56 protein-coding genes, 1 pseudogene and 1 other annotated feature (1 of these 58 cut by a window edge) are annotated in these 57,671 nt (G+C 36.5%); of the genes and pseudogenes, 18 read left to right on the top strand and 39 right to left on the bottom strand.

The window, feature by feature from the left end:
* The first annotated feature begins 42 nt into the window (after positions 1-42).
* Positions 43-1,383 carry an amino acid permease gene (locus tag BM012_RS15675; RefSeq protein WP_061805631.1) on the top strand — a complete coding sequence of 447 codons (1,341 nt, stop codon included), beginning with the start codon at positions 43-45 and terminating at the stop codon, positions 1,381-1,383.
* A 96-nt stretch (positions 1,384-1,479) separates the two neighbouring features.
* On the opposite strand, the gene BM012_RS15680 is transcribed toward BM012_RS15675, so the two are convergent.
* The 4 genes from BM012_RS15680 to abc-f form a co-directional block, all read right to left on the bottom strand.
* A complete protein-coding gene (locus BM012_RS15680) occupies positions 1,480-1,965 on the bottom strand; it encodes a small multi-drug export protein (RefSeq protein ID WP_061805630.1) in 486 nt (161 codons plus the stop codon).
* 128 nt (positions 1,966-2,093) lie between these two features.
* A complete protein-coding gene (locus BM012_RS15685; protein WP_061805629.1) occupies positions 2,094-2,978 on the bottom strand; it encodes a Vgb family protein in 885 nt (294 codons plus the stop codon).
* Between the two features lie 77 nt (positions 2,979-3,055).
* Positions 3,056-4,198, bottom strand: coding sequence for an N-methyl-L-tryptophan oxidase (solA, locus tag BM012_RS15690; protein ID WP_061805628.1), 1,143 nt, complete (start codon positions 4,196-4,198; stop codon positions 3,056-3,058).
* Positions 4,199-4,329: 131 nt separating this feature from the next.
* Positions 4,330-5,958: a ribosomal protection-like ABC-F family protein gene (gene abc-f / locus BM012_RS15695; RefSeq protein WP_061805627.1), complete on the bottom strand. Its 1,629-nt coding sequence runs from the start codon at positions 5,956-5,958 to the stop codon at positions 4,330-4,332.
* 499 nt (positions 5,959-6,457) lie between these two features.
* Between abc-f and BM012_RS15700 the strand changes: the two genes are divergently transcribed.
* The gene (locus tag BM012_RS15700; RefSeq protein ID WP_061805626.1) at positions 6,458-6,997 is read left to right on the top strand and encodes a TetR/AcrR family transcriptional regulator; all 540 of its coding nucleotides are present in this window, start codon (positions 6,458-6,460) and stop codon (positions 6,995-6,997) included.
* A gap of 11 nt (positions 6,998-7,008) precedes the next feature.
* On the top strand, positions 7,009-7,359 hold the full coding sequence (locus BM012_RS15705) for a DMT family transporter (RefSeq protein ID WP_061805625.1): 351 nt from the start codon (positions 7,009-7,011) through the stop codon (positions 7,357-7,359).
* 24 nt (positions 7,360-7,383) lie between these two features.
* Here the strand turns inward: BM012_RS15705 and BM012_RS15710 are convergent, their stop codons facing one another.
* On the bottom strand, positions 7,384-8,274 hold the full coding sequence (locus tag BM012_RS15710; protein ID WP_061805624.1) for an AraC family transcriptional regulator: 891 nt from the start codon (positions 8,272-8,274) through the stop codon (positions 7,384-7,386).
* A gap of 106 nt (positions 8,275-8,380) precedes the next feature.
* On the opposite strand from BM012_RS15710, the gene BM012_RS15715 reads away from it, so the two are divergent.
* Positions 8,381-9,331 (top strand): DMT family transporter, encoded by a 951-nt coding sequence (locus BM012_RS15715; protein ID WP_061805623.1) that lies wholly within the window; start codon positions 8,381-8,383, stop codon positions 9,329-9,331.
* A 29-nt stretch (positions 9,332-9,360) separates the two neighbouring features.
* Here the strand turns inward: BM012_RS15715 and BM012_RS15720 are convergent, their stop codons facing one another.
* The gene (locus tag BM012_RS15720; protein ID WP_061805622.1) at positions 9,361-9,921 is read right to left on the bottom strand and encodes a helix-turn-helix domain-containing protein; all 561 of its coding nucleotides are present in this window, start codon (positions 9,919-9,921) and stop codon (positions 9,361-9,363) included.
* Between the two features lie 109 nt (positions 9,922-10,030).
* Between BM012_RS15720 and BM012_RS15725 the strand changes: the two genes are divergently transcribed.
* Positions 10,031-11,506 (top strand): L-lactate permease, encoded by a 1,476-nt coding sequence (locus tag BM012_RS15725; protein ID WP_061805621.1) that lies wholly within the window; start codon positions 10,031-10,033, stop codon positions 11,504-11,506.
* 132 nt (positions 11,507-11,638) lie between these two features.
* Here the strand turns inward: BM012_RS15725 and csaA are convergent, their stop codons facing one another.
* The 3 genes from csaA to BM012_RS15740 all read right to left on the bottom strand — a co-directional run bounded on the left by csaA (position 11,639) and on the right by BM012_RS15740 (position 12,935).
* Positions 11,639-11,968, bottom strand: a complete 330-nt coding sequence (csaA, locus tag BM012_RS15730) for a chaperone CsaA (protein WP_061805620.1) — start codon at positions 11,966-11,968, stop codon at positions 11,639-11,641.
* 104 nt (positions 11,969-12,072) lie between these two features.
* The gene (locus BM012_RS15735) at positions 12,073-12,315 is read right to left on the bottom strand and encodes a SunI/YnzG family protein (RefSeq protein WP_061805718.1); all 243 of its coding nucleotides are present in this window, start codon (positions 12,313-12,315) and stop codon (positions 12,073-12,075) included.
* A gap of 203 nt (positions 12,316-12,518) precedes the next feature.
* Positions 12,519-12,935 carry a YfmQ family protein gene (locus BM012_RS15740; protein WP_061805619.1) on the bottom strand — a complete coding sequence of 139 codons (417 nt, stop codon included), beginning with the start codon at positions 12,933-12,935 and terminating at the stop codon, positions 12,519-12,521.
* A gap of 222 nt (positions 12,936-13,157) precedes the next feature.
* On the opposite strand from BM012_RS15740, the gene BM012_RS15745 reads away from it, so the two are divergent.
* Positions 13,158-14,345, top strand: a complete 1,188-nt coding sequence (locus BM012_RS15745) for an RtcB family protein (RefSeq protein WP_061805618.1) — start codon at positions 13,158-13,160, stop codon at positions 14,343-14,345.
* Between the two features lie 51 nt (positions 14,346-14,396).
* Here BM012_RS15745 and BM012_RS15750 read toward each other — a convergent pair whose 3' ends face one another.
* The 8 genes from BM012_RS15750 to BM012_RS15785 all read right to left on the bottom strand — a co-directional run bounded on the left by BM012_RS15750 (position 14,397) and on the right by BM012_RS15785 (position 24,346).
* Positions 14,397-15,143, bottom strand: a complete 747-nt coding sequence (locus BM012_RS15750; RefSeq protein WP_061805617.1) for an SDR family NAD(P)-dependent oxidoreductase — start codon at positions 15,141-15,143, stop codon at positions 14,397-14,399.
* Positions 15,144-15,158: 15 nt separating this feature from the next.
* A complete protein-coding gene (locus BM012_RS15755; RefSeq protein WP_061805616.1) occupies positions 15,159-16,340 on the bottom strand; it encodes a sialidase family protein in 1,182 nt (393 codons plus the stop codon).
* A gap of 24 nt (positions 16,341-16,364) precedes the next feature.
* Positions 16,365-17,783: a sodium:solute symporter family protein gene (locus tag BM012_RS15760; protein WP_061805615.1), complete on the bottom strand. Its 1,419-nt coding sequence runs from the start codon at positions 17,781-17,783 to the stop codon at positions 16,365-16,367.
* A gap of 145 nt (positions 17,784-17,928) precedes the next feature.
* Positions 17,929-18,933 carry a 4-hydroxythreonine-4-phosphate dehydrogenase PdxA gene (pdxA, locus tag BM012_RS15765; protein ID WP_061805614.1) on the bottom strand — a complete coding sequence of 335 codons (1,005 nt, stop codon included), beginning with the start codon at positions 18,931-18,933 and terminating at the stop codon, positions 17,929-17,931.
* Between the two features lie 50 nt (positions 18,934-18,983).
* Positions 18,984-20,270, bottom strand: coding sequence for a four-carbon acid sugar kinase family protein (locus tag BM012_RS15770; protein WP_061805613.1), 1,287 nt, complete (start codon positions 20,268-20,270; stop codon positions 18,984-18,986).
* Positions 20,271-20,290: 20 nt separating this feature from the next.
* Positions 20,291-21,457 (bottom strand): iron-containing alcohol dehydrogenase, encoded by a 1,167-nt coding sequence (locus BM012_RS15775; RefSeq protein WP_061805612.1) that lies wholly within the window; start codon positions 21,455-21,457, stop codon positions 20,291-20,293.
* Between the two features lie 23 nt (positions 21,458-21,480).
* A complete protein-coding gene (gene dapA, locus BM012_RS15780) occupies positions 21,481-22,374 on the bottom strand; it encodes a 4-hydroxy-tetrahydrodipicolinate synthase (RefSeq protein ID WP_061805611.1) in 894 nt (297 codons plus the stop codon).
* Between the two features lie 202 nt (positions 22,375-22,576).
* The gene (locus BM012_RS15785; RefSeq protein ID WP_061805610.1) at positions 22,577-24,346 is read right to left on the bottom strand and encodes a sigma-54-dependent Fis family transcriptional regulator; all 1,770 of its coding nucleotides are present in this window, start codon (positions 24,344-24,346) and stop codon (positions 22,577-22,579) included.
* A 256-nt stretch (positions 24,347-24,602) separates the two neighbouring features.
* Between BM012_RS15785 and BM012_RS15790 the strand changes: the two genes are divergently transcribed.
* On the top strand, positions 24,603-25,046 hold the full coding sequence (locus tag BM012_RS15790) for a MarR family winged helix-turn-helix transcriptional regulator (RefSeq protein WP_061805609.1): 444 nt from the start codon (positions 24,603-24,605) through the stop codon (positions 25,044-25,046).
* A gap of 54 nt (positions 25,047-25,100) precedes the next feature.
* Here the strand turns inward: BM012_RS15790 and BM012_RS15795 are convergent, their stop codons facing one another.
* The gene (locus BM012_RS15795) at positions 25,101-25,514 is read right to left on the bottom strand and encodes a GNAT family N-acetyltransferase (protein WP_061805608.1); all 414 of its coding nucleotides are present in this window, start codon (positions 25,512-25,514) and stop codon (positions 25,101-25,103) included.
* Positions 25,515-26,091: 577 nt separating this feature from the next.
* Between BM012_RS15795 and BM012_RS15800 the strand changes: the two genes are divergently transcribed.
* Together BM012_RS15800 and BM012_RS15805 are read left to right on the top strand one after the other, a co-directional pair.
* A complete protein-coding gene (locus BM012_RS15800) occupies positions 26,092-26,520 on the top strand; it encodes a DMT family transporter (RefSeq protein ID WP_061805607.1) in 429 nt (142 codons plus the stop codon).
* Between the two features lie 41 nt (positions 26,521-26,561).
* Positions 26,562-27,014 (top strand): DMT family transporter, encoded by a 453-nt coding sequence (locus BM012_RS15805; RefSeq protein ID WP_061805606.1) that lies wholly within the window; start codon positions 26,562-26,564, stop codon positions 27,012-27,014.
* A gap of 85 nt (positions 27,015-27,099) precedes the next feature.
* Here the strand turns inward: BM012_RS15805 and BM012_RS15810 are convergent, their stop codons facing one another.
* On the bottom strand, positions 27,100-27,561 hold the full coding sequence (locus BM012_RS15810) for a hypothetical protein (RefSeq protein WP_061805605.1): 462 nt from the start codon (positions 27,559-27,561) through the stop codon (positions 27,100-27,102).
* A 504-nt stretch (positions 27,562-28,065) separates the two neighbouring features.
* On the opposite strand from BM012_RS15810, the gene BM012_RS15815 reads away from it, so the two are divergent.
* The gene (locus BM012_RS15815; RefSeq protein ID WP_235606192.1) at positions 28,066-28,824 is read left to right on the top strand and encodes an STAS domain-containing protein; all 759 of its coding nucleotides are present in this window, start codon (positions 28,066-28,068) and stop codon (positions 28,822-28,824) included.
* A 355-nt stretch (positions 28,825-29,179) separates the two neighbouring features.
* Here the strand turns inward: BM012_RS15815 and BM012_RS15820 are convergent, their stop codons facing one another.
* Positions 29,180-30,442 carry an MFS transporter gene (locus BM012_RS15820; protein ID WP_235606191.1) on the bottom strand — a complete coding sequence of 421 codons (1,263 nt, stop codon included), beginning with the start codon at positions 30,440-30,442 and terminating at the stop codon, positions 29,180-29,182.
* Positions 30,443-30,584: 142 nt separating this feature from the next.
* Here BM012_RS15820 and BM012_RS15825 point away from each other — a divergent pair, with 142 nt between their 5' ends.
* From BM012_RS15825 to BM012_RS15835, 3 genes are all read left to right on the top strand, one after another.
* Positions 30,585-31,562 (top strand): LacI family DNA-binding transcriptional regulator, encoded by a 978-nt coding sequence (locus tag BM012_RS15825; protein WP_061805604.1) that lies wholly within the window; start codon positions 30,585-30,587, stop codon positions 31,560-31,562.
* Positions 31,563-31,692: 130 nt separating this feature from the next.
* Positions 31,693-33,168 (top strand): glycoside hydrolase family 32 protein, encoded by a 1,476-nt coding sequence (locus tag BM012_RS15830; RefSeq protein WP_061805716.1) that lies wholly within the window; start codon positions 31,693-31,695, stop codon positions 33,166-33,168.
* Positions 33,169-33,202: 34 nt separating this feature from the next.
* A complete protein-coding gene (locus BM012_RS15835) occupies positions 33,203-35,092 on the top strand; it encodes a sucrose-specific PTS transporter subunit IIBC (protein ID WP_061805603.1) in 1,890 nt (629 codons plus the stop codon).
* Positions 35,093-35,496: 404 nt separating this feature from the next.
* Here BM012_RS15835 and BM012_RS15840 read toward each other — a convergent pair whose 3' ends face one another.
* The 5 genes from BM012_RS15840 to BM012_RS15860 form a co-directional block, all read right to left on the bottom strand.
* A complete protein-coding gene (locus tag BM012_RS15840) occupies positions 35,497-36,726 on the bottom strand; it encodes a sensor histidine kinase (RefSeq protein WP_061805602.1) in 1,230 nt (409 codons plus the stop codon).
* 13 nt (positions 36,727-36,739) lie between these two features.
* Entirely contained in the window at positions 36,740-37,408 is a 669-nt protein-coding gene (locus BM012_RS15845; RefSeq protein WP_019393634.1) for a response regulator transcription factor, read from the bottom strand.
* 73 nt (positions 37,409-37,481) lie between these two features.
* Positions 37,482-38,621, bottom strand: coding sequence for an ABC transporter permease (locus BM012_RS15850; RefSeq protein ID WP_082802636.1), 1,140 nt, complete (start codon positions 38,619-38,621; stop codon positions 37,482-37,484).
* The gene (locus BM012_RS15855; RefSeq protein WP_061805601.1) at positions 38,602-39,324 is read right to left on the bottom strand and encodes an ABC transporter ATP-binding protein; all 723 of its coding nucleotides are present in this window, start codon (positions 39,322-39,324) and stop codon (positions 38,602-38,604) included. The genes BM012_RS15850 and BM012_RS15855 overlap by 20 nt, the downstream gene beginning before the upstream one ends.
* Positions 39,325-39,326: 2 nt before the next feature.
* Positions 39,327-40,700: an efflux RND transporter periplasmic adaptor subunit gene (locus tag BM012_RS15860; RefSeq protein ID WP_061805600.1), complete on the bottom strand. Its 1,374-nt coding sequence runs from the start codon at positions 40,698-40,700 to the stop codon at positions 39,327-39,329.
* 359 nt (positions 40,701-41,059) lie between these two features.
* Between BM012_RS15860 and BM012_RS15865 the strand changes: the two genes are divergently transcribed.
* Together BM012_RS15865 and BM012_RS15870 are read left to right on the top strand one after the other, a co-directional pair.
* Positions 41,060-42,115: a M14 family zinc carboxypeptidase gene (locus tag BM012_RS15865; protein ID WP_061805599.1), complete on the top strand. Its 1,056-nt coding sequence runs from the start codon at positions 41,060-41,062 to the stop codon at positions 42,113-42,115.
* A gap of 188 nt (positions 42,116-42,303) precedes the next feature.
* Positions 42,304-42,518, top strand: a binding site (T-box leader).
* Positions 42,519-42,567: 49 nt separating this feature from the next.
* A complete protein-coding gene (locus tag BM012_RS15870; RefSeq protein ID WP_061805598.1) occupies positions 42,568-43,917 on the top strand; it encodes an amino acid permease in 1,350 nt (449 codons plus the stop codon).
* Positions 43,918-43,957: 40 nt separating this feature from the next.
* Here BM012_RS15870 and BM012_RS15875 read toward each other — a convergent pair whose 3' ends face one another.
* Both BM012_RS15875 and BM012_RS15880 read right to left on the bottom strand, forming a co-directional pair.
* Positions 43,958-45,031 (bottom strand): tartrate dehydrogenase, encoded by a 1,074-nt coding sequence (locus BM012_RS15875; protein WP_061805597.1) that lies wholly within the window; start codon positions 45,029-45,031, stop codon positions 43,958-43,960.
* A gap of 171 nt (positions 45,032-45,202) precedes the next feature.
* Entirely contained in the window at positions 45,203-45,595 is a 393-nt protein-coding gene (locus tag BM012_RS15880; RefSeq protein ID WP_061805596.1) for a hypothetical protein, read from the bottom strand.
* Positions 45,596-45,844: 249 nt separating this feature from the next.
* On the opposite strand from BM012_RS15880, the gene BM012_RS15885 reads away from it, so the two are divergent.
* Together BM012_RS15885 and BM012_RS15890 are read left to right on the top strand one after the other, a co-directional pair.
* Positions 45,845-46,411, top strand: a complete 567-nt coding sequence (locus tag BM012_RS15885; RefSeq protein WP_061805595.1) for a DUF2238 domain-containing protein — start codon at positions 45,845-45,847, stop codon at positions 46,409-46,411.
* A 20-nt stretch (positions 46,412-46,431) separates the two neighbouring features.
* A complete protein-coding gene (locus BM012_RS15890) occupies positions 46,432-47,010 on the top strand; it encodes a DUF2238 domain-containing protein (RefSeq protein ID WP_061805594.1) in 579 nt (192 codons plus the stop codon).
* A 445-nt stretch (positions 47,011-47,455) separates the two neighbouring features.
* Here BM012_RS15890 and BM012_RS26865 read toward each other — a convergent pair whose 3' ends face one another.
* Positions 47,456-47,551: a putative holin-like toxin gene (locus BM012_RS26865; protein WP_221410622.1), complete on the bottom strand. Its 96-nt coding sequence runs from the start codon at positions 47,549-47,551 to the stop codon at positions 47,456-47,458.
* A gap of 141 nt (positions 47,552-47,692) precedes the next feature.
* Positions 47,693-48,145, bottom strand: a complete 453-nt coding sequence (locus BM012_RS15895; RefSeq protein WP_061805593.1) for a GNAT family N-acetyltransferase — start codon at positions 48,143-48,145, stop codon at positions 47,693-47,695.
* A gap of 123 nt (positions 48,146-48,268) precedes the next feature.
* Here BM012_RS15895 and pdxR point away from each other — a divergent pair, with 123 nt between their 5' ends.
* Positions 48,269-49,663: a MocR-like pyridoxine biosynthesis transcription factor PdxR gene (gene pdxR / locus BM012_RS15900; protein ID WP_061805592.1), complete on the top strand. Its 1,395-nt coding sequence runs from the start codon at positions 48,269-48,271 to the stop codon at positions 49,661-49,663.
* A 49-nt stretch (positions 49,664-49,712) separates the two neighbouring features.
* Here the strand turns inward: pdxR and BM012_RS15905 are convergent, their stop codons facing one another.
* From BM012_RS15905 to BM012_RS15950, 10 genes and pseudogenes are all read right to left on the bottom strand, one after another.
* Entirely contained in the window at positions 49,713-50,471 is a 759-nt protein-coding gene (locus BM012_RS15905; RefSeq protein ID WP_061805591.1) for an IclR family transcriptional regulator, read from the bottom strand.
* Between the two features lie 21 nt (positions 50,472-50,492).
* Entirely contained in the window at positions 50,493-51,494 is a 1,002-nt protein-coding gene (locus BM012_RS15910) for a 5-oxoprolinase subunit C family protein (RefSeq protein ID WP_061805590.1), read from the bottom strand.
* A complete protein-coding gene (gene pxpB / locus BM012_RS15915; RefSeq protein ID WP_061805589.1) occupies positions 51,491-52,252 on the bottom strand; it encodes a 5-oxoprolinase subunit PxpB in 762 nt (253 codons plus the stop codon). Before pxpB ends, BM012_RS15910 begins: the two co-directional genes overlap by 4 nt.
* A gap of 16 nt (positions 52,253-52,268) precedes the next feature.
* Positions 52,269-53,060, bottom strand: coding sequence for a putative hydro-lyase (locus BM012_RS15920; RefSeq protein WP_061805588.1), 792 nt, complete (start codon positions 53,058-53,060; stop codon positions 52,269-52,271).
* A 66-nt stretch (positions 53,061-53,126) separates the two neighbouring features.
* On the bottom strand, positions 53,127-54,356 hold the full coding sequence (locus tag BM012_RS15925) for an NRAMP family divalent metal transporter (RefSeq protein WP_061805587.1): 1,230 nt from the start codon (positions 54,354-54,356) through the stop codon (positions 53,127-53,129).
* Between the two features lie 22 nt (positions 54,357-54,378).
* Entirely contained in the window at positions 54,379-55,140 is a 762-nt protein-coding gene (pxpA, locus tag BM012_RS15930; protein WP_061805586.1) for a 5-oxoprolinase subunit PxpA, read from the bottom strand.
* Between the two features lie 597 nt (positions 55,141-55,737).
* Positions 55,738-56,249 (bottom strand): annotated as a pseudogene (locus tag BM012_RS15935) (DUF6584 family protein).
* 102 nt (positions 56,250-56,351) lie between these two features.
* Positions 56,352-56,753 (bottom strand): GNAT family N-acetyltransferase, encoded by a 402-nt coding sequence (locus BM012_RS15940; protein WP_407719648.1) that lies wholly within the window; start codon positions 56,751-56,753, stop codon positions 56,352-56,354.
* Positions 56,754-56,907: 154 nt separating this feature from the next.
* Positions 56,908-57,441 carry a hypothetical protein gene (locus BM012_RS15945; protein WP_061805584.1) on the bottom strand — a complete coding sequence of 178 codons (534 nt, stop codon included), beginning with the start codon at positions 57,439-57,441 and terminating at the stop codon, positions 56,908-56,910.
* 152 nt (positions 57,442-57,593) lie between these two features.
* On the bottom strand, positions 57,594-57,671 hold the 3' portion of the coding sequence (locus tag BM012_RS15950) for a LysR family transcriptional regulator (RefSeq protein WP_061805583.1). Its footprint extends 795 nt past the window's final position; 78 of the gene's 873 nt are visible here — the last part of the coding sequence; its start codon lies beyond the right edge, outside the window; its stop codon occupies positions 57,594-57,596.

Below are 57,671 nucleotides of genomic sequence, written 5' to 3' on the forward strand. Positions count from 1 at the left end.
GATATTAGAAAGCTTGATTATGGAAAAGTGGAGGTAAGTGTTATGAGAGACAACCAGAATTTACAGCGCACAATGACTTCGCGTCATATTATGATGATGGCATTAGGAGGAGCTATTGGAGCAGGTTTATTTAAAGGAAGCAGTTCAGCCATTGATATGGCAGGTCCCTCTGTCGTTATTGCATATCTTATTGGAGGCATTATCTTATTATTCATTATGCAAGGTCTTGCTGAGATGGCGGTTCAAAACAATAAAGCAAGAACATTTCGCGATCTTGTTCAGTCTCATTTAGGCAAATATCCCGCTTATTTCTTAGACTGGATTTATTGGAAGATGTGGGTGCTAAACATTGCAGCTGAAGCTGTAGTTTCCGCAATATTCTTACAATATTGGTTTCCACAATATCCAATTTGGTTTTTAACATTACTTGTTTCTGTACTAGTCACTGTTGTGAATCTACTTTCTGTAAAAGTTTTTGCAGAAACAGAGTATTGGTTAGCTTTGATTAAAATTAGCGTTATTATTTTGTTTATCTTAGCAGGTGTATTGCTTTTATTCGTATCATTTGGCAGTCATGAAGCAGTTGGATTTTCAAATTTAACAGAGCATGATGGATTTTTCCCGAATGGTTCTGTTGGCTTAATTACAGCAATGCTTGTTGTCATTTATTCTTACGGAGGAACAGAGATTATCGGCGTTACTTTAGCAGAAACCAAAAATCCTGAGAAAGTGGTTCCAAAAGCGGTTCGTAGTACGTTAACGCGTATTATTGCCTTTTACATTTTTCCATTCTTTATTATCGTAAGCTTGATTCCTTGGAATGAAGTAAATGGCGTTCAAGAAAGTCCGTTTGTAATGGTATTTAAAATGATTGGAATTCCTGGTGCAGATCATATTATGAATGCGGTCATTTTACTTGCTATTATTTCCTCTATGAATTCGGGGTTATACGGTTCATCTCGCGTTCTATATACACAAGCTGTTGATGGTCGCCTTCCAAAAGTATTTGCTAAACTATCAAAAAGAAAAGTTCCTGTTTATGCAATTTTAACATGTACCTCTTCTTTGTATGTAGGAGTGATCATTTCACTTGTTGCAGGAAGTAAAACATTTGATTACTTAATGGGCTCTTTAGGATATACTGTTCTATTTATTTGGTTAATCATTGGTCTTGCTCATGTGAAGTCACGCAGGAATTCATTTGAAGTTAACTCTTATCATGTGAAGTGGTTTCCTTACACAACGTGGTTTGCGATTATTGCTTTGCTTTTAATCTTAGTTGGCGTTATTTTTACAACTTCTTTTATTATTACAAGTATCACCCTTGCTATCTATCTTTTGATTACTTTAACGTATTTTTTCAAACGACATCAAATTCAATAAGGTATTGTTAAAGTTTTGCTTCATATAATTATTAATTAAATAGACCGTTCTTTATAACTAGCAAAAAAACGTGGTGTTTATGTCCATGCTTTTTTGCTAGTTTTTTAACCATTGATAAGCAGCTATTCCATAGAAAAGGAAAAGCCCGCTTCCTATCCCCCATATGCTGATGCTTATGACTTGCCACAGCACAATATTTTCTTTTCTCGCACCTGCTGCCACAGATACTAGTGCACTAATATGATTAGCTCCAACAATTGGGCCTAAAAGCGCTAGACCAGGTACCCCATACTTATCAAAGTAATGTCTTGCTTTTGCAAACCGTCTGTTTATAGAAGGATAACGGTCATGTTGATTTAATTTATCCTTGATAAGAGTAACAATCAGGACAAGGAGTAACACGGAGATGATATTTCCTCCAATACCTAAAAATGTGGTTAGAATGAATGGTAACTTTAACAAAACGCCTAAAGGTACTGCTACATGAGCTTCAAGAAATGGAATAAATCCAATCACAAAAATCATCATAAATTGATACATTAACTCCATTTCTTTGATTCTATACAAAATTTCTTCAACCAATCGATTTCCTCCGTCCTGCCTTTTTAATAGGTAAATCTTACAGTTTTCAGTATAAAAGGTGACTTGAGGAGAGGTTCAAGCCATTTTCACCAAAAAAAGAAGTTCATTTTTTGAACTTCTTTTTCTTGCTAAAAACTTAATCGACCTATTTTATTACATTCTTGGGCAAACCATAGCGCCCCATCAGACCCTAGGATAATACCATGTGGTTCAGCACTTTTTGTTGGAAGTTGATATTCTTTAAACTCCCCTTCCGTTGTAATGCGCCCAATTTGGTCTCTTCCCCACTCTGTAAACCATAAGGCATCATCAGGACCCGTTACAATGCCGTGTGGACGAGCATGTGATGTAGGAATTTTATATTCTGAAATTTCTCCATTAAGGGTGATGCGTCCAATTTGATTCGCATTGATTTCAACAAACCACAGGGCATCATCAGGCCCTCCTGTTATACCAACAGGACCGGCGTTTTCTGTCGGTAAATCAAATAGTGTCATATTCCCTGCTACCGTAATTCTTCCAATCTGGTTACTCTGGTTTAACGTAAACCAGAGTGCCCCATCAGCCCCACCTACGATATAAGACGGAAAAGCAGCCCCAGTAGGTAAGTTATATTCAGTAATCTCTCCTGAAGAGGCAATTTTCCCAATCCGGTTCCCTTTTGTTTCTGTAAACCATACATCACCATCAGGTCCTTTTGTAATGCCAAATGGAGCTGAATCTTCGTGTGGAAGAGAATATTCTTTTATCTCTCCTTCAGATGTTAAGCGCCCAATTTTATTTCCCCGATTTTCTGTAAACCATAGTTCATCATTATATGATGACGTAATAAGCAATACACCTGCATCAGCGGTCGGAACTTTTGTATACGTAAGCTGTCCATCTAGCGTAATCTGTCCAATACTGTTTGCTTTATGCTGCGTAAACCACAACGCTCCATCCGTCCCTACCGTAATTCCATAAGGACCTGATTTTTCGAGTGAAAGGTTGTACTCTTTATATCTCATCTTCATAAGGAATCCTCCTTTTTATGTATAGCTTCTTACATGCTTCTTCATAAAAGGAAAGAATTCCTGTACGAAACAATGCTTCACCCAAGTTTTTTCTTTTCAAACCGCCCTAGCGAAAATAAAGAAAGGTCTTGCTCAGTCTCTCCTTTTGTTATGAGCTCGCTTAGCGCTTTCCCAATGGCGCTGCTGAATTTAAATCCATGTCCAGAAAATCCAGCAGCAATTGCAACGTTTGGATAGTTCGGATGAGAGCCCACAATAAAATCTTCATCAGGGGTCATCGTATATAGGCACGTTTTGCCATACTTTAAGCTTGGTTCCTGCACAATAAACTGTTTTAAAAAGTTCGTTAAATCTTGCTCATCTTCCTTATATGTAGAAAATTCTTTTAATGGATCATTAGGGTCTACAGGATGTCCTGTATCATGGCGACCTACTTTTAACCCCGCCCCGTTAATACTCGGAAAACCGTAATACATGCCTTCTTCTGTCTCAAAACCAAAGGCTGGGAACTCTCTTTCGTTATATATTTCCTCATCACTATTAAACCAAGCAAATGTTTTGCGAATTGGCTGTAGCGGTAAGTCTAAATGAAGCATAGAAAGCAGCTCATTTGAATAAGCTCCCCCTGAAACAATAAGAGATTCAGAAGTAAACGTTTCATTATCCGTTTCTACTGTCACCCTCTCCTCACATACTGTAAGATTTATCACTTTGCGATATGGCAAAAGAGTCGCTCCTTCCTCCTCTGCAAGCTTACGATATGCTTCAATACATCTCTCACTATGAAGAACGCCTGACGTTGGCTCGAAGCATCCTGTTAAATGTTCATTAACTGAAATGCCTTTCCACTTTTCATTTACTTCTTTAGCTGTCATAACGGTTAGTGGTAAATCGTAGGTTTTGGCACTTGAAATGACGTTTTGGACAAATGTCGAATCTTTCGGACCAAGTGTTAAGACACCTGTTTTTGTAAATAAAATTTGTCCCCATTCTTTTTCAAGTTCAGCCCACAGCTTTTTAGATTGTAATAACAGGGGTACGTATTTTTCTCCTTCACCATACGCATAGCGAATAATCCTCGTTTCTCCGTGATGACTTCCCTCTGTGTGTGGAGGATCGAATGCATCAAGCAATAATGTGTTCTTTCCGCTTTTTGCTAAATAATAGCCCGCTGCCATCCCCATAGATCCAGCTCCAATAATAATGATGTCATAATGCATGGTGATGTCCCCTTCTTTTTTATCGGTTTTTAGTTGATTATAAGATGTATGTATAGAATATTCTCTCTATTATAACAAAAAAGCAGAAGAACTAAATATTCTTCTACTTTTTTGCTATATTCTATTTTTATTTAAAGTTTTAAAATTCTTTTTGTTAACTCTTTAAATTTTTGGTCAAGTTCCTCATATTCTTTATGTCCTGGGGCTATAAAACTAAGTCTTCCTAATACTTCTTGCCTTTCCGTTTCAAGTTTTAACTTCAATTCTTCTCTATTGTCTCTTTTTCCAGGCATTTTATTGAATTTTTTTTGAATAGTTCCTTTTGTTAATATAAGGTTCGTCTCCGTTGTTTTCTCAAGAAAATAGCGATCGTGGGAAACAATAAGAAGCGTACCGTTGTAATGAGAAAGCGTCTCTTCAAGCTGTTCGCGTGATGGTAAATCAAGATGGTTTGTGGGCTCATCGAGAATAAGCACATCTTTTTCTTCTAATATATACATCATTAACTTACATTTCACCCGCTCACCCATACTCATCTTTTCGATTGGTTCCTTCCACTGTGAAGACATAAACCCTAAGTGTTTCATTAAGTTTTGAACTTCACCTCTTTCGGCAAACGTTTCTCGGTGAAAAAGTTGCTCTAGGGTTTGCGCAAGCGGCAGGTCAAATACTTCTTGTGTTAAATAACCGATATGAGCAGATGGCGATATCCATACGTCTCCTTCTGCTGATTCTCCTCCCATTATGATCTTCAGCAAGGTTGTTTTCCCACTTCCATTTTCTCCTGTAATCGCTACTTTCTCTCCGTGCTGAATCGTAAAATTCGCATTTTGGAACAGTATCTTTTTATTAAATGCTTTTGTTAACTTTTTAACTTCTAAAAAGCGTTTTCCAACTTTATGGTGAGAAGGAATAGAAAACTGAACCGCATATTCATCTTCCACACGCTCCACTTTCTTTTTATCTAACTCTTTTTCAAGCCGTTTTCTTTTAGACTTTACTTGAGAATCTGTTCTTTTCGCTTTCACACGATGATATTCTTTAAAACCTTCTTTTTTGGTGGACTCAGCATGTGCTTTCTTTGACCACGAAGAAAGTTCATCCATTTGAGATTCAATTCGTTCAATCATTTTTTGCTGTTTTTCATATTCACGCTGCTCAGCACGTCTTCTTTCTTTCCGCATTTTCATATAGCTGGAGTAATTTCCTTGGTGTTCAATAAGCTGTTCGTTTTCAATGGACCATATTTTAGTTATCACATCATCTAAAAAAGCGCGATCATGGGAAACAAGAAGAATTGTTCCTTTATACGCAGCAATTTTATTCTGTAAAATATTTAAACTTTCTTCATCAAGATGGTTTGTGGGCTCATCGAGCAATAAAAGGTCGCTCTCTTCTGCGAACCCATGTGCAAGGCGCGCTTTTAACTTTTCTCCACCGCTTAATTTTGAGAAGTCATGGAGCGGCACTCTCCATTCGGTTAAAAGTTTTCGTTGTAATGGGCGGTCATAGGTCGAAGTGTACGCTTCCTTTTCCTGTTCAACAAACACAACCTTTATATTTTTTTCGAGCCACTGAATATGGCCCTTTGTTGGCTGTATCTGCTGATGAATCAGGTTTAGTAACGTAGACTTTCCCGCTCCATTTTTACCAATAATCCCGATGACTTCCCCTTCATGAACCTTTCCATTGATTTTGTCAAACAGCTTATTTTCCGTCACTTCGTAGCTTACATTCTGCAATTTCAACATTTCTTTCATAAAATCCGTCCCTTTCTATAATGGGAGGACAAAAAAATCCTCCCAAATTAATTGGAAGGATTAGCCGTACCGATACATAGACAAATAAGCTACTGTAAAATAGCTACAGAGTTATAAAAGTGGGCAGACTAATCCTATTTTGTGTCATTTGAAATATCCGATTTCAAACTAAAAAAATAAGATTAGTTAATCATCGTCCACCCATCACTCCTTGTCATATTATTGCTATAAGTATAGCATACATTTATGAGAGATAAAACCATGTATTTACTTTTGAGTCATTAGCCGTTTTATAATGAACATGGTTACTGTTATCAGCATCTTCCTTTTTACGGTCGCTTTCTGTGATATGTTATTTCGCTTCTTTCAAACAAAGTGGAGGCGCCTTTTATTCAGAAGTATGAATTCTAAAACATTTAACCATTCTTATGATTTCTTCTTTTCATAAACTTTAAGCTTGAAAAAAAGACCGTCTGGACGGTTTTATAGAGGTGATTTTATGGCTACAAAATCTGAAGCAAAACGAATGCTCATTTTAAAAGCGGCTACAGAGTGGATAGTTGAACATGCTTTTCACAATTTAACACTTGAAGCAGTTGCTAAAAAAGCAGGAATTAGTAAAGGTGGGCTTCTTTATCATTTTCCAAGTAAAGAAGATTTATTAGTTGGCTTAACACAATCTATTTTTGAGGAATTTACAGTGTTACTGGATGAAAAAGCAGAGAAAGATCCCATTAAAAAAGGAAAATGGTCTAGAGCTTACATTGAGCTCTCAAGATGGGATCTTGAAAATAACTCAAAGCTTAATGTGGCGGTAATGGCTCAGTCGCTTTTAAATCCAGAAGCTTCTAAAACAATGGTTAAAAGCTATGAATATACTCAAGATCGGCTGTTAAACGATGGAATAGACCCTGTTATAGGAGCTATTATTCGCCTAACGATAGACGGTCTTTATTATTCACAGCTGCTCGATATTGCTCCAATTGAAAAAGAGTTAAAAAATGAAACGTTTGAAAAGTTATATGAAATGACAAAGTAAGGAGGATTGGAATGAAAGGATATATTTTTCTATCTCTATCGATTGTATGCGAGGTGTTTGGAACAAGCATGCTGAAGTTATCTAACGGGTTTACTGTTTTACTTCCTTCTTTTGGGGTTGTCCTAGGATTTGTGCTCGCTTTTTATTTTTTAGCTCTTTCTCTCAAATACATTTCACTAAGCCTTGGATATGGAATCTGGGCTGGTGCTGGTACTGGATTAACTACACTTGTTGGCATCGTCTTTTTCAAAGATGCACTTAACGTTATTACATTTATCAGTTTGGCCGTGATCATTCTAGGAGTAATTTTGTTAAACTCTTCTAGCTCTGATAAGGAAGAAGAAAAGCCATCATCAGCCTAAGATGATGGCTTTTCTAATAATATATCAACTTTTTCCTCTTCTCTCCTGTTGGTAAACAAAAGGCGTTATCTTCATCACTTTTTTAAACTGATCAATAAAATAACTCGTACTATTAAAACCCACCGCATACGCCACATTCGTCACACTAGCTTCTTCCTCTAGCAATAAGAGCAGGCTCTTTTGTACCCGATATTCCGTTATATAGCTGATTGGAGTTGTGTGTAAAATTCGTTTGAAATATCGACAGCACTCAGATCGGCTAAGTTGCCCTGATCTAGCAATATCATCTAATGTAATTTTCTCTTTGTAGTTCTCATGGATCCAGTTCAGCATCCTTTTCATACGCTCATTCTTCAGCGTATTTGTCTTAGGGTGAGTTTGTTGAAAAGCATGAGAAACTAAGTTTTTCCATAACATTGTTAACTGAGTCGTAATATCGATCTCAAAGAAAGGAGCTTTTTCATTCAATAGCTCATTAACTTTTAAAATCGATTCTATTATACTTTTCCCCCATCCTTTTGTTCTATCTATGAAAATATACGATAAATGAGGGGCTTTGACATATGGATAACCGTACGTTGTATAAAGCTCTTGAGATAAAAATAAATGCGGAAGTACATTTAAACAAATATAAACGCAGTTTGACTGTTTTTTTTCTTCTGCCATGTGTAAACAGCCGCTGTTTATAAAAAGTGCATTTCCCTCTTTAACAGCCCTTTTGTTTTCATTAATTTGAAAAATGGCTTCTCCCTTTAGGACAACAACAAGCTGAATTTCTTCATGCCAATGAAGGGGAATATAGCCGTTTATATTCTCCCTAATGGTTGTTTCGTAGCATGCAATAGGTAATGTCTCTGTACGGTGTTTTGTGATTTCTTTTAAATTTACATCAATCTGAAAACTTCTCTCTTTCAATAAGGCCACCTCAATATTGTTATACTTTTTAATCCTATATCGGTATTCCTAACCTTTTTGTTCTTTTATTATAACAATATCGTGATATGAAGATAGGAGAGATATAATGAATGAACAAAATCGAAAAATAGGGTTATTTTTAGTTATAACAGGAGCTATTTTTTGGGGAATTGGAGGAACGGTCTCTAAGAAACTTTTTCAAGAATATAGCATTGATGTGAATTGGCTTGTAGTCATTCGCTTACTTATCGCAGGATTTCTACTTTTAAGTCTTAAATGTGTGACGCAAAATCGGGGCGAAGTTTTTAAGGTGTGGAAAGATAAAAAAGTAGCCCTTCATCTTATTATCTTTGGAATCTTGGGGATGCTTGGTGTTCAATATACGTATATGGCAGCCATTGATTATGGAAATGCGGCCACCGCAACGCTGCTTCAATATTTATCACCTGTGATGATTATCGTATATCTTCTTTTACGAAAGCGTACAGTTTTTACCATGAGTGACATGATAACCGTTTTACTAGCTCTTTTAGGCTCTTTTCTTTTATTAACAAATGGATCGCTTTCTCAAATGTATGTCCCTATTCCAGCTATCGTATGGGGTGTGTTATCTGGAGTTGCCGCTGCTTTTTATACTTTATATGCAGCACCTCTTTTGAAGAAGTATGATTCTCTTGTTGTTGTAGGATGGGCAATGGTAATAGGTGGAGTTGCTTTAAACTTTATTCATCCTTTATGGGCAGCAGCATGGACATCCTTCACATTAAAAACTTATTTATATCTAGCATTTGTTATTGTGTTCGGAACAATGATCGCTTTTTGGTTTTATATTAAAAGCTTACAATCTCTCTCTCCAAAAGAAACGAGCCTTTTAGGAAGCTTAGAGCCTTTAGCAGCTGTCATCACAACCGTCTTTTGGTTAAAAGCACCGTTCGGAGCGTTTCAATGGCTTGGTGCATGTTGCATCATAGGAGTCGTGTTTATTTTAGCTTTTTGGAGCAAAACTCCTTCTAAATTAAGAAAAGGACAAAAAAAGGTTAGCTCAAAAATTAGCTAACGTAATGCTTCATCACACAAAGGCTCCTTTTAAAAGGAGCTTTCGTGTGAATCAATTACTAAATAATAATGACATTCTTCTTCTCTTTCATTAATAAATCGGTGCTCTATATCCCCCTCAAAATAAAAAGAATCTCCTTCTTTTAACTCTTCTGAGCACACACCGTTCCCTAATTCAACCCTTAATGTGCCTTTAGCTACGAATATATATTCTTTTACCCCTTTTTTATGTGAGGAAAAAGTGCCTGATTCTTTAAACGGAGGGACAACATTTAAAATAAATTCCACTCCTTTTGAAGGCAGTGATGGCGATAATAAATGTCGCTCAAATCCTGACTGTTCATCACGGTAAATAAGACGTTCTTTTTTCCTTATTGTGATCGTTCCCTTTTGTTGTTGCTCTTCAATAAGGAACGATAATGTTGTATGTAATGACTCCGCAATTTGGCAAGCTACTTGAAGCGTGGGGTTTTTTTCTTCACGCTCAATTTGTGAAAGCATGGAGACGCTCACATTACTTTGCGAAGAAAGCTCTTGAAGGGTCATCTTTTGTTTTTTTCTCATATTTTTTATATTTGTTCCAAAACCCATTTTCATCACACCTTCTACACATTTTTTTCAAAAGCAAGGGTAGAAATTAATTATACTATAGTGTAATATTTTATTCTATAGTATAAAAAAACAGATAGGAAGTGTTGTTATGATCGAGACTTTTTTATCTTTTCTTCCCCTTTTTAGTATCTTGTCGCTTCTTTTCTTTTTCAAAAAGTCTTCTATTTTCACAGGAATGTTCACTCTTATTCTAACAGCTCTGCTTGCCCATTCTCCATTCTTTCATAAGAGTACAACAGCGTTACTACATCCTATGGTTAAAACTTCTTTTACAACCTTTATGATTCTCTATATTTTATTCTTTGGTATTTTACTTTTTCATCTCATGGAAAAAGCGGGAGCTATTAAAAAAATCGCATCCTTTATCTCTCTATCAACAAACGACCGAATTTACCAAGTATTGATTTTATCACTAGGACTATCTCCTCTAATAGAATCTGTTAGCGGGTTTGGTCTAGCTATTATTGTGATAGCCCCTATTCTTCTTGCTTTAGGTTTTAATGGTATTCAAGCTGCTCTCCTATCTTTAATTAGCTTATGCGCAATACCTTGGGGAACACTAGCTTTAGGAACGATTATCGGTGCTGAGCTAAGCAATGTTGATTTAGATATGCTTGGTGTAGGAAGTGCCTTGATGTCTTTTCCCCTTTATATCTATTTTGCTATCTTAGTATGTACAATTGCCGCCGGAAAAAGGGAAGTTCTAAAAAGACTACCCGAAATTATTTTTGTCAGCTTAGTTCTCAGCAGTAGTATTTTATTATGCAATAAGTATATAAGTGTTGAACTTGCAGGCTTATTCGGCTCACTTATTACAATAATTGTTGTGTTTACACTCATTAAAATACGAAATAAAACACCTGATATTTCTTCTACAGAAAAGTTAACATTCATTAAAAATATAAGCCCTTATCTTTTATTAACGTTTGTTCTTCTCACTTCTAGAATGATTCCTAGTTTTAAAGAAAATTTAAATAATACCTTTAATATTAAAATGGAAAACTACGATTTCGAGCTTCCATTGTTATATTCTCCCGGTTTCTTTCTTATTTTAAGTTGTATTTTCGCAACCATTCTTTTTAAACTCTCTATACCAAACATCCTAGATAGTTTAAAATTAAGTGTTCAAAAATGCTTTCCAGTTATTCTTACAACATTTTTATTTATCTTCATTGCAGAAATCATGGCCACATCCGGAATGATCCATATTCTTTCAAACTTTGCTGCTTATTCATTTGGAGCATATTTCATTTACCTTTCTCCTTTTATTGGAGCTGTCGGCGGGTTTCTAACAGGAAGTAATACAGCTTCAAATACAATGTTTATTAAGCTTCAAACCCAAACAGCTGCTGAAATTGGATCCACACCTCTTTTAGCAGCCTGTACTCAAAATGTAAGTTCTTCAATGATTACTATGATTAACCCATCTAGAGTTACGTTAAGCACTTCTGTATGTAAAGTTGAAAAACATGAGAATATCATTCAAAAGAAAATGATTTTCATAGTAGCGGGAACGCTAAGTGTTTTAGCTCTTGAAATTTTTCTTTTCTCACTGTGTGTTTGAAAATTCATAGTGAGCTGAATATACAAGCGCTACAGTTTAAGGGATAAGCGAAAAAACCTGCTTGTAAGCAAAGGTGCAGGTTTTTTGAAAGCTATTTTGTTTCGATTCCCATAGAAATATATTTTTTAATGCTCAAGCAATGGGCGTACCGTTTTTCACAGGTTGCTCTGGCTTTAATAAAACAACATCACCTTCCTCAGGTACGCCACCTATAACAAGTACCTCTGATTTAAAACCAGCAATGCGCATAGGAGGAAAATTAACAACAGCAATTACTTGTTGATTTATTAGCGTTTCTGGTTCGTATCTTTTTGTAATTTGAGCTGAAGAGCGTTTAATTCCTATTTCACCAAAATCAATTTCTAATTTAATTGCTGGCTTTCGAGCTTCTAGAAATGGTTCTGCTTTAATAACCGTACCAACACGAATATCTAAGTTTGAAAAATCTTCGATTGTTGCCATTATTATTCCTCCAAGGTTTAGTTTGTTTTTGTAGATTTAACAGAGTATTCCGGATATTTATGAGATAGTAAAGTGAAAGACTACCCTTTCACTAGCTTTCTTTTTTATTTATTGATAATATCTAATATTTTATATTTGTTTGTTGTAAATAGGATATAGTTCTGTTTCACTGTTTTAATGACCATTCGATCTGTTGTTCCGTATGGCATTCCAATACGTACTGCTTGTTTTTCTTTCCCACCATATGTCTCATCTTCCGTTACTTCTATAATGTCTTCTAGCGGAATATGAATTGTAGCTAATCCCCATTGAATAACGAATTCTTTCTCTCTCTTTTCGACGTTCATGCCTACTGTAATCAACAGACCCTCATTTCCTTATAATTACATTTTAACATATAAAGAGAAAATTTAAAAAAGGAAGGCTAGAAGGAAATGGTTTTAAGACCTTCTTTCTCTCATAAACCTAACGAATAATGAAAAAGATGAACATCAAACTTAGCTTTAATACAAAAAAAGACGTTCAAGATAATATTGAACGTCTTTTTTATTTAATACGCAGCTTCTACTCTACTTGGTTCTTGTAAGCAATCTGAAAGAAGACGATAAGCAACAGTACTTTTCTTATATTGCTTAAAAACGTCTACATGATCGTTATAGCGATAAACTAGAAATTTAACATCCTTGCTTCCTTTTTTCATCTCAATCACAAGAGGCGTACCGTTTGTTTTAGGAAAGAGATCATAGCGATTTAAAAAAACGGCTTCGTTAAACGAGCGAAGAACCTCATTTTTGTCTTGCCCTTCTATTTGACTTTCCCCTACACGAATTGTCACATCTTTTTCTTCAAGCTTTGGATGAAGCTCGAACTTTCCTACAAGCCGTTCTGCAACAAAGTTTGGCGGACATGCAATTATTATTTTAACTAAACTAATTACAACTAATGAAATTATAAAAAACCAGGTCACACTAATCATCTCCATTATACTTCAATTACTCATGATATTTACCTCTTTTATCTTATCATACAAGTATCCTTTTATCTTTGTCATATTCGTGACATCTCTGCCCTTTTCTCCTTAAAAATAATAGTCATTTGCAATAAAAAAATTAATTTTTCATAAAAATAAAAGATGAAAAATATACCAATATATAGTAATCTCTTAATAAGACATTCAAAGGAGAAAAAGATGATTGAACTAAGGGGAAAGTACAACAAAGCAAAAGTATTTACTACGAACTTAGACAACAAAGCAAGAGAACAAATTATAGAACTTTGTGATCAGGAATTTGTGAAAGATAATAAAATTCGCATTATGCCTGATACTCATGCAGGTGCTGGATGCACAATTGGAACAACAATGACAATTGGAGATAAAATTGTTCCTAATTTAGTTGGGGTTGACATTGGTTGTGGAATGGCCGTTGCCAAGTTGAATGTAACAGCAGAGCAAATATCTTATGATCAATTAGATGAAGTGGTCCGCAAGCACGTTCCAAGCGGCTTTGCGATGCGTCATAACCCACACGCTTTATCAAATGTGATTCCATATGATGAAGTACGAGCTCCGATTAATGTTCATCGAGCAAAATACAGCATCGGAACGTTAGGCGGAGGTAATCATTTTATTGAGCTGAACCAAAGTAAACATGGTGATGTTTATCTTGTAATTCACTCTGGCTCCCGCAATCTCGGAAGACAAATCGCCGATCACTATCAAAATCTAGCATATGAAAGATTAACAGATTTAAGCGAACAGAAAAGAGAGCTTGTTGAGAAACTAAAAGAAGAAGGCAGATATGCTGAAATTCAAGATGCTTTAAAATCAGTCGCGACCCCAAACATAAAAAAAGCACTCGCTTACCTAGAAGGTCAAGGATTTGAAGATTATATGCATGATATGAAGATTGCCCAAAACTATGCTCTTTACAACCGTCGCGCTATGATTGAGGAGATCGTTCATTATATGAAGTGGAACATCAACGAGCGATTCGATACGATTCATAACTATATTGATATGGACAATAGGATTCTCAGAAAAGGAGCGATTTCCGCTCAAAGGGATGAAAAAGTAATTGTGCCAATGAATATGCGTGACGGAAGTATACTTGCGTATGGAAAAGGAAATCCAGACTGGAACTACTCTGGTCCTCACGGCGCTGGAAGACTGATGTCGCGTACGGAAGCAAAACAAGTCGTGCCTTTTGAAGACTATAAATCAACAATGAAGGATGTATGGTCAACATCTGTTGCGGAATCTACGCTAGATGAAAGTCCAATGGCATATAAGTCCATGGAAGAAATTATCGAGCATACAAAAGACTCGCTTACCATTGAAGAAGTAATTAAACCGCTTTATAATTTTAAAGCGCATTAAATAATAAACATCCAAAAAAGGAGACTAGAATTCTAGTCTCCTTTTTCTTCTCTAATTCATATACGTCCCACCGTTAATATTAATAGTCTCCCCTGTAATAAAATCAGCCATATCTGAAACTAGAAACAATACGCTATCTGCCACATTTTGCGGTTTCCCTAATTTTCGAAGTGGAATGCGCCCTGTTACAGATTGACGATATTCCTCTGTCCATTGACTGCTCATATCTGTCTCAACAGGACCTGGACATACGGCATTAACATAAATATTGTACGGCGACATTTCTAACGCAAGGTGCATCGTTAAATAGTTTACCGCTGCTTTGGACGCTCCGTAAGACGGTGCCGCATTTTTATGCGCTGTTTTTGCCGTTGTCGAGCTAACGTTTACAATTTTTCCTCCGTTTTGTTTAATCATATGAGGTAAAACCTCTTTGCAGAAATAGAGTGTACCATTTAAGTTTACGTCAAGCACTCGCTTCCAATCTTCAAGTTCCATTTCGAGCGTAGATGTTCTTATATTCATCCCTGCATTATTGACTAAAATATCTATTCGACCAAACGTATGAATAGCTACTTCGACAACTTCACGAGCTACATGTGGATCTGCTACGTCTCCCGCTTTTACAATACACTCTCTTCCTAATGTTCGGATTTCATCGGCCAAATTCTCAAGAAGTTCAACATTTGTTCCATGAATAATAAGAGAAGCTCCTTGTTTAGCAAGCGTTAAAGCAATGGACTTCCCAATTCCACGACTCGCTCCTGTTACAATCGCTATCTTATTTTCTAGCAGCATTGCAAGTTCCTCCACTTATCGTTTAATTTCTTCTTCAGTAAGTTGAACATACTTGATCGTTTGCCTAAAATACGTAAACGCAATATGAAGGTTTCCATCACTACCTTGCTTAATCGATGGATAAGAATATTCTCTGTTAAGCTTATCCTTTGAATTATTCGTCATCGCATAGCCATCTCCAATTTCAATATCTTTCACAAAAGGCCACGACACACCGTTGTCTTCTGAAATGGCAACCGTCATCGGAGCACGAGGGGCTCCCCAGAACGCTTCTCTCTCTCCACTATCCTCTACCGCTTCTGCTACTACATTTTCTTCATTTTCTTCATCCTCAATATCGTCGTAAAGAGATGCTCTTCGTTCAGTGCAATTTTCGGCATTCATCTTGTTGAAAACAAGTGCTAAATGGCCATTCGCTAATTTTGTAAACTGAATTGAAGAATTGTTGTTTGGTAGTTCTGTTGGCTTAGGATCACTCCATGTTTTTCCATTATCAGTTGAATAGCTGCTGTAAATATAATCTGCCCATCTACTCCGGAATAGGGCTAAAAGCGTTCCATCATCAAGCTTCTCAATATTCATATGAACACACCCTGTACTGTTTGGTACTTCATATTCTTCCCATGTGTTCCCTTCATCTTTTGAAATTTTCACAGCACTTGTATCTCTATGCCCTGTCCACTTCCTCCCTTTCGTTGTATGACAATAAAACACAGGAAGAAGCCATTCACCATTATCCAACACAACAATTGGCTGACGAATAAACGTCCCTTCTTGATCAAATAGCGTTTTAATAGGCCCAAACGAATGCCCATTATCTTCTGAGATGCGGTAGCGTACAATAGCTGTATCTTGATTTCCTGACTTTTGTGCTGTATACAATAACCATACCTTCTCGTCTGGAGCTTTGAATAACACAGGATTTTGTTCTGAACGAGTTGGATCATCTGATACTTTAACTGCTTTGCTCCATGAACTTTCTCCTTTTTTTAACCGAGACATATAAATATGAATGTCTGGAATTCCTTCTTGCGTTCCTGCAAACCATGTGCATAGTAGATCTCCATTGTCTAAAACAAGCAAGTTTGCTGCGTGATTTTGAATGCAATCAGAAGGTAAATATGCTTCTGTTCTTTTTAATCCTTCTGTTACTTCTTTTAATTTTCCATCTGAAATAATGGCTGTTTGATTGCTCATATTTTAACACTCCTTTTGATTTGTTTACACTTTTGCATCTTTAAATTCTGAACTTTCAGATATCTTTTGTTTTTTATTTCCTCTGATATAGCGATCAATCACCATCACAATAAATGGTGTGATAACAGCAATATACATATTATCAATGCCGTATGGATCTCCAAGTAAGTACCATACGGAAGTTAATACACCTGACAAACCAAGTCCAATCGTTGCCCCTCGATTTGTACTGAAGAAAGGGAGATAAAATCCCATAGCAGCTACCACAGCAATAGATGTTCTTAATGCACGTGTGAAAAATGACAAGCTTAGCAATTCTGGAGCTAATACAACCCCAATTAAAGGTACAAAACCAACCGCAATAGAAGCAATACGCGTCACTTTCATAAGTTTTTCAGGAGATGGTTTTGCTTTTGGAGCATAAAAGTCATCGATAATTAACGTTGTTGTTGCAAGCGCAACAGTTGATACTCCTACAAAAATAGAAGCGACTAAAGATGTTGCTACAATAGCTGTTAAGACAGGATTCATATGTTCTAAAAATACTGGAAAAGCATAGATAGGGTCAATATTCGGATACAAATAGCGGGCACAAACTCCGATAATCCCAATCGCAATCGCTAATGGTAAGCATAACAAGGCAGCATACAAACTTGATCTTTTCGCTTCTTTTGCACTTTTGGATGAAGTGATCGCTTGAATGATAAACTGTGTGGAAAAAATAGCACCCATATTTCCAATAAGCCAAGCAAAAATCGTTGCACCACCAATTGTTCCATCCCATGTAAAATAGTGTGTTGGAAGCTCTGCTGCTACAGGCTTAAATCCACCGCATAAGTAAATGGCTACCCCTACTGTGATCATGATTCCCGCATATTTAACGAGCGAGTGTAGAATGGTAACCCATGCTACACCTTTCATTCCTCCAAAAGTGAAATAAAAGGTACTGACAACTGCTGTAATAATAGCGCAAGTCATAAGCGGTAATCCTAATATAGAAGCAATAGCTGCTGAACCGCTTAAATAGTTTCCTAGATTTACAAGAAGAAGGGCTATAATCATAATAATGGATACTACCATTTTTGTTGACTTTCCAAACTTTTGTTCAATAATTCCTGAAATTGTATACTTTCCAGTTCCGTAAAATTTATTTACAAGAAAGAAAGAAAAAAGGAAAAAGGCAATTGTTACAGTAATCAGTGACCAAGAAGAAGCAATTCCATTTGTAAATGATGATTCTGCCGTCCCTACTGTAGACTTTGTTCCAATGAACTCTGACATTAATAGAATTCCAACAACAATCGCTGGCAGTGATTTTGCTGCATTGTTGAATTCAGCACTCGATTTACTTCTCAGCCTCATTGTTAGCCATGTTGTAAATAATATATATACGACAATAACTACTAGTACAAAAGTTAAACTCCCCGGATTTAACGTTTCCATCCTCCGCATCCCCCTATAAGGATCTTTCCTCGCTTTTAGATCCTTGTTTTATAAATCACTTCGCAATTCTGCCTATCCCACAAAAGATAACGCTTACATATATAATTCTAAAGGAGAAGGCCTTAAAAACCTTCACTTCCTTATGTTATTTCATTGCTTCTTTTGGAGCTAATTCCGCTGCTGAAGCAATAGCTGTCAGCATACTACGTTCATCAACAACCCCAGTTCCTGCAATGTCAAAAGCTGTCCCATGATCAACTGACGTTCGGATAATTCCCCCGTTTAACCCAACTGTAATATTAACTCCTTCTTCAAGTCCTAACACTTTGATCGGCACATGCCCCTGATCATGATAGCAAGCAATAACAATATCAAAATCTCCTCGAACCGCTCGGAAAAAGAGTGTATCAGCCGGATATGGTCCTGTAACATTCATTCCTTCGTTCACTGCTTTTTCAATAGCAGGAACAAGCTTTTCTTCCTCTTCTCCTTCACCAAAGAGGCCATTTTCTCCAGCATGAGGATTAATCCCGCAAACAGCGATCTTTGGAGCACTGTACCCAGCTCTGCGTAATGTTTCATGCGCTAATTTCACCACTGTGTACGTTCTTTCCGGGTTAATTAAATCAATCGCTTTTCTTAATCCAACGTGAGTTGTAAGGTGAATCACTTTTAATTTTGGGGATGACAACATCATGGAGTAGCTTTTTGTATCTGTCAGTTCTGCCAAAATTTCAGTGTGACCAGGATACGAATAACCACCTTTATGAAGCGCTTCTTTATTTAACGGTGCTGTGCAGATGGCGTGAATCGCTTTCTCTTTGGCTAGATGAATGGCTTTTTCAATAAATTTGAATGCAGCGCTTCCTGCCTCAGGTGAAACTTTCCCGAATGGTAAGTTCTCTGGAAGAAGATCAAGACTAAGGCAATTTATCACACCATGAATAAATTTCCCTTCCTTAACATCGTGAATCTCACGTATCTCTGCAGAAGACTCCAGCAACCCTGCGGCTCTTTTCAATATTTTTGCATCGCCAATAACAACCGGGTCACACATTTCATAAACAGAAGAATGAGCAAGTGCTTTAACGATAACTTCAGGTCCTACCCCTGCTCCATCTCCCATCGTAATTCCAATAATAGGTTTCATAATAGCCTCCTCAAGCTTCAAATTTTAAACCGTTTTATGATTTAAAACATCTAAACGATCGCTTTTTTTCCTTGCAGTTTATAAAGTGATTTCACCATTGCTAGTTCAGTTCCAAAGCTTCCTGCTTTTGTAACAGCAAAAATCTCTTGATTATCAAGCTTGCCGAGTGGAATCCCAGCTTCCACCTCATCAATAAGCTGAAAGGAGTTTGCGTTTAACCTTTCTAATACTTGCTGAGCTGTATCTCCTCCTGTAAGAAAGAGGTTCTTAAGATCGTAAACTTCTATAAGTTTACGCGAAACGTCTCCAAGCATAGCTGAAATTTTGTTGCTTAACCTAACAGCACTATAACCGTATTTCCTTCCCATTTCTTGTGTTTCTTTCACTTTTGCAGACGAGAACAATGCAACATTTTTCCCGCATTTAAAAGCTTCGCCAGCTTCAGTTAGAATGCGATGAATTTCTTTTCTCAATCCTTCCTTTGTCTCTAGAATATTTTTTGGATTTATTTCTAACCCTACTGTGTTTGTTCTAGCTTGGAGTGTGTGAAGCTGGTTTCTACCAACTTTACTTACGCTTCCTACAACGAATAAAACTGGATTCTCATTATAAGTAAGCTGAAGCTGCTCTCTTTTTTTTTGTAATCCGTAAAGAGGTGGCAAGTAGTTAATAAGCCCTGTTGATCCGACCCATACAACAGAAAGATCTGTTTGAGCAACGGCTGTGACAAGAGAGTTTAAATCTCTTTCTTCAATAGCATCAACTGTTATATATGAAATTCCTTGTTCTTTAAATTGAGCAAGCTTCTTACACACATTTTCACGGCCGATCCGCAAGTCTTTATAAAAAAGGTGACCAACCTTTCGTTTGGCTTGTTGTTCAATTAAATGTGCAATTTCCGACTCTCTTACAGGAGTTTTAGGATCATTCGCTACTTCTGTTTCGTGAAGCTCCTTTTGATGAAGAAAGTGAATACCATCTACAACTTGACGTCCTGCTTTAGGAAAAGCAGGTGAAATTAACACAAAATCAGGACGAAAAACATCCGCAACAGCATTGATTTCTTGCCCTACGTTCCCTCTCATTGTGGAATCAATTTTTTTGTATACAATATCAAACGGTTGCTTTTGAACCCACTTTGCTACTTTTTTCACTCTTTTATAGGCTTCATTTTCAGCTAAAGCACGACTATCTGTATTAAAGATAACAGCTTGATTTTCTTGAACTTTTTCATGATATTTTTGTAAAACAACAGATACATCAAGCCCATATCGGACTAGCTGACCTCCGCAATCACTTGCTCCAGTTAAATCATCAGAAATTACGGATATTCTCATCAATCATCATCACCTTTACTTTAAACAAGTAGCTTGCGGTAAATCGTTTCCATATCTTCTAAGCTTAGCTCTTTTGGATTGTTATTTAAAAGACGCGTTACTTTTGAAGCCGAAACCGCTAATGAAGAAACGTCTTCTTCCGTTACTCCATACTCTTTAAGATTTTGTGGAATTTCTAACAGGTTAGTCCATTCCACAATTTTTTCAACCACTTTTTCTGCTGCTTCTCTTACGGTTAACTCTCTTGTGTCAATTCCCATTGGTTCAGCTACTAGAGAGAGACGTTCTTCAATTGCTTCCATATTAAATTTCATGACGTGTGGAAGGAGCATAGAGTTCGCAACACCGTGTGGAATTTTAAATTTGCCTCCTAACGGATAAGCTAGGGCATGAACTGCTGCTGTTCCTGCGCTTGTTAAAGCCATTCCTCCGTACATTGAACCAAGAAGCATTTTCTCACGCGCTTCAATAGAAGAACCATTTTGATATGCTTCAACAATGCTAGCTGAGATAAGACGAATAGATTCAAGTGCTACCATGTCACTAATTAGATTTGCTTTATTTGAGATAAATGACTCAAGCGAATGTGTGAACGCATCCATCCCTGTTGCAGCCGTAATTGGCCGAGGCAAACTAAGCGTTAAAATAGGATCAAGAAAAACAAGGTTCGGAAGAAGATGCTTACTGACTACACCTATCTTTAGTTCTTCATCAGGAATAGTTACAATGGCATTTGGCGTTACTTCAGAACCTGTTCCTGAAGTGGACGGAATTAAAAATGTTGGAATTCCTGGTTTCTTCACTAAATCCGTTCCTAATATATCTTTAAGGGATTGTTTATTTGTTGCTAGAACAGAGAGGATTTTAACTGCATCAAGAACGCTTCCTCCCCCAAGACCAATTAATAAATCATATTGTTGATGTTTTATAGATTCGAAAACGTCTTCGATATTTTGAAGCGTAGGTTCTGGAAGAACGTCAATGTTTATATCTGATTCGATCCCATGTTTGGCTAAGTCATTCTTCACTTGCTCAACAAAACCCAAGCGTTTCATCGTTGGCTGTGTCACAATTAACGCTCTGTGAAGCTCTCTATCTAAAAGATGAAGATAATCTCCTATATTTTTGAGACTATCAGCGCCGGAAATAATATGATCAGCTGTTTGAAATTGATATAAGTTTGTCATCTACTCGCCCTCTTTCTCTTCTATCATTCACTTACACTTTGTTTTTTATAGCCCTCAACCATCTTCTGAATATGAGCAAGTTCCATTCCTGAAATCGGTTGAACAGGGAACTTCGGTGGTCCGACCGGAAGGCCAGAAAGTTCTACAGCCTTTTTTAAAGCTGCTGGTAATGTCCCATATTGAAAGGTATCACGTAAAGGCTGTAACTTTTGTTGAGCTTCCTCTGCTTTGTCGACATTACCTTGGGACCACTTGTTGTAAATATCAACAACTATTTCGGGTATCATATTTGCGGTTGCTGCTATTGCTCCAACTCCGCCTTCTTGTAACGTTTTGAGAATAAGAGAATCTGTACCTGCTAATACGCTAAAGTCTTTTTCCTTTGTTTCATAAATGTACTGTTTAATATTTTCGAAGTTTCCACTGCTATCTTTAATTCCGATAATATTGTCAACCTTAGCTAAAGTTGCCACTGTTTGCGGATCTAAGCTCATCCCTGTTTTTGAAGGAATGTTATATAAAAGAATAGGTAGAGAAGTTGAAGAGGCTATTTTTTGAAAATGAACCATTACCTCTTCTTGCGTTGGAGTAACAAAGTAAGGGGTAATGATAGAAATAGCATCAACTCCTAACCTCTCCATCTTGTTAGATAAAGAAATCACTTCTTCTGTGCTATTCCCTCCTGTCCCTACAATAACAGGAACTCTTCCATTTACTTCTTCTACAAGCACTTCAGCAATTTTCAATTTCTCTTCTTCTGTTAATAAATGAAATTCACCGTTTGTACCTAAAGCAAAGAGCCCGTGTACTCCTGCATCAATAAGCGAGTTTGCTAGCTGACGCAATACAGGTTCATTAACTTTCTGTTGAACTGTTAAGGGGGTTAGTAACGCCGGAATGATGCCTTTTACTTTCATTTTGATTTCCTCCTTTATCAAAAACAAGCTTCATTGTTTACTTTTGAAACATAAAGTGTTTTTAACTATGTAAAGCGTTTACAATATCCATTGTATTACCTTGTGTTTAATTTATCAACATTTAAATTGTAATTATTCAAAAAATAACGGAAATTGTTTAAAAATAAAACAGTCGCCTTTATTAAAAAGACAACTGTTTTATTCACTTCAACTTTCGCCATAGGGTTGTGCGGTTGATTCCAAGTCTCTGAGCCGTTTTCGTTTGGTTCATTCCTTCTTCTCTCCATACTTTTCGGATAATTTTCCGCTCAATTTCTTCTAATGTGCCGTTCAAGTCTATGTGAGCTGAAATTTCAGCTCTTTCTTTTATCACAGTAGCTCTCTTCACGTCTTTGTATTCTAGAAATGGGCCGTTGGCAAGGACCATACTCTCCTGAATAAAACGCTTCAGTTCATTTAAGTTACCGTTCCATTTCAAACGCTTCAATTCTTCGACTGCCTGGGGACGAATACCAACAATTTGTTTTCCAAGCTTTATATTTAACTCTCCAATAAGCAAAAGAGTCAAGCTTTCAATATCTTCCGTGCGATCACGTAAGGAGGGAAGAGAAAGGATCGTTCCGGCCAAAGCATAGTACAATGGCGGGTATAACTTCTCAATTTCTAGCAAGTATTTTGGGTCTTGCTGAGATGAAGAAAGAAAACGACATGCTTGGGCCTCATTATTCAAATAAAAAGCGAGCTTTTTTTGAAGTGAAAAAGGAAGATGTTCTACATTTTTCAAGAAAATGCTACCATGAATATGATTAGAGAAAAAGTGCTGCGGACTTTCCGTGCTTAATAACTCTTCCCATTGATCAGTATCCACAACATTGCAATCAATAACAACAAGCGGATACTGACGTCTACTACTATTAAAGTGAATGTACCGCGCAAGTCTGCTTTTTCCTGTTCCTTCTTCACCACTGATCCATACGGATACATCTGTATTGGCACACATTTCAGCATTTGCGATAGCTTCCTTCATTACGTTGCTTTTTGTCGCTATTCCACCTAAGCTATTTTTTGTTATATATTCAGTTGAAGGTGAAACAACAGATATCCCACTTGCCTGCCTTTCATCTAGAAGTCCCTTCGTTATTCGAAAAACAAAAAGCTCTGAACTTTCATTTCGAAGTTTGTTCCCTGTGATGTTCCACAAAGATCCGTTTATCTGCAACATCGTTTTGAATGTTCCTTGTGTTGAAACATAACGGATGGCTTCCTTTATATTGAACTTTTTCTCGAGTTCATTCCCAATCTTTTCTGCGAAAGAAGGATTAGAAAACAGAGAATCTCCGTTTATATCATATACAGCAATTGCTTCTTGCTCTTCTTGTAGAAGCTGATGCGAGATTAAATATTTTTTGTGCAAAGAGGAGAGAAAACGATAACTTCTTTTCGCTTGTTGAAACGATTTTAATACACTCTCTTTTCCAGACGTTAATAAAATTCCGTTTAGCCCCAATTCCTCTGCTTTCTTTGTTGTACTAGCATCACCGATAATATTTTCATAGCCCTTTTGCTGTAAATTGATTAAAATAGGCTGAATTTCATCTTCTTCTGTTATCTTGAAAGAAGAAATATCAATATCTAGGATTTCACAAATGGTAGCAGCTCCTTCTGAAATAGGAGAAAACCCTACAATAGCTGTTTTACCAGGGTAACCTTTAACAAGAGTTAAAACACGAAGCATATCGTAGCCTGAAACTTCTATTTCAACAACAGGAATCGAAACTTTTCTTTCGATAAGCCCTGCTGTTCCACCGCGACTAATAATTACATCTACACCGTGATCACAGGCTTTTTTCGCAAGTGATAACCCTTCCTCTAAATCTCCAATCTCTACTTGAATCTCAAAGTCTTCCTGCTCTCCTAAACTTATCATTAACTCTTTTAGCCCTGTATAAGGTGCAATGGCCATTACCTTCATCTCATCACCTTCTGTTTCTGTTGCAAATTTAAACACACCTTTAATATATCAAACTTTTCTATTTATTCAAAAGTAAAATAATTGTGGAAAAGAGATTTTGAAGATGGGACGATAAGCAACATCCCTTTACACAATGCATCGTTGCCACTTATATAGAAAGTTAGCATCTAAACTATTTATAGAAAGAAGTTCATCTCTATCCAACAATCCGAAAAAATGGCATAATAAAAGCAGCTATCTTATGAGGAGTCGAAGTATGGAAAAAAACGATCAAAAAGAACAAAAACTTGCGGAATTTCAGGACGTATTTCAAAACGTATTTCGAAAGCTAAAAAAGCAAAACGACTTTTTCCCTAAAACAAAATATAACCTAGCAGATGGACATATTTTAATTCTTCTCTATCTTTCTAAAAAAGGAAGATGCACAGCTTCTGAAGTGACGTCTTATTTAGGAATCACGTCAGGAGGGGGTACAGTGTTAACGAGCACCCTCTTTAAACATCATCTAATTGACCGGGTTCGCTTAGAAAGCGATCGAAGAGTTATTCAACTTTCACTAACAGAAGAAGGAAAAAAGGTTGTAAATGAAGTGATAAAGCAACGAGCAGAGGCATTTATTGAACTTTTTCGAGATATGAAAAATGAAGAGATTGATCAAGTGACAAACGTGTTTAAAAAGTTGGATAATTTGTTAACATAAAGTAGAAAAGCTATCCTTTACTAATAAGGACAGCTTTTCTTACTTTAAAATATGTTAAGCAAAATATTTTTCCATGATAATATACGATTGCCCTCCTTTTATAAATTCCTTACCCGTTTCACATAACCCAAATTTTTTATAAAAGTGAATTTTATTCGTTCTTGCATTACACCAAACTTTACATGCTCCCTCTTCTTTAGCTCTCTCTAGTGCATACCTTAACAACTTGCTTCCATACCCTTTTCCTTGCTCTTCTTGGGTTGTTGCAAATTTTCGGAACTGCACTTGTTCCCCATCTACGAAAAGAGAAACTACAGAAATTAATTTATCACTTTTAAAAAGACCAAGATGAATTCCAGATGAATCGTCTTCTAATTTTATGTACTCTATACTTTTATTTGGCCACATCACCTTATGCCTTATAGTCCAAGCTTGTTCTTTTTCTACGCTAGCTATTGTCCACTCCATTCTCTCACCCTTTCTAACAAAATATCATGATTAAAAAAATGAAAATACTAAACTTTTATCATTCCTTCTTATTCTTAATGGAGCTGTACGCAGCTATTGTAGATTCATTAGAAAAACCTTTGTGAGCTAATTCAACTCATACTTTTTCTATTAATTACTGCAATAAACTACCCTTCTGTTGCATACTAGGCTTCTAAAATTGGGGGCACTCAGCCAGGTAATTATCTCCTTTTTTCTTTATCCAAAAAGGAGTGTGCTAAAAGCTTGCACCACATATTTTTCATATTAATACAATCTCCGCTTTTACCCAAAATCAGTTTACCCTCTTTTTATTTCTTAGTATAGAATAAATAGGACAGAATGATATTGTACAATATATTTATACTATAAGTTAAAAGGAAATCTAGGAGATAAAGAAATAGTTTATAGTTTTAAAAAGATAGTTAAGCAATCCTCTCTTTAAAAGTTCCTATCCTCATTCTGAAATCTGCTACAAGTCCGTTGCCCCACTCCTCTAGTTGCTTTACACTTAAGAAAGTGAACGAACAGAATCATTCAAAAGGAGGAAATGAGAAACATGCAAGGAATTTTATTTGCCTTTTTAGGAGGAGCATGCATTACTCTTCAAGGCGTTATTAACACACGAATTAGTGACACAATCGGCACATGGCAAGCTGTTTCACTTACCCAATTTGTTGGGTTTCTTCTTGCCTTATGCATTTGGGTTGTAAAACGAGATGGGCATATAGCTCAAATCAAAAAAGTAAAACCACTTTATCTTTTAGGAGGTGGCTTTGGTGCTCTTATTATATTTAGTGAAGTTACCGCTATTCAACATATTGGAGTAACGTTTACGATCTCTATTCTTTTAATCTCTCAACTTTGTATGGCTTTTTTAATCGATATAAAAGGATGGTTTGGGCTTATAAAACAGAAGATGAAGCTTCCTCAATTTTTAGGGATTACTATTATGATTGTTGGTGTTCTTATTTTAAGTTATAAATAAGCAAGATACATATTCATCACCTCATGAAAGAAGGCATTCAAATGATAATTGGTATTTTGCTCGCTGCACTTGCAGGAGCAGTTGTAAGCCTCCAAACGGTTTTTAATAATAAAGTGAACGAAAAAACCGGTTCGTGGACAACAACAACAACTGTACTAGGAATGGGATTTTTATGTTCCTTCATTGTAAGTTTGATTGTAGAAGGAAAAAATACGTTTGAGCTACAACATTTACAAACATGGCAATGGTTTGGAGGAGTAATCGGAGTTGGAGTTGTTTTTTGTTTAGTACAAGGGATGAAACGACTTGGACCAACGTTTACAATCTCCATTGTTTTGACATCACAGCTCGGAACCGCTCTTTTATGGGATTCGCTAGGGTGGCTAGGATTAGAAAAAATCCCCTTTACGTTTAATAAGCTTTTAGGAGTCCTTGTTATTATTATTGGCATCTTAGTGTTTAAGTTCGGAAAAGGGAAAGAAGAAAAAAGCTAATGATCAAATTTAACCCTCTATACATACATTAAAAAGGCAGCCATAAGGCTGTCTTTTTTAATATTTTTCATTTCTATCTTCCCTTTTACTTTCCTTTGTCCTTTACATATTGAAATCCATATAAAAGCAGAGAATCAAGAAAGAAAATGAGAGCTAGCCCCCACTTTTTCAGGCGTACTAACGATACAATTCCTCGCTTTTTAAAAAAGTCCACTAATACAAAAGTAAAAAGGGAATCAACGAACAGATTCAGCAATAAAAACTGAACAAAGCGACCATATGTTAATTTTAAAATCCACATTGAGCCTATTAAATAAGGTCCCCACATTAAAGGAAATTCACCAGATAATTTGAGATGAAGTTTTTCTTCCCAGTGCCACCAATTCTTTCTTTGTGCTATAAAATGAACGATTCTCACAACAAGAGAAATGAATAACGCTGCCGGCAGATACCTCTTAACCGCTCTTTTACCAAGCAATGGCAAGGAGAACCAAGGTAGAATTAGCATTAAAGATAACAATACCTTTGGGAATTTTAAGATGCTCAAAATATCCCTCCTCTTTTCATCTAATGATAGTATTTCCAGAAAAGAGAGAAATATGGAAGATTAAGGAAGAAAAGGTTGTATACTATGCATAGAAAAGAACATCATTAGGCAGTTTCCTTAGAAAAATGACTCCACTTCCTTTCCCTCGGTGTTCTTGAGTCATTTTTGCGAAAAGTAAGCTAATTGTTCCTGAGAATGAGCTTCACATATGCTATTTCCAATCTAAATCATTGAGTCTCTTATACTATCTTTTAGTTGTTCCTTATAATGAAAACGTTTATACTTATTTATAAATTTTGTAAAATTTATGTATAAAGAGAAGAAAATTCATGCATAGAAACAGCGAAAAGTAAGCTAATTGTTCCTGAGAATGAGCTTCACATATGCTATTTCCAATCTAAATCATTGAGTCTCTTATACTATCTTTTAGTTGTTCCTTATAATGAAAACGTTTATACTTATTTATAAATTTTGTAAAATTTATGTATAAAGAGAAGAAAATTCATGCATAGAAACAGCGAATTATATTCTTTTTTATTAGAACGAACTCATTTATTAACGGAACAATGGTATGATTCAGTTGATAAAACAAATCCCTCAGGTGTGTACTCTTCCCAAGACCCGGAAGTGATTAAAAGTTTAAAAAAGAAGAATTATGAATTTCATCTCCGCTTGTGTAAAATGTTTGATGAATCCTCTTCAGATGCCGAGTTTCTTTCCTCATTTAATGAATGGATTTATTCTGCTTCAAGAGACGAAGGACACAAGCACACACCTATTTACCTTATCCTTAAGGAATTTTTCAACAATCAAGAACAGTATTTAAATTTCGTACAAGCTTTTGTAGAGATGAGTAATGAAGCATACTCCTTAGCTACAATTAATAGATGGAACCGTAAGATTGTCGAAAATTTTTCATATGTGATTACAGCTTTTACAAAACAAAGTCACAAATATGCTGAAAAATGTTTAGCAACTCAGAAACAACTGATCCATGAACTAAGTTCCCCTCTTATTTCTCTTAACGAAACACTTGCGCTACTTCCCCTTGTTGGTGAAATTGATGAGGACCGAGCTAAATTGATTATCGAAAACACTTTACAGCAGTGCGTAAACTTAAGGGTTACCCATATTCTCGTTGATTTATCAGGCGTGTTAACTGTTAATGAAATGGTGGCACATCAACTGTTCCAACTCATACAATCTCTAAAATTAATTGGCGTAAAAAGTACGCTTTCTGGCATTCGCCCTGAAATTGCTTAAACGTCAGTTAGAATTGGAATCGAATTCAATGACTTATCAGTTGTGCCAAGCATTCATAAAGCATTAGCTTCTTATAAAATATAATACTAAAAAACCCTCAGATAAGCTGAGGGCAGAAGTGAATTTATGGAATATGCAAGGAGCATTATAAAAGCTAATGCTCCTTTTACATACGTATGAAAGAAAAGGTGTGCATACATACACCATATGGAAAGTATATAGTGGTCTCATATACCTTTTCCTCTCTTGTTATCAGGATAGCTGTAGTATCTCAAGTCATGAAAAAATACATCCTTTTACTAAAATCACTGAATATATTATGTTCCTTTAAGATTTTAGACACCGAGGACATACCTTACATTCTAGTTAACACTTGAATTTTCTCTTTCTTCTCTGACACCCTTAACCATACTCCCCCTATTAGTATTGCGCCTGTTAACAAAAGAAATGGAACGCCATACCCATGGAAAAAGTCGACGAACAATCCAAATATCATAGGAGAAAGCACAATTGCTAATTGGTTCAAAGTCAACGCAAAGCTAACTGTCAAACTAATAAAATGCGACGAAGCTTTCTCGGAAACTAAAACAATAAATAAACTGAACCAACCAATTCCTAAAAATCCAACAAAAAAGCAAAGTACGGTGTTTCCTGCTATTGATAGATGACTTGGTAAAAAGATAAGAGCTAGTAGAAAAAAGACTGTGGCCAGTATTGTAAGCTGAAGCGGCTTGCTACGATTTCCATTAAAAACGGTATCACTTATAAAAGCAAGCACAATTCTTCCGATCATGCCTCCAATTAAACAGACACTAAGCAGAAGACCTGCTGTACCTAACCTAATATGGGAGGCTTGATGAAGATAACTCATAAGATGGGCAACAAGGATGATTTGAAACGAAATCATCGTTACGCCAATGAAAAAAACAGGATAAAGACTTTTGTTATTTCTAATTTGGTGAAGCTTTTCAATAAATCGTTCTTCTTTTTTATCATTTCTTTCTATTTTCATATCTTTATAGAAAAGAAGAAAAATAATCCCCCCTATTATGGCAACAAAAGATTGAAGAAACAATGCAGAAGCTAAATGGTACTGGTAAAAAACGATAGGTAAAAATGCGGAAGCTAAAGCTCCTCCAATCGGAATTCCCGTCTGCCTAATCCCCATAGCAAGGCCTCGCTGTTTTTTAGGAAACCATTTTATAATAACGCTGCTCCCCCCTGGTTGGGCCGTTCCGTACCACACCCCAACAAAAGTGAGTACTACAATAAGGAACGCATAATGATGAATAAAAGCGGCGAAAAAAATGTTCAAACCGAGGATGATTGCTCCTCCTCCTACAACCCACCTTTCACCAAACTTATCCATTAAATCTCCAAAAAACAACATTGAAAATATCGGACCAATGTTAACGGCAGAAACGATTAAACCTGTTTGGAACTGTGAAAGAGCATATTCTTGTTGATAAAAGGTCGCGAGCGGTCCCATTCCATACGTAACAAATGTTGCCGCTGTTTGAGCAACAGTGGCAATAAGTAAAACAATCCATTTGTAGCTTGTTTTTTCTAAAAGGTGCTGATTCATGTAAGAAGGTGGTAATCCCGATTTGTTAGCCATTGTACCAAGCTCCTTTTAATTTCTAATGTTTTTAGAAAGAGACGCAAAAAGTTTAGCTCCCTTTCCTTTTGAAACAGAGTTAAAATTAGTATAATATCTTATATCTATAAATGATAGGGTTCTTAAGGAAGGAGTTTTTCATATTAAAACAATCGCTGATATCGCCAAGCTTGCTGGAGTAGCAAAAAGTACTGTGTCTCGCTACTTAAATGGCGGCTCGGTTAGCTTACAGACAAAAAAGAAAATCGAGCAAATTATTCAGGAACAAAACTATATTCCTAATACGTTTGCTCAAAGTTTAAAAGCTAAGAAAACAAATATGATTGGAGCTATTGTTCCAAGACTTGACTCTTACGCTACGTCTCAAACATTGATGGGAATGGACGAGGAGCTACGATCTCAACAGTACCACCTCTTAATTTCTAATACCAATCAAGAGCAAGAACGGGAAATTGAGGCTATTTATGATTTTGCTAGACAAAAGGTCTCAGGCGTTATTTTATTAGCAGCTGAAGTAACAGACGCCCATTTGAAAGCAATCAAAGAAGTTTGTATACCCGTTATCTTAGTTGGCCAAAAACATACTGAATTACATAGCATTATTCATGATGACTTTAAAGCGGGTTACCTTATTGGACAGCATGTATTAGCAAAAGGACATCAACATATTGCATATTTAGGTGTAACAGAAAAGGATGTTGCAGTCGGCGTCAAACGGAAAGGTGGCTTTCAAAAGGCTGTTGCTCATAAAGATGCCCACATCACCTATTATGAAACAGGATTTAAAATGAAAGATGCGATGAAAACAGCTTCTCATCTTCTTACCTCTTCTTCCCCTTCTGTTATTGTTTGTGCAACAGATAATATTGCCCTTGGTGTGATGAAAGCTGCTTATGCACAAGGAATCAATATGCCAACACAGTTATCTATTACAGGATTTGGGGGATATGATACTTCTGAAATTGTTCATCCTACTCTAACAACGGTCGGTTATTCTTACTTTAAAGCTGGTACACTTTCTGCCGCACAAGTTATAAAGCTTGTTGAAGAAACGGATGTAAACCGCTGTATTACATTAGATGTTAAATTAATTGAGCGAGAAAGCGTTGACAATCGATAAACTATCCATTATGATATACAAAAGAAACCGGTTCCAATTTTACTCACAGAAATGGAATTGGTTTTTTTAAAATCATTTTTGGAACCGGTTCCTTTTTTCTATTAAACTTTTATAAGGATGAGATATAGTGATAAAAATGACGAAGGAAGAAAAATATCGATACATTGAACAAGCTCGTCCTGACGAACTAGAGAAACTTCAAAAACAAATTGAACGTTGTGCATGGCGACAAAACTATCATATTCAGCCTCAGACAGGACTGCTGAATGATCCGAACGGTTTCTCTTACTATAACGGCATATATCATCTCTTTTATCAATGGTTTCCTTTTGGTCCTGAACATGGGATGAAATACTGGTTTCATACAGTTTCCAAAGACCTTTGCACATGGGAAAATGTAGGGATTGGAATAAAACCTGGGGACTCCTATGATTCACACGGGGTTTATTCTGGAAGCGCAATTGTAAAGGATGAAAAGCTTTACTTGATGTACACAGGAAATACACGTGATGAAAACTGGGTTAGGCATCCCTTCCAATGCATGGCCTATATGAACGAGAGCGGTGTTATACAAAAACTGACAAACCCTGTGATTTCGACTGTTCCTAATGGATATACAGATCACTTCAGAGATCCAAAAGTTTGGAAAAAAGATGACACATATTTTTGTATTATTGGAGCACAGCGAAAAAATAAAACAGGATGTGCTGTCCTCTATAAGTCTAGCGATCTTATGAACTGGGAGTTTCAGGGCGAATTAGAAACAACTCTTCCCTCTAACTTCGGCTATATGTGGGAATGTCCGGATTATTTTGAACTAGAGGAGCACGGTATTCTTCTCTTTTCTCCTCAAGGGTTAGAAGCTGAGGGAGAAAAGTATCAAAACATCTATCAATCTGGATATCTTGTCGGGGAACCTTTAGATTTAGAGACAAGAAAGTTCTGTCATGATGCCTTTCACGAACTTGACAGAGGATTTGATTTCTATGCTCAGCATACTACTTTATCTGAAGATGGTCGCCGCCTTTTAATTGGATGGATGGGACTTCCTGATCTAGCATATCCAACAGATCAGAACGGATGGGCTCACTGTTTAACTATTCCTAGACAGCTTGAAATTAGAGAAGGAAAACTTATTCAGCAACCTATTTCCGAATTAATGAAGCTTAGAAAAAATGAACGTCAAGCACGCTTTACATTAGAAAATGAACGAAAAAAAGTAAAAGAATTTAGCGGTTTATCTTATGAACTTATCTATGAGATTGAGAATATTCAAGCAAGATATATAGGAATTGAGTTTAGAGCCAAAGACCAAGAAAAAACGGTTTTCTTTTATGATAGTATCAAAAAAGAGCTTGTATTAGACCGTTCCCTTTCAGGAAAATCGTTAGAAGCGGAAAACGGAAATATACGCCGCTGCTCTTTCTCTGCTTCTAAGCTTAAAATTCAACTTTTTGTGGACGTTTCCTCTGTAGAGATTTTTATTAATGACGGAGAAGAAGTGTTCACGAGCCGAATCTTCCCTAGCCCACATAGCAAAGAAGTCTGCTTTTTTACCGAAAATGGAAGCGCTACATTCCAAGCTGTGCAATGGAGCTATGAGTAACAAAAGAGACATAACAAGAAAGGGTTGGAGACAGATGTCTGAAAATCAAAAAATCGCAAAAGAAGTGTTGGCTGCTATTGGTGGAAAAGAAAATATTGCATCTTTCGCCCACTGCGCTACTCGCCTTCGCATTATGGTTCATGATAAAGAGAAAATAGATCAGGAAAAAGTCGAAAATATTGATAAAGTAAAAGGAGCATTTTTCAACTCTGGGCAGTTTCAAATTATTTTTGGAACGGGCACAGTCAACCGTATTTTTGAAGAAGTCAAGAACCTTGGGATTGATAGCTCATCAAAAGAAGAGGTGAAAAAACAAGGAAATGCTTTTCAACGAGCAGTTCGAACGTTTGGAGATGTTTTCGTTCCTATTATTCCCGTCTTAGTTGCTACAGGATTATTTATGGGTCTACGAGGATTGCTCACTCAAGATGAAATCCTTTCATGGTTTGGAGCGACACCTAAAGATATTCCGCCAAATTCCCTTCTATATACGCAAGTCTTAACAGACACGGCCTTTGCCTTTCTACCCGCTCTTGTTGCATGGTCTGCGTTCCGCGTTTTTGGAGGAAGTCCTGTACTTGGAATTGTTCTTGGACTTATGTTAGTAAACCCTGCCCTACCAAATGCTTATGCTGTTGCAGAAGGTACTGAGAAAGCGTTAACAATGTTCGGTTTTATTCCAGTTGTCGGTTATCAAGGATCTGTTTTGCCTGCTTTCTTCATCGGTTTAATTGGAGCTAAATTTGAAAAAGCATTAAGAAAGCGCATACCTGAAGCATTAGATCTTATTTTAACTCCTTTTATTACACTAGCCGTTATGATTACATTAGGACTTTTTGCGATTGGTCCTATCTTCCATTCACTAGAAGAATGGGTGTTAACAGGTACAACAGCTGTTCTGAACTTACCATACGGTATTGCAGGACTTGTAATTGGTTTCTTTCATCAGATTATCGTTGTAACAGGTGTTCATCATATTTTTAATTTCTTAGAAATCCAACTTCTTGAGAAGTATGGAAACAATCCGTTTAACGCGATTATTACAGCTGCAATGGCTGCCCAAGGTGCTGCTTGTTTAGCAGTAGGATTAAAAACAAAAAATAAAAAGCTAAAAGCACTAGCTCTCCCTTCTTCGTTCTCAGCGTTTTTAGGAATTACAGAACCAGCTATTTTTGGAGTTAACTTACGCTTTATGAAGCCTTTTATTATGGGATTAATTGGTGGTGCTGTTGGAGGATTCCTTGCTTCTTTCTTCAATTTAGCTGGAACAGGTATGGCAGTAACTGTAATTCCTGGTACGCTCTTATATTTGAATGATCAACTTTTTCTTTATATTTTAACAAACGTTGTAGCAATGGCAGTAGCATTCACTCTCACATGGTTATTCGGATATAAAGATGCACCTCAAGAAAGCTCTCTAAACAAAGAGATGAAAGAAAAGGAAACAGTCAATAAAATAAACAACTCGCTAACTTCACTAGAAATTCCCTCTCCTATTAAAGGAGAAGTTATTAAATTAGAAGAGGTTCCAGACCCTGTTTTTGCTCAAAAACAAATGGGAGAAGGAATGGCTATTCAACCATCAGAAGGAAAAGTCTATGCTCCATTCGACGGTTCAGTAGGTCTTGTAGCTGAAACCAAACATGCTATTTTCCTAGAACATAAAAGCGGTACCCAACTATTAATTCACATTGGAATTGATACAGTCAACTTAAAAGGTAAAGGATTTACGTCCTATATCAAACCAGGAGATCCAGTCAAAGCTGGACAGCTGATTATGGAATTTGATTTAGACGTAATTGAACAAGCAGGCCTTTCATCCATTACGCCTGTTATTATCCCTTCTGGCCTTCCGTCAGTCAAAGAAGTATTACCAAAAAGAAAACATAGTAAAGAAACGGTACTCGCTGTTCAACTTGGTTAACCTCTTCCACCAAAAAGAGTAGATGTTGTCATCTACTCTTTTTGGTATAAAAATATTTAAAATACTTGTTGGAGTTTAAAAACTAGGGAGAAAAACAAAAACAATTTTTTGAATAATAGTAAGAACAATAAATCCTAGTATGAAAGATGATATTCCTCCCCATACGATAATATTAAGGTCTTTCAATACATTCATATTGTAAACCCCCATATCATTTTTACTTACTATTCTTCTCATAGACTTTTTAAGAATCACTCTACATCAATAAGGCTAGTAAACATACAAATTCACTTTGTACATATATAAGCAATAACATAAACTTATAATGATTTAGCCTTACTTTCATTATATTTTCCAAGGCGTCCTTAAATTCCTGCTCATTCTACATAATATTCTAAATTATGCTATCCTGTTCTTTGATTTTTAGGGAATGTAATTTCAAAATTTGTTCCTTCTCCTAGTTTGCTTGTTACCTTCACTTTCCCGTAGTGTTTATCGATGATCCAACGAGCAATAGAAAGGCCAAGTCCTGCCCCACCTTCGTCTGATCGGACTTTATCCACTTGATAAAATCGGTTGAAAATTTTCGGGATTTCTTCTTCCTGTAAGCCGATTCCATTGTCTTTTACTTCTATATTGATAGAAGAAGGTGTTTCACGGCAAGACACTTCAATGCATCCATCAATAGTTGTGAATTTCAATGCATTGTCTAATAAAATAATCATCAGTTGATGAATTCGTTCTTTATCTCCTTTAAAATGAATAGAGTCCTCTACCCTCATCATAATAGACTTGCCTTGATAAGATACAATTTCCTCATAATATTCATGAATCTCTTCTAGCAAAATGCTTAATGAAAAGGTCTCTTTCTCCATTTCTAAACTTCCAGAATCAGACCGTGCAAGCATTAGTAAGTTGCCTACAAGTTTAGACAATCGCCGACTTTCCTTTGAAATCAGCGAGATATCCATTGCTTTTTCTTGAATGGTGGCAGACGGAGATTTCCAAAGTAAGTCTGTTCGTGATTGGATAACGGCAAGCGGCGTTCTTAATTCATGGGAAGCATCTGAAACAAAGTCTTGCTGTTTTTTCCAGGCCGCTTTAATGGGGACAAGCGCTCGTCCTGCTAGTAGAAATCCTGCTCCAACTGCACAGATACTGCCAATAATCCCTCCTACAAGGAGAAGAAGGAAAAGAGTATGAAGCATTTCTTGCTCAGAGGTTACATTTCGGACAAACTGAACAGTTACGGTCTCTTTACCCATTTCCGCTTGAACAGAAAGAGCACGAAATGAGAACTCATCTGCTTCAATTTCTTGAAACTCTCCTATTTTTGTAGGAGCAAACTCTTTTTCATTTTCTGAAAAAATAGGTGATAATCTATCTAACTGATTAATGATTTCTTTTTCATCATTCCAAATGAGAATAATCATACGAGGGTCCTTTTCCATTCGAGGGGTCTCTTCTCCTCTTGTGTCTGTGAAGCGCTGAGCAGAATGTTGCAAGTCATTATTAACATCTCGATTTAATCGAGAATCAGCATAAGAGTAAATAATAATCGCAAGAATCCCCATCAAAATAATAAAGACGAGGGAGTTTACAATCGTAAGTTTGAGCCTAGTTTTGTGAAACATAGATCCACCCCTATTATTCCTTCAACATGTAACCAATGCCACGTACAGTTTGTAAGTCCTTATGGTATCCAAAAGGTTCCATTTTCTTTCTAAGATGATGAACAAACACTTCAACAATAGCAATTGTTGTATCAGAGTCAAAGCCCCATACACGATCATAAAGTTGCTCTTTTGTTAAAATAGCTCCTTTATTTTGGATAATGTATTCAAGCATCTCGTATTGTTTAAATGTTAATCTAACAGGTGTTTCATCTATCATTACTTCTTTTTCTTTGCCAAACAATTCTATCCCTTTATAACGGATTGTTTGACTTCTCGTTAAACTCCCGCTTCGACGCAAAAGAGCACGAATTCGAGCTTGTAGCTCAGGAGCTTGAAATGGCTTAACAAGGTAGTCATCGCCGCCAAAATCAAGTCCTTTCACACGATCTTCTAAAGAATCTTTCGCTGTTAGAAATAACACAGGGGTCCGAATATCTGCTTCTCTTATATGTTGAATGACTTCAAATCCGTCCATTTCAGGCAGCATAACATCTAAAACAATTAAATCATATATATTTTGAAGAGCAAGAAACAATCCATCTTCCCCATTCTCTGCTCCATCAACTTCAAATTCATTTGATAAAATACTTTTAATCGACTCAAGAAGTGATCGATTATCTTCTACAACAAGTATGCGCACTACAGGTCTCTCCTTTACTATTTATCATCATACCAAAACAAAGCGGTCGCAGTATATACGATCGCTTTGTTTTTCATTCATATCGCAGAGCTTGAATCGGATCTAATTTTGAGGCTTTGTTCGCTGGAAAGACCCCGAAAACAATTCCAATAAAAAGAGAGAAACCAAAAGACATAAGAATAACGGGAATAGAATAAGAGACCGCTGTCCCTGTCGCAACTGTGAAAGCTTCTGCACTTACTAATCCCAAACCAATACCAATCAATCCTCCAAAAGAACTTAGAATTATCGCTTCAATTAAAAATTGAGATAGAATATTTCCTCTTTTTGCCCCAATTGCTTTTCGAATTCCAATCTCTTTTGTTCGTTCAGAAACAGATACAAGCATAATATTCATAATTCCAATCCCTCCTACGATAAGAGAAATAGCAGCACTTCCTCCAAGCAGAAGAGTTAAGGTATTATCAACAGAATCTGCTGTTTCCATTAAGTCTTCCTGACTTGATACACTATAGCTGTCTTCATCTCCAATAATCCCCCGCATTGTTTGTTCAAGTCTGTTTGTCATAAAGTTTACATTTTCTTCGTCTTGAACTTTCACATATACAGACTCAATGCTTGTTGTTGAAGCTAAACGTTGTCCTGTGCTTAACGGAACAATAACTGTACTGTCTCCACTTGTTCCTAATGAGCTGCCAACAGATTGAAGAACTCCAATCACTTTATACGATGAACCGTTAATTTGTATAGATTGCCCAACTGAATTTCCTAATCCAAAGAGCGTCTGTGCTGTGTCTGATCCAAGAACAGCTACTTTGGAATGATTATCTTGATCAAGTGATGCAATAAAGCGACCAGATTGAAGCTCTAAATCCCGGACGTCTAGATAAGAAGACGTTGTCCCTGTCATGGACACTTGGGCATTTGTTTCTCCGTTCTTCGCTGTTACACGTCCTGAAACAGTCGGAGCTGTATCCTCTACTCCGTTTACTGTTTCGAGCTCTTTTGCATCATCTTCTTTAAAAGTCACATCTGATCCTGTAATACTTACAGTCAACACATCTTTACCTAAACTGCCAATTTGGCTTTGTACTTCTTGAGTTGAACCTTGACCAATGGCAACCATTACAATCACAGACGAAACGCCAATAATAATACCTAGCATTGTTAAAAACGCCCTTACTTTGTTCCCTTTAATGCTTTTCCATGCCATGGATATGGAGTTCACGTTTATCCCTCCTTTCTTCGTAAAGCTCACCATCATAAATATGTACAATCCTGCTTGCTTTTTTGGCTACTTCTAAATCATGGGTGATTAAGATAATCGTGTGTCCTTGCTCGTGTAAATCCTTCACAATTTTCAAGATATCTCCACTTGTTTTGTGATCTAATGCTCCAGTTGGCTCATCAGCTAAAAGGAGTGGAGGATCTCCAGCAAGGGCTCGAGCAATAGCAACACGCTGCTGCTGGCCGCCTGAAAGCTGGAAAGGAAGATGATTCCATCTATCTCCAAGTCCTACCTTTTTTAAGGCTTGCAAAGCTTTTTCTCTTCTTTCTGGCACTTTTACTCCACGATAAACAAGAGGAAGTTCGACATTTTCGATAGCTGTTAACTTTGATAGAAGATTAAAGTTTTGGAAAATAAATCCAATTTTCTCATTTCGAATAGAAGCTAACTGGGAACTCTTCATTTTTCCAACATTTTCACCGTCTAATAAATACTCCCCAGCATCTGGACGATCAAGGCAGCCAATCATGTTCATAAATGTAGATTTTCCAGAACCTGATGATCCAATAATCGAAACAAAATCCCCCTTTTCAACTGTAAGTGAAATTTCTTTTAGAGCTGTAACGGTTTCGTCTCCAAGTTTATACGTCTTCTTCATTAAACGAATATCAATAAGAGGCTCTGTCATCTTTATTGCCCGCCTCCTTGTCCACGTCCACCAGTAGAAGAAGGTCCTCCAGTTGGTGCCTGCCCTGGATTTCCTGACATACCTCCACCAGATTCGTCACCAAAGCCACCTTTCATCATTGCTTTCTCATCTTGAGAAGAAGTTTGATTTGAACTAACCTTTGGAATTTGAACTGTATCTCCTTCGGATAATCCTTTTGTAATTTCAACGCTTGTATCGTTAGAAATTCCTGTTTCAACTGTTACTTTTTTTGTTGATTGAGAAGAGTCACTTGAACTTGTTGGGACAAGAACATATTTCTCGTCTCCACTTTCGTAAACAGCTTCAACAGGTATATATAAAGCTCCTTGTTTACTTTCAACCTCAATGCTTGCTTCTGTTGACATGCCTACTTTTAAATTTTTGGGATCTGTAATTTGCACTGTAACATCAAATGTCGATACTCCATTTGATGATGTACCTTCCGAAGCAACATCTGTTACCGTTCCTTCAAATTTTTCATCTGGAAATGCACTTGCTGTAACTTCTACACTCTGTCCTTCTTCAATATTTGTAATATCGAGTTCATCAACACTTATCGTTGTTTCGAGAGAACTGTAATCAGTAATATGGGCAACTGTTGTTGAGCCTTGAACAGAGTCGCCACTCCCAGCAGCAAGACTTGTAATTGTTCCTTTAGCTGGAGCTTGTAAAATACTTCCGTCTGTGAAAGTCATAAGGGTTGTGCCTTTATTTACTGTCTGTCCTTCTTTAACATTTACAGTATCAACAATAAGTCCACTTCCTCCTGAATTATTTCCACTCTCTTCAGCGGTTGCTCCTTCAGTAGATGACGTTTCCCCTGTTGCTCCAGCTGCATTTTCGGTTTCTGCTCCATTCTGCCCTTCACTATTTTCTACTGAGCTGCTTTCACTTTCTGTTGTTGTTTCAGATGATGTTGTATCAATTGTCGTTCCATTTCCTCTTGTAATAGGAGAAACAAAACCGTCTTCATTTTCTATCCGAAGTAAAACAGTTCCTTCAGACACGCTGCTTGCGCTCGTTACCCCAACAGAGGTAATTTCTCCATCAAATGGGGCTACTATCGTTTCCCCATTTTCAAAGGTTAATAGCGTATCTCCTTTACTCACACTTTCTCCTGATATAATGCTTACGCTTTTGACACCTAATAAAGTGTTCGTAGCTGTCACATCTTGGTCTGTAATAGTTGTTACAGAACCAGAGCCTGCAACATTTACTTCTAGGTCTCCTTTTTTTACTGTTGATGTTTGAACAGCAGCAGTCGCCATTTGAGGTTGCTCTTCATTATGCAGGAAGAACCAACTTCCTCCTCCTACCATTGCTACTAAGGCAGAACCAACAATCCATTTTTTCATTTCCTTTTCTCCTCCAACTTTCTTTGTTCCGCTTAAAACGTTTTATTTTTTGACTCCTTCTTACGGTGTTTTTTTTGGAATAAAGCTAGTATGCACGTGATTCCTTAAGATTTCCTTAAGAAATAAAGGATATTTTTCAGAAAAAAGGTTTTTACTTATAAATAATGTAGAATATCGTTTTCTTAAAACTTTTATTTACTAGGGATGCTTTCTAAAATTCAACCTTATTTCGCTGTATTTCTTCATTTTTCTCCTTTCTTACGCGAAATCTGTCTAAACAATAGGAGAGATGTTCTATTACATTCCTTTTTTGAACCTATTAAAATTAAGATATAAAACTAGATTTGGGGGAATGATGGATGACATTAAAAAAGAAGGTTTTATCTCTTTCTCTATCAAGTATGATGGCACTAGGAACCGTAACAGCTGTAACTATCCCTGCTAGTGCAGTTGGAAATGGACCAAATGCTGGAAACGGATCTGTTCAGACATCTATTTTACATACGTACGAAAGTATGGTGAGTTATTTAAAAGAACAAGATAAAAAGCAATCTGCTATGAACCTTGAAGTAATTGGTCAAACGGTAAAAGGTCGCGATATTTATATGGCAAAATATATATCAAACCCAGATAATCCAACTGTTTTATTTCTAACTCAGCAGCACGGAAATGAGCAACTTACAACAGAAGGTGCTTTAGATTTTATTAAACATTTAGGAACAGGAAAAACGAAAGGCGTATTAGACAACGTAAACATCCTTATCATTCCGATGTTAAATGCAGACGGAGCAATGGGTGATGTGAACTTCTCGCTTGAGGATTATATAGCAGATGGAGACCGTCATTTAACACGCTATAATGCAAACAACGTTGATCTAAATCGTGAACATGCCAAAGATATCATGAAAATGGAACCAGAAGCCAAATTTTTATATGAGAATGTACTAGAGAAATATCCGATTGATTATATGATTGATCTTCATCATCAAGGAACGCTTAGTGAGACAAACGGTGAACTTGTTTCAGGTTCTATTCTTTATCCAACAAATTCAGAAGTAGACGCTGAAGTTGTTGAAAAATCCAAAAAGCTAGGTGCTGTTGTATACAATACGCTTGAGCCTAAAGGATGGGGGCACATTGGGCAATATAACGGTGGATCTGGGGCTAATATTGGCCGAAACGGCATTGCCCTCCGCTATGGCGTTTCTACCCTTTTGTTTGAAATGCGCGGTATGTCTGACCACTATATAGAATCTTATGCCCTTGGACAAAAAAGCAACGGCTACCTTATTAAACAAACCGTTTCAACATTAGATGCAACCGTTCGAGCAATTGCAGACCGCTCAATTGAAAAAGAGGATACAAGTTTTTGGAATACGCTACCAACACAGACAAATCGTCAAAATGATGAGTAGTCCTCTCCTCCAAAAGAAACCGAAAATTCTTTTTTCGGTTTCTTTCAATATGATAATTTTGAAAGTCTTTTTCTTTCAATATGTAAATTTTAAAAGCCTTTTTCCTTCTTTATCGAAAATAATACCATTGACATAGTATTAAACATTTACTATTATAAGAAAATAAGTAGAATAACAAATTCATAATGCAAAAGGCAATGAAAGGAACATTAGTAGTTTTAATCTCCCTGTACTAGAGAGTTAACGGATGGTGAAAGTTAACACAAAGGTTAAAAATGAAATTCACTCCTCGAGCTTCTTTCTCTATTAACATGAGCAAAGACGGGTAAAACTGTTAACATAAATGAAGAGGTAAATATTTATTTACAATTTAGGGTGGTACCGCGATAATTTCGTCCCTGCTGAATTTTCAGCAGGGACTTTTTTATGAATTTATAACTTGGGAGGAAAGCATGAAAAAACACAACACGTCATCAACGCAACTTAAGAAACAACTATTGCCGCGTCACATTCGGATGATTGCAATTGGAGGTATGATTGGAACAGGCATTTTCAAAGGAAGTGCCGATACTGTTGGATTAGCTGGACCAGCCGTAATCTTTCCATATTTGTTTGCAGGATTACTTCTTCTTATCATTATGGGCGCCTTATCGGAAATGGCTATTGCTTATCCTGGTCACAACATGAAAGACTTAATTGAAAGAGCGTTTGGCACTCGTTTTTCGTTTATTGTTGGCTCTATTTACTGTTTCATGTGGCTATCTGTTTCCGTTATTGAAGTAATTGCAGCAGGTAGTTTCTTGCAATACTGGTTTACATCTATTCCACTATGGGTGTTATGTCTAATTTGTTCTCTTATTTTAATTTTAATTAATGTAACAAGTGTAAAATCGTTTGGAGAAATTGAGTTCTGGTTTGCAGGAATTAAAATTTTCGTTATTATTGCTTTCATTATTGTAGGAGGAGCCATTTTACTCGGATTGATTCCAAGCGATAATAGTGCTCAGCACTACTTACACAACTATACAGATTTCGTTCCAAATGGATGGACGGCTGTATTTGCGACACTTCTTGTTGTTCTTTTCTCATATGGTGGATCAGAGCTTATTGGTCTTACGATTACAGAAACAAAGGATGCAGAAAAAGTACTGCCTGGCGTTGTAAAAGGTGTACTTGTGCGCGTTGTTTTATTTTACACGCTTCCAATCTTAATTATTTGTGGATTGATTCCTTGGAATGAGATCGATGCAAATGCAAGTCCATTTGTTCAAGTATTTGAAACGGTTGGTCTTCAAGGTGCATCACATATTATGAACTTTATTTTATTAACGGCTGTTCTTTCAGCCGCAAACTCTGGTATTTACGGATGCACGAGAATGATGCACTCGCTTGCTCAAACAGGTGGTGCACCAAAACGCTTGTCATATGTAAATAAACAAGGAGTTCCGATTTTTAGCTTGTTGGTTACCGTTGTTGTCTTGCTTTTCGGTACATATGTTGTTTATTTATTGTCTGATAAAGCATTCACATATCTTCTCGCACTTCCAGGTTTCACTGTTTCACTTGTATGGATTTGTATTTGCTTAGCACAGCTAAAGCTTCGTCCATCATATAAGAATAAGCCTTATTTCAAACTTTGGGGCTTCCCTTATTTAACCATTTTCGCTGTCTTAGTGTTAAGCATTAGCTTTGTTACCTTCTTGTTTAGTGAGGGTAATCGTCTAAGTTCAATTGCTTGTGTAACCTTCCTTGTTTTAATGATTATATGCTCATTCTTTGTCAAAAAAGAACGTCGTGCATAATAAAAAGAGGTTCCTCTAATAGGAACCTCTTTTTTATTCATTATACACCTTGCTTCTCAACGATCTTTAACCTTTTTATAATCTCATTTGTCACTTCTTCTGTTGTATAATTCCCGCCAACGTCAGGTGTTAAAATGCTGTCGTTTGTAACGCTTTCTACAACGTCTAATAACATGCCTCCTAATTCTTCTTCCCCAAAATGATCTAACATCATCTTAGCTGTCCAAATTTGTCCAATTGGATTAGCTATTCCTTTTCCAACAATATCAGGAGCTGATCCGTGTACAGGCTCAAACATGGAAGGGTATTTACCATTAACATTAATATTTGCTGCTGGAGCAATTCCAACGCTTCCCATAATACCAGCACCTAAGTCTGTTAAAATATCTCCAAATAGGTTACTGGCCACAATAACATCAAACTGATGCGGACGAGTAACGAAAAAAGCAGCGAGCGCATCAATATGTTGAGAATCTGTTTGAATTCCTGGATAATCTTTTGAAACATCTTCAAAAACGCTGTCCCAAAACGGCATAGAATAATAAATTCCGTTTGATTTTGTAGCACTTGTGACATGTTTTTTTCTTTTAGACGCTAATTCAAAAGCAAAACGCATCGCTCTTTCAGTCGCTTTCCTTGAAAAAATAGCATTTTGAATGGCAATCTCATCTTGTCCCTTATAAATGTTTCCGCCAACAGAGCTATACTCTCCTTCACTGTTTTCGCGAACAACAATTAAATCAAAATCTTTAGGGTTGAGGAGCGGTGAACGAATCCCTTTTAATACTTTAGCTGGTCTTATATTAATCACTTGTTCAAATTCACGGCGAATTTTAATCAACATTCCCCATAATGAAATATGATCGGGAACTAGTTTTAAATTTCCAACAGCTCCTAAAAAGATACTATCAAAGTCTGTTAATTGCTCAAGAGCATTCTCTGGCATCATTTTTCCATGTGCTAAATAATACTCACAGCTCCATGGAAAATCTGTAAATTCAAACTTCAGTCCTCCGTGAATATCTGCAATCGTTTTCAAAACTTCGTTAGCAGCTGGAACAACCTCTTTTCCAATTCCGTCTCCTGGAATAGAAGCAATCTTGAATGTTTTCATTCTCTCTCCCCCTCTTTTAAATGCAGGACTCTTTCATAATAAAGATAATGAAGAATACAGTGTCCGGTCGACTGTATCTGGCTCTATTTTATAGATGAATTTCCTTTTAAGCAACAATTTTCTTAATTTTTAATTATAACAACATAAAAAAAGAGCATAATAAACGCTCTTTTAGTCCTTTTTATATGTTTGAAACATCTTTGTATTGTCAGGGACATTTTCGAGATAAATGATTTTCCCACCCTCATCTAGCTTTGCGATATCTTTGCCTTCCTGTGTATAAACTTCCCCAGAAGCCCGCTTTCCACAAACGGCCCACCGTGTCTCATACGTACGAGTTTCATCACCCTGAACTTTTTCCCATCCTTGATACATATGTTTAAGATCTTTATTTTCTGTGTAAACCATCTTGACAAAATTGCGCCAGTTTTTAATCCCAGCCTGCTTATAGCCATTTAGCACAAACTCCATATCATCTGTAAATAAATCAGCAAGCTGTTCAAATGCTTCCTCACTTGTTCTAGATTGATCAAATAGCATAAAGTACTTCTCTAAGTTTTCCATAGTAGCTCCTTTTTTCCTCAAGGGTTGGCTATATCTTTTCCCAAATAACAGCTTAGCATAACAAAAGAGAAAGGGGAAAAAGATAAGCTTCTCGGAAAGTAAGATAAGTAAAAAGTTCACTTATCTTTATTACTTCTCTCAAAAGAGTAATCTCTCGATAATTCGGACATAATTTACAAGAGTTCAAAAATAAAATTTCTACTTAGAGTTTAATGCTAATTCCCGTAATTTATTGAATAAGGTGATAAATTGAAAACGAAATTAATCTTAATTCTTAGTATAACTTCTGTAATCTTTATGACCGCTTTATTTATCTTTTATCTTATTAAAGGGGATATTTCTCGTTGGGAAGTAGCGCTAGGAGGCATATTTGTAAGTGCGTTACCTCTGTTATTATTGTTTTCAAAAAACATCCCTTTTCCCGCTTTGATTATTATTGGTTATTATCTTTTTCTCTTCTGTACGTTATTTTTAGGTTCTATTGAAGAGTTTTATGGCCGCTTTAAATGGTGGGATTCGACTCTTCACTTTTATAAAGGGATCTTTATGGGCGCTATAGCCATTTCACTGTATAAATTATGTATCCCTAAGCAAACACGCGATCATGTTTCTAAATGGATCCTCTTTCTTTTCGTGCTTTCTGTTTCGGTGAATGCAACAGCTTTATGGGAAATTTATGAGTTTGTAGGAGATTTAACTTTTACACGTACAATGCAATCAGGAGGCAATACGGACACTATGTATGACATGATTATAGGAATAGTAGGGGGTCTCCTCGTTGCTATTTATTCTATAGTACGAAGAAAAACACTATAAATAAATATGGAGGTGTAAAAATGAATCGCAAACTTGTTCTATTATTGAGTGTCATTTATGTCATTTTCATGGGAAGTTTAGCTGTATTTCTTTACGTAGATGATAAATCATTTAAAGCATTGGTTGCTATAGGAGGGGTTATCTGTGGACTCATTCCTCTTCTGCTTGCTCTATTTACTAAGTTTACCTTTAATTTACCTCTTGTTATCTCTTACTTAATTTTCTTATTTTGCTCACAGTATTTAGGTTCTATTTTAGGGTGGTATGGACTAGGTTGGTGGGATACATTTTTACACTTAATAAGTGGAGCTCTCATTGCTTTTCTTGCGATTGCTTTGTATGAAAGACTCATACATAGAAGTGCAGGGAAAAGCATATCCTCATGGTTTGTTTTTCTCTTTGTTTTTTCTTTTGCTGCTCTTGGGGGTATCCTATGGGAGATTTATGAATTTAGTTCAGATCAATTCTTTGGGATGACTCTGCAAGGAGGCGGAAATAAAGATACGATGGTTGATTTAGTTGCTGATACGGTTGGAGGTCTTATTATCGCAATATGGGCAGGAATACGAACAAAAGTGAAAAAGAGTAAATTGAACTAACCCCCTTCCCTTAAGATCTTACATCTAAAGAAAGTACTGCAGGAATTTTACATTTGTAAAAGAAAAAGAAGACTTAGATAGATAAGTGTCTAATCCTCTCCTTCAGTATTGCTGTAATATCAGAAAAGTGATATTACAGCATCTTCATGATGTGTAGCATGACATTTTCCAAACGTATACAGTTAATGTTTCTTGTGGAAAAGAGCCTTCCAACAGAATCCTAAAGCTAAACACACATAAAGAATATATACAATAGGAATCAAGACTTAAATGGTTGATATTCATTAAAAAATGAGGGTATAATGAAAGTAAGAAAAGAGCGCTGGCTGCAACCAACGCTCTCTGTACAGTTTCACTGCTAGAAGAGCAGTGGTCCACATATCATATAAAGAGTACTGAAAAAAGTAATACTCCCTTTATACTTTAGTAGGGCTAAAGGGTGATATTACTTTTTTTTCGTGACAGCAATAATCGCAACAACAAGAGTAGATAACGAAATAGCAATTGTCATCGCTTCATACACAGTCAACATGCAGGGCACCACCCCCTTTACTTCGGGAGTACCGCTGCTCACCCTAAAAAACTGTACTCTATTATTATATCATATAGGCCTTTGTTATTTCATAAAAGCGAACATATTTTCTGGTGAATAGTTTTGTTTTTTAGAGACGTTTCCCTCTTCTCAAATATTCAGTTCGTAATGCTTCCACTGTGACTCTATTCCTCCCATTTTTGCGTATAGTTTTTGAGCTACAACATTATCTTTCGCTGTCTCCCATGTCATACCTGCATATTCATGTTCCTTAACATATGTAAAACATGCTTGAAAAAGCCGCTCTCCTACTTTTTTTCCTCGATATGAAGGAGAAACATATAAATCATTTAAAATAGCGTTCTTTTGTAAACTAAGCGTGCTGAATGAAAAATAGAGAGTTGCAAAGCCAATAAGCTCTCCTTTATGCTCGGCAACATATTGCACACCTTGACTTTGATGGGCTAGTAAATATGTAAAATGTTGTTTAATTTTTTCAACTGGCTGCTTTCTTTGATAAAAGTCAACAATGTACTCCTTCATTAATGGAACCATTTTTAAAGTATCTTCTTGAACTACTAAACGAATCGTAATAGAATTCATATAGTTTCCCTCCTAAAGCGTATGCTTGATTTTCTATAACTTTTATTATAAAAACCCCTCATTGCTTACAAAAGAGACAGTTTATAAAAATTATTTAGGTACAGAATAATGGAGGTTCTTACAGTGGTTAATATAACTCCCTTTATAAAAAAGGATAGTGGTCCTTTATATGTTCAAGTATACGACGATTTAAGAACAAAAATTTTGAAAGGAAAGATCCCTTTCGGTAGTAAGCTTCCCTCAATTAGAGGACTTGCCAGACATTTGCATGTTAGCAATAATACAATTTCACTTGCTTATGATTTACTCGCTGATGAAGGCTTTATCGAGCGGAAACCACGAAGCGGAATATATGTTAAAAAGCAAGTAGAGGATGTTTTCCCTTTTTCACATTCCTCAGAAGATGATAGGAAAGTAGAATACAAGCCTTCACCTCGCTATAATTTTCGCTATGGAACATTAGAATCTACCCTTTTCCCTTCTAAAACTTTTCATAACATCGCAAATGCCGTCTACGCTGAGAGGCAACAAGAATTGTTTACATATGGAGATGTTCAAGGGGAATTTGGGCTTCGCAAAGAGCTTTATCACTACTTAATAAATTCAAGAGGTGTCAAGTGTGTTCCCGAACAAATTATTATCACCTCTGGAACACAACAAAGCCTAATCCTACTTTCTCAAATTTTAAATCTGCAAGACAAGCTAATAGGATTTGAAGAACCTGGCTACAACGGAGCACGAATTATATTTGAAAATTTGAATGTAGATGTAGAGCCTCTTCCTATAAAAAAGGATGGACTTAGTATTGAAGAACTTTACAAAACTAATCCTTATGCTGTTTACGTTACACCATCTCATCAGTTTCCGACAGGCGTCATTATGACACAGAAAAAGCGTGAACAGCTGCTTCAGTGGGCTAGAGACCATAATTCTTTTATTATAGAAGATGATTATGATAGTGAATTTAGGTATGTAGGAAAACCTATCCAATCGATTCAAGGAATGGATGAAGCGGAGAAAGTCATTTATCTTGGTACTTTTTCTAAACTTCTTCTTCCAGCAATGCGAATGAGCTACATCGTACTTCCTTCTCCTTTATTAAGCATCTATAAAGAGCGCTTCTCTCTTTATGAACAAACAGTTCCTCGCTTACAACAATGGATTATGGAAGCTTTTATGAAGACAAATTATTTAGATAAACATATTGCTAGAATGAGAAATGCTTACCGAAAAAAGCATACTACTCTTATATCAGAAATAAACAAAAGGTTTGATGCTAATAAATTTGAGATCCTTGGAGAATGTTCAGGGTTACATATATTAGTAAAAGTGTACGGAAAAAGTGAAGAAGAACTTATTAAACTAGCCTCTTCAAAAGACGTTAAAGTTTACCCAACAAATCCTTATTGGAAAAGAAAACCTCAATGTGAAACAGGGACTGTATTATTAGGCTTCGGATCGTTGTCTGAGGAAGAAATTAAACAAGGAGTGTCCATTTTGTCTGAGGTATGGATGTAGGATTTCTCCTCTCCTTGAAAAGCCCCTATATCCTTAGCATATAGGGGTTTTATGGAATGTTGTATCCTAGCTTTTTAGAAATCAAGTTTGCTCCTGAAGTGACTTTTTTAATAAGGATTGGGAGCCTTTCTTCTCCATACCTTCCCTCAATTCCAGCAATACTAAGGCCTGCTATCACCTCTCCTTTATGATTAAAAATAGGAGCGCTGATTGCTGTTGTATAATTCTCAAGTTCTGAAATGCTTACTGTGTAGCCTTCCCTTTTTGATTGTGCTAATATTTTTCTTAATTTTTCTTTATCTGTAATTGTCCCAATCCCAATTTGTTCTAGCTCTACGTGCTCTAAGTAGGCTTCTCGTTCTTCCTCTGGCAAATAAGCTAGAATAATACGAGAGCATGCTCCTGCATAAAGAGGAGATCGCCTTCCAACAGACGTGTACAGTCGAACAGGTTGAAGTGTATCTACTTTTTCGATATACATTGCTTCGTTTCCATCTCTAATAATTAAATTTACCGCTTCTTCTACATCATCTCGAAGTTGTTCCATAATGGGTTTTGCAATTATTCTTATATCTAATCGATTTGCCACAAGTTGTCCAAACTGTAAAAAAAGAAGCCCTAAAGAATAAAAGCCGTCTTTATCTTTTGTTAAAAACCCCATTTCTTCAAGTGAGCCAACCATACGATGTAGTGATGTTTTTGGAATTTCCGAGTAAGTTAGCATTTCTGTAAAAGTAAGCTTAGAATGCTTAATAAAAAGATTTAAGATTTGCATGGATTTAACGACCGTTTTATTATTTGTGTGCATTTTCTCTTCTCCCTCATGTCCCTACTCTAACCTTTTCGAAGCTAACAAAATACCCATCTTTAATTTATAAAGTTCTTGCTCCTTCTCTAAATACAACTTTTCCGCTTCTTTTAAAGACACATAGGTGAAAGTGACCGATTCACCAGGCTTTTTCTGAGCAATGAGTGGTAAATCAGTTGTAATGACTTGGGCAATTTTAGGGTATCCTCCTGTTGTTTGTCTATCTGCTAATAAAATAATGGGGTTTCCGTCAGGGGGAACTTGAATGGATCCTTGAGATACAGCTTCTGATAAAAGTTCTTTTGCCTCTTTTAATTGAAGGGAAGGTCCTTCCATCCTATATCCCATGCGATCTGATTGTGTTGATACCTTAAAAGGCTTCTCTGTGAATTCTTGCTGACTTTTTGACGAAAAAAAGTCAAATTGACTGCCATGTACTACTCGAATGCTATCATTATTTGCTATCGGAACAAACTTTTCATAGTGAACAGACCACTGAGACGTTATGGCCCCTTCTCCAATATTTTGAGATAAAAAGGAAGGTCTTTCATTTAATACGTGAGCAAAATGCAATTCGTCCCCTTCCTTTAGAGCTCTTCCTTTGAATCCACCAATCTCACCGCGTAAATACGTACTTTTACTTTCTAAAACTTTCTCAAGTTGAAATCCACCTTTAATCGTTAAATACGCTCGGCAGCCCCTTTTACATTGACCGAATTTAATGGTGCTCCCCTTTTTCACAAATATGGGTTTCCACATTGGAATAGCTTCACCATTGACAGCTGGAGACAAATCACCTCCTGTAATAGCAACTACACAGTCTTTTTCTACTTGTAAAAGAGGGCCCATTAACGTAATTTCCAGTCCTGCTTCATTCTCGTCATTCCCAACAAGCAAGTTTGCTATTCTAAGAGAGTAAGAATCCATTGCACCGCTTACAATAACTCCATATTTCTGAAAACCTCTTCTCCCAAGGTCCTGAACAGATGTAAGTAATCCTTGCTTTATGACACGTAAGCTCATTTTTCTCCCTCTTTTCGCTTTATTTCTTCATATTCTTCTTGTGAGATCGAAACGAACTTCACTCTATCTCCTGCTTGAAGTAAGCTTGGTGGCTTTTGATTTGGAAGAAAGAGCTGGATAGGAGTTTGACCGATAAGTTGCCATCCACCAGGGGTTGAAATTGGATAAACGCCTGTTTGCATTCCAGCAATTCCAACGCTTCCTGCTGGAATAGAGGCTCTTGGTGATGAACGTCTTGGTGTTGCAATTTTTTCAGATAAACCACCTAAAAAAGGAAAACCAGGTGCAAAACCAATCATATAAGCTAAATATTCTCCATTTGAATGAATATGAATGACTTCTTCCTTCGTTAAATTATTATATTTGGCAACATGGTCAAGGTCTGGACCATAATCTCCTCCATAACAAACAGGGATTGACACTTGACGATGTTTTAAATCCCCTTCGTCAGACACTTCATTTAATTTTTCGTTTATAAGAGTTGAAACGATTTCAAAAGGAGAAATAAAGTCTTTTATTGTACGCTCCTTATTTGCTTTTATAACTTGGAGTGGCTCATAAAAAATCGTTACATTTGTAAATGCCGGCACACACTCAATAAACCCTTGAAATGGATGAGCTTCTAATGTATCTATAAACATTTTAATTTTCTTATGAATTTGATAGTCAATACGTTCTCCAAATGTAACAACAATAGCTGAGTCACCGAGTGGTGAAAGTGTTGTTTGCTGAACTAAATCTGTTTTGGTTGAACTCATATTTTCACCTCTTTTTCTATAAAACGCCAAGCTTCTCATCGCGAATGTCTGTAATAAACATATGTCCTGGTGCATGCGTAATCATAATAGGTGGCTTTGTTTCCATTGCAACAGCTTGTGGAGTGACACCACATGCCCAAAATACCGGTGTTTCCCCTTCTTTAATTGTCACTGAATCTCCAAAATGAGGAGTATTAATATCTTGAATACCAATAACGTGTGGATCTCCGATATGAATAGGTCCTCCATGAACAGAAGGAAAGCGTGATGTTACTTGTGCCGCTCTTACAACATCTTTGTGAGGAATAGGACGCATACTTGCTACCATATTCCCCCGAAAAATGCCTGCTTCAACACAAGGGATGTTTGTTTTATACATGGGAACATTGCACTCTTCCTCAATATGACGAACCGAAATATCGTTATTTAAAAGAGCATGTTCAAAGGTAAAGCTGCATCCAATTAAAAAACCAACCATATCATCTTCCCAATATTCTGTAATATCTGTTACTTCCTCTGTAAGTTCTCCATCCTTATAAATTCGGTATTTTGGAATATCTGTGCGAATATCTCCTGAAGATGAAGCGAACTTTGGAAAAGGAGAGCCAACCTCTGTTACATCTAAAAGAGGACAAGATTTAGGATTCCGTTGACAAAATAGAAGAAAATCAAAGGCATGTTCTTTTTTTAAGATTGCTAGATTAGCTTGAGCATATCCATTTGCCATTCCTGCTGTTGGCTGCACAAGTTTACCTTCACGAATTAAATTCCGAATTTCTGACGGTGTTTTTTGAGATAAGTTTTCCACTAAAATCCCCTCCTAAAACAATAGTCGCCTGCACATAGCAATAGTCTTTATATGCAGGCGCTTAGCTTACTTAAATAGCTGTGGAATTTGATCAACTAGTGTATACCCACCCATTAAGGCCATTACAACAACAACAAAGATACCTGAAATGGTTAGCCATAAAGGGTGCTTATAGTCACCAACAATGCTCTTCTTGTACGCCGCAATGAGCAATGTTCCAAGAGCAATAGGAAGAATTAAACCATTGAGAGCTCCCACAAGAAGAAGTACTTTAACAGGTTTTCCAATTAGAACAAAGCAAACAGTAGAAATAATAATAAATCCGATGATAATCCAATTTGCATTTTTATCGAGTTTTTGGCTGAATGTTCTGATAAAAGAAACAGATGTATACGCTGCTCCTACTACGGATGTAATCGCCGCAGACCACATGACAATTCCAAAAATTTTGTAACCAATGTTTCCTGCTGCTAGTTGGAATACGGATGCTGGAGGGTTCCCTGCATCAATTGGAAGCCCTTTTGCTACAACACCAAGAACAGCTAAAAATAAAGCAATGCGCATAACAGACGTAATTAAAATTCCAGTAATCGAGCTTTTTGTTACTTGTGGTAAGGCATCTACACCTTTGACTCCCGCATCTAATAAACGGTGTCCACCAGCAAACGTAATGTATCCTCCAACTGTTCCACCAACAAGTGTAACAATTGCTACAAAATCAATTTTGTCTGGTGCGAAAGTTTTTACGACCGCTTCTCCAACAGGTGGTGACGTTGTAAAAGCTACATAAATCATTAAGCCAATCATGACAAATCCTGCAATTTGCGTAAATTTATCCATTGCTTTTCCTGCTTCTTTTACAACAAAGATAAGCACGGCAATAATAGCACTAATTGCGGCTCCCACTGTTGGTGAGATGCCAGTAATAGCATTTAAACCAAGACCTGCTCCAGCAATATTCCCGATATTAAAAGCAAGTCCACCAATGACAATTAACGCAGCTAATACGTACCCTAATCCTGGTAATACCATATTTGCGATATCTTGTCCTCTTTTTCCAGAAACTGCAATAATTCTCCAAACATTCGTCTGAGCAAAAATATCGAGAATAATCGAGATTAAAATAACAAATCCAAAACTTGCTGCAAGATTTTGTGTAAAAACCGTTGTTTGTGTTAAAAATCCCGGGCCAATCGCTGATGTGGCCATTAAGAATGCCGCTCCTAACATAAGCGACCAATTAACTTTTGGTGCAGAGAGCTCTTTCTTTGGTGTATTTTTTTTCTTTGGCTCCAATTTCATTTCCCCCTATCTATACTTAGCTTGAAATCGCCTTCACTTCGATTTCAGATGTTGTTAATGATCCTTGAATACGACGAGCAAATTCTAACGCATGTGCGCCATCTCCATGAATACAAATTGTATCTGCTTGCAGTGAAACATCAACTCCTTGCTGAGACTTCACTTTTCCTTCCTTCACCATCCGAACTACTTGTGCTAAAGCTGCATCGTCATTTTCAATAAGCGCATTCTTTTCGCTTCTTGCTGTTAACGAGCCATCGCTTTGATATGTCCGATCAGCAAACACTTCACTCGCTGTACGTAATCCAATTTCTTTTCCTGCTTTAATAAGCTCACTTCCCGCTAAGCCGAATAAAATAAGGTCAGCGTTTATGTTATAAACAGCTTTCACAATTGCTTTTGATAAATTTTTATCTTTAGCTGCCATATTATAAAGTGCTCCATGTGGTTTAACATGCTGCATCCCAAGCCCTTCCGCTTTTAAAAAGCCATCTAGCGCTCCAATTTGATACACAACAATATCGTAGGCTTCTTGAGCAGTAATTGAAAGATTACGGCGACCAAATCCAATTAAATCTTGAAGACCTGGATGCGCCCCAATTTGAACGCCTTTCTGTGCAGCAAGCTCAACTGTTTTTCGCATAACGCTAGGATCTCCAGCGTGGAAACCACAAGCAACATTCACAGATGTAACAAAATCCAAAATCTCTTCGTCATTACCAATGCGATAAGCTCCAAAACTTTCCCCTAAGTCACAGTTCAAATCAACTCTATTCATCCTCTTTCCCCCTCTTCTTTTCTTATAAAATTAAAGCGCAACCAAGCTCCAGTTCGTAAAACAGAATATTCTGTTAAATACCAGTAGTTTTGTTCCGTTTTTCGGAACTGCAGTACCGTTATTTGGTCACTCTTAAATTCTAACACTAGTATGTAACATAAACAATATATATGTCAGAACATTTGACAAAGTCTATCTTTTATTATGATTTCAATTTCTATTCTTTTAGACTTTTTATTTAATTTTTGTAGTTAAAACAACTAATCATTTTTACATGTTAGATTTCCTTCTCTTATATAAGTTCGCTCTCATCTATTTAGTATTCATTATGGTCTTTATATACAAATTTATTTGTTACAATAAATAAAAAAAGAAGTTCTCTGAAAGAACTTCCGCACAAATAATTAAGAGTCAACTGATAGAACAATATTCAATTAAGTAATATTAGAACCACTGCTCGTTAACTTTACTGTACTATTTCTCCTGTTTTCATTTAATGAACTATTAGTAGCTTAAAAGGAGCCAAGATAAGCACTTTCAACTTCTTTTTATGATATTCTATGAACAGGCAAACTCACCCTGTGTTAAGGTTTTGAATTAGAAAATCCAATTGAAAACTGTATAAACTCCGATTAATGCAAGAGGATTGTTAAGATAAGGATTGAAAAGATCCCGAAAATAATTACTTTATCTATAAAAGGTTCTTGAGGTTCTTCAAGCAAACTTTCTTTCACTTTGTGTTGTATGGGGGAAGTCTCTTGCCTTAATTCTAATTTCTCAAGGATTTCACTTTCCCCTTTAAATTTTAATCCTTTCGCTATTGCGATAGGATCATTTCCCATAGATTTCTCAAATTGAAGGCATGCTTCTACCATTTCTGGTGTCTTATTTTCTTCTAGATACCAATATCCACCTGCCATATCGGTATATTTTAGCAAAAAGTAAATGTCACCTAATTTTTTACGAAGTGCCAATTCATTAGGATAGGTTGACATTAATCCATGAAGTCTGCCCCTTGCTTTCCCTAAATCGTTTTTTTCAATGTCCTCTTGTATCTTCTTAAGAGTTTTACTGGGTATTTTCTCTATTAGAAACACCTCATTTGTCATAACTTTTACCCCATTGAGCGGAGACGGTTCTATCTGAACAAAGTAGAAATGATCGCTTTCTATATCTTATTAACTATCAAATTCATTATCTTAATAAACCTATTAAAGTTTCATTTTTAATCCTTCATGTGTTGCATGAAAACCTAAATGTTTATAAAAGCGTAAAGCATCATCTCTTTTTTTATCTGTTGTTAATTGTATTAAATAACAACCACGTTCTTTTGCACGTTGAATAGCCCACTTGATAAGCTTAGTGCCTATACCTTTACTACGTACAGAAGACAAGGTTCTCACTCCTTCAATTGTAGCTCTCCATCCACCTTGATGTGTGATATATGGGGTAAAAGTAATTTGTTGGACGCCAATAACTTTATTTCCGTCAACAGCTACTACTAACTCATTATTAGGGTCATCCCTAATCGCCTGAAATGCTGTAATATAACTTTCCGGAAGTGGTTGCTCATAACGCTCACGCTTACTTCCTAAAACATCGTCAGCAAGCATGGCTACAATCTGCACTAAATCTTGTTCAGTAGCTATTCTGAACTCTAATTTCTGCTCCAATTGAGATGCCTCCTTTAGTAGTCAAGCATTTCATCACTTTTACATTATCCCACATCAGTATATAAAGTCAGTGTACTAGTGCTTAGAAAGCATATTATAGTGCTTCTTTATACATATCTGTTAACATTTCTAAGGAATGGAGCATATGCTCAATCAAATTCGGAATATCTTCCATCTGATTCTCATTTATTTTACGATTAAAATTGATTTCAATTGTATTATGAATGGTCTTTTCTCTGCCGTACTGATATTGCAAAGTCTGCTTTGGCGGGTTTTGCTGTGTCCAAATATCTCCGAGCCCTTTTTCGATTTTCGAACACTGTGCTTCTACCTTATTTCGATCTATGTCTACGTAAAAAAACAAACGGAGCGTACAGCTTGGGTTGCTGTTAGGATCTTCTAAGATCTCACTAGCAAGATCTTGTAAGGAAGCGTACAAACACACCTCTGCAGTAACCGCATGCTCATCAGAAAGCTGGAATCCTAGCCGGAATTCCTTTGCCATAATCGACATTTCCAATGTATCTGTACGAGAAACAATGGTGATTTCCTCCTCAAGATTATCAAGATCATATAGTTCGTTTTCAAATGCAACTTTTAAATTATCAAAAACAGTTGGATCGTACATCGGCAAACATTTCCTTTCAACAAGTTTCTTCCTATTATATATTACTTTTTTCGAAAGTACTTCCTGTTTTTCAAATCCTGGAAAAAAATCTTGTTAGACGATTTTTTATGAACTTTACTCTAATTCGTCTTCCTTTTTACTCATTCATTAATCTATATAGCTTCTAATGTTAACTCAATAAATTTTTCAACTGCAGGAGCCTGCCACTTCTTTGATTTGACAAGTAAGTG

Origin of the sequence: Priestia endophytica DSM 13796 (assembly GCF_900115845.1) — a bacterium.
In the GTDB taxonomy this organism is placed as follows: domain Bacteria; phylum Bacillota; class Bacilli; order Bacillales; family Bacillaceae_H; genus Bacillus_I; species Bacillus_I endophytica.

What these genes read in the sequence shown, in the direction of transcription:
- BM012_RS15675 (WP_061805631.1), top strand. Translation starts at nt 43, where the DNA reads ATGAGAGACAACCAGAATTTACAGCGCACAATGACTTCGCGTCATATT.
- BM012_RS15685 (WP_061805629.1), bottom strand. Translation starts at nt 2,978, where the DNA reads ATGAAGATGAGATATAAAGAGTACAACCTTTCACTCGAAAAATCAGGT.
- solA (WP_061805628.1), bottom strand. Translation starts at nt 4,198, where the DNA reads ATGCATTATGACATCATTATTATTGGAGCTGGATCTATGGGGATGGCA.
- abc-f (WP_061805627.1), bottom strand. Translation starts at nt 5,958, where the DNA reads ATGAAAGAAATGTTGAAATTGCAGAATGTAAGCTACGAAGTGACGGAA.
- BM012_RS15700 (WP_061805626.1), top strand. Translation starts at nt 6,458, where the DNA reads ATGGCTACAAAATCTGAAGCAAAACGAATGCTCATTTTAAAAGCGGCT.
- BM012_RS15705 (WP_061805625.1), top strand. Translation starts at nt 7,009, where the DNA reads ATGAAAGGATATATTTTTCTATCTCTATCGATTGTATGCGAGGTGTTT.
- BM012_RS15715 (WP_061805623.1), top strand. Translation starts at nt 8,381, where the DNA reads ATGAATGAACAAAATCGAAAAATAGGGTTATTTTTAGTTATAACAGGA.
- BM012_RS15720 (WP_061805622.1), bottom strand. Translation starts at nt 9,921, where the DNA reads ATGGGTTTTGGAACAAATATAAAAAATATGAGAAAAAAACAAAAGATG.
- BM012_RS15725 (WP_061805621.1), top strand. Translation starts at nt 10,031, where the DNA reads ATGATCGAGACTTTTTTATCTTTTCTTCCCCTTTTTAGTATCTTGTCG.
- csaA (WP_061805620.1), bottom strand. Translation starts at nt 11,968, where the DNA reads ATGGCAACAATCGAAGATTTTTCAAACTTAGATATTCGTGTTGGTACG.
- BM012_RS15735 (WP_061805718.1), bottom strand. Translation starts at nt 12,315, where the DNA reads ATGAACGTCGAAAAGAGAGAGAAAGAATTCGTTATTCAATGGGGATTA.
- BM012_RS15745 (WP_061805618.1), top strand. Translation starts at nt 13,158, where the DNA reads ATGATTGAACTAAGGGGAAAGTACAACAAAGCAAAAGTATTTACTACG.
- BM012_RS15750 (WP_061805617.1), bottom strand. Translation starts at nt 15,143, where the DNA reads ATGCTGCTAGAAAATAAGATAGCGATTGTAACAGGAGCGAGTCGTGGA.
- BM012_RS15755 (WP_061805616.1), bottom strand. Translation starts at nt 16,340, where the DNA reads ATGAGCAATCAAACAGCCATTATTTCAGATGGAAAATTAAAAGAAGTA.
- BM012_RS15760 (WP_061805615.1), bottom strand. Translation starts at nt 17,783, where the DNA reads ATGGAAACGTTAAATCCGGGGAGTTTAACTTTTGTACTAGTAGTTATT.
- pdxA (WP_061805614.1), bottom strand. Translation starts at nt 18,933, where the DNA reads ATGAAACCTATTATTGGAATTACGATGGGAGATGGAGCAGGGGTAGGA.
- BM012_RS15770 (WP_061805613.1), bottom strand. Translation starts at nt 20,270, where the DNA reads ATGAGAATATCCGTAATTTCTGATGATTTAACTGGAGCAAGTGATTGC.
- BM012_RS15775 (WP_061805612.1), bottom strand. Translation starts at nt 21,457, where the DNA reads ATGACAAACTTATATCAATTTCAAACAGCTGATCATATTATTTCCGGC.
- dapA (WP_061805611.1), bottom strand. Translation starts at nt 22,374, where the DNA reads ATGAAAGTAAAAGGCATCATTCCGGCGTTACTAACCCCCTTAACAGTT.
- BM012_RS15785 (WP_061805610.1), bottom strand. Translation starts at nt 24,346, where the DNA reads ATGAAGGTAATGGCCATTGCACCTTATACAGGGCTAAAAGAGTTAATG.
- BM012_RS15790 (WP_061805609.1), top strand. Translation starts at nt 24,603, where the DNA reads ATGGAAAAAAACGATCAAAAAGAACAAAAACTTGCGGAATTTCAGGAC.
- BM012_RS15795 (WP_061805608.1), bottom strand. Translation starts at nt 25,514, where the DNA reads ATGGAGTGGACAATAGCTAGCGTAGAAAAAGAACAAGCTTGGACTATA.
- BM012_RS15800 (WP_061805607.1), top strand. Translation starts at nt 26,092, where the DNA reads ATGCAAGGAATTTTATTTGCCTTTTTAGGAGGAGCATGCATTACTCTT.
- BM012_RS15805 (WP_061805606.1), top strand. Translation starts at nt 26,562, where the DNA reads ATGATAATTGGTATTTTGCTCGCTGCACTTGCAGGAGCAGTTGTAAGC.
- BM012_RS15815 (WP_235606192.1), top strand. Translation starts at nt 28,066, where the DNA reads ATGCATAGAAACAGCGAATTATATTCTTTTTTATTAGAACGAACTCAT.
- BM012_RS15820 (WP_235606191.1), bottom strand. Translation starts at nt 30,442, where the DNA reads ATGGCTAACAAATCGGGATTACCACCTTCTTACATGAATCAGCACCTT.
- BM012_RS15835 (WP_061805603.1), top strand. Translation starts at nt 33,203, where the DNA reads ATGTCTGAAAATCAAAAAATCGCAAAAGAAGTGTTGGCTGCTATTGGT.
- BM012_RS15840 (WP_061805602.1), bottom strand. Translation starts at nt 36,726, where the DNA reads ATGTTTCACAAAACTAGGCTCAAACTTACGATTGTAAACTCCCTCGTC.
- BM012_RS15850 (WP_082802636.1), bottom strand. Translation starts at nt 38,621, where the DNA reads ATGGCATGGAAAAGCATTAAAGGGAACAAAGTAAGGGCGTTTTTAACA.
- BM012_RS15855 (WP_061805601.1), bottom strand. Translation starts at nt 39,324, where the DNA reads ATGACAGAGCCTCTTATTGATATTCGTTTAATGAAGAAGACGTATAAA.
- BM012_RS15860 (WP_061805600.1), bottom strand. Translation starts at nt 40,700, where the DNA reads ATGAAAAAATGGATTGTTGGTTCTGCCTTAGTAGCAATGGTAGGAGGA.
- BM012_RS15865 (WP_061805599.1), top strand. Translation starts at nt 41,060, where the DNA reads ATGACATTAAAAAAGAAGGTTTTATCTCTTTCTCTATCAAGTATGATG.
- BM012_RS15870 (WP_061805598.1), top strand. Translation starts at nt 42,568, where the DNA reads ATGAAAAAACACAACACGTCATCAACGCAACTTAAGAAACAACTATTG.
- BM012_RS15875 (WP_061805597.1), bottom strand. Translation starts at nt 45,031, where the DNA reads ATGAAAACATTCAAGATTGCTTCTATTCCAGGAGACGGAATTGGAAAA.
- BM012_RS15880 (WP_061805596.1), bottom strand. Translation starts at nt 45,595, where the DNA reads ATGGAAAACTTAGAGAAGTACTTTATGCTATTTGATCAATCTAGAACA.
- BM012_RS15890 (WP_061805594.1), top strand. Translation starts at nt 46,432, where the DNA reads ATGAATCGCAAACTTGTTCTATTATTGAGTGTCATTTATGTCATTTTC.
- BM012_RS15895 (WP_061805593.1), bottom strand. Translation starts at nt 48,145, where the DNA reads ATGAATTCTATTACGATTCGTTTAGTAGTTCAAGAAGATACTTTAAAA.
- BM012_RS15905 (WP_061805591.1), bottom strand. Translation starts at nt 50,471, where the DNA reads ATGCACACAAATAATAAAACGGTCGTTAAATCCATGCAAATCTTAAAT.
- BM012_RS15910 (WP_061805590.1), bottom strand. Translation starts at nt 51,494, where the DNA reads ATGAGCTTACGTGTCATAAAGCAAGGATTACTTACATCTGTTCAGGAC.
- pxpB (WP_061805589.1), bottom strand. Translation starts at nt 52,252, where the DNA reads ATGAGTTCAACCAAAACAGATTTAGTTCAGCAAACAACACTTTCACCA.
- pxpA (WP_061805586.1), bottom strand. Translation starts at nt 55,140, where the DNA reads ATGAATAGAGTTGATTTGAACTGTGACTTAGGGGAAAGTTTTGGAGCT.
- BM012_RS15940 (WP_407719648.1), bottom strand. Translation starts at nt 56,753, where the DNA reads ATGCTTGCTGACGATGTTTTAGGAAGTAAGCGTGAGCGTTATGAGCAA.
- BM012_RS15945 (WP_061805584.1), bottom strand. Translation starts at nt 57,441, where the DNA reads ATGTACGATCCAACTGTTTTTGATAATTTAAAAGTTGCATTTGAAAAC.